The organism is Idiomarina solivarensis (genome assembly GCF_033052755.1).
GTDB lineage: Bacteria > Pseudomonadota > Gammaproteobacteria > Enterobacterales > Alteromonadaceae > Idiomarina.
The window spans coordinates 228,756-286,426 of record NZ_JAVFHZ010000001.1; the positions used below are offsets into that span (position 1 = coordinate 228,756).

A 57,671-nucleotide genomic window follows, 5' to 3' on the forward strand; every position below is an offset into this window, starting at 1 on the left:
CTCGTTTTCCTGGCCGCTCCGGCCGATATTGAGCGAGCGCAAGAAGATAAAGCACCAATGCTTGAGTTAACTTATAACTGGGACCCTGAAACTTATAATAACGGTCGTAACTTTGGGCATTTAGCGTTTCGAGTCGATGATATTTATCAGTTATGCGAAAAATTAAAAGACAACGGTGTCATTATCAATCGCCCGCCACGCGATGGTCATATGGCTTTCGTACGTTCTCCCGATAATATCTCCATTGAGTTATTGCAAAAGGGTGATGACTTGCCACCACAAGAGCCTTGGGCGTCTATGGAAAATACCGGCGAATGGTAATTCGGGGCCAGATCCTCTATAATCTGCGCCACAAAATTACAGAAGTAAGTTAATAGATTTTTACTTTGGTCCAATAAATAGGAATGACTATGTCGACTGATAAAGCAAAGATTATTTACACTGAAACGGATGAAGCGCCGCGTTTAGCGACTTATTCGTTTCTGCCTGTTATTGAAGCATTTACCAAGGCAGCTGGTGTTTCAGTTGAAACCCGTGATATTTCTTTGGCTGGTCGTATTATTTCGCAGTTTCCGGAGTACCTGACCGAAGAACAACGTCAGTCAGATGCTTTAGCTGAACTAGGTGAAATGGCGAAAACCGCAGAAGCCAATATCATTAAATTACCAAACATCAGCGCGTCGATTCCGCAGATGACAGCGTGTATCAAAGAACTTCAATCACAAGGCTATAAACTGCCTGATTTCCCGTTTGATCCGCAAACAGATGAAGAGAAAGACGTTCGTTCACGTTATGACAAAGTGAAGGGCAGTGCGGTTAACCCAGTATTGCGTGAGGGTAACTCAGACCGTCGTGCACCAAGTGCTGTAAAAAACTACGCAAAGAAACACCCACACCGCATGGGCGAGTGGTCTAAAGAGTCTAAATCGCATGTTGCGCACATGAACGAAGGTGATTTTTACGGTAGTGAAAAGTCAATGACCTCGGCTTCTGATGACACGTTTAAGATTGTCTTTGAATCCAACGGGGAACAAAAAGTACTGAAAGAGTCGGTACCGGTTCTGGCGGGTGAAGTTGTAGACGCGGCAACTATGAGTAAAAAGCAACTGCAGGCATTTTTTGAGAAAGAAACTGCGGCTGCTAAAGAGCAGGGCGTATTATTGTCACTGCATTTAAAAGCCACCATGATGAAAGTGTCTGACCCAATCATGTTTGGTCACGCGGTTCGTGTTTTCTATAAAGATGTTTTAGAAAAACACGCCGATGTCATGGAAGAGATTGAATTTGACCCAAGTAACGGTATTGGCGACTTATACAGTAAGCTGGACCAACTGACTGCCGAGCAACGTGACGCCATTGAAGCCGACATGAACGCGGTTTATGCGAAGCAGCCGGAACTGGCGATGGTTAATTCGCATAAAGGCATCACTAACCTGCATGTACCAAGTGACATTATCATTGATGCCTCTATGCCTGCGATGATCCGTGATTCTGGCAAGATGTGGGATACCAATGATAGCCAGAAAGATGCAAAAGCTATGATCCCTGACCGCAGCTATGCAGGTGTTTATCAGGAAACTATCGACTTCTGCAGAGAAAATGGCGCCTTTGATCCATCAACTATGGGTACAGTACCTAATGTTGGTTTGATGGCGAAAAAAGCAGAAGAATATGGTTCGCATGACAAGACTTTCGAAATTCCTGCGAACGGAGTGGTTAAGGTATTAAATAAAGCTGGCGATGTTGTCTTTGAACATAGTGTTGAAGAAGGTGATATCTGGCGTATGTGTCAGGTGAAAGACGAGCCAATCCGTGACTGGGTGAAACTGGCGGTGAATCGCTCGCGCTTAAGTGGTATGCCTGCGGTATTCTGGCTGGACAGTAACCGCGCACACGATGCTCAGTTAATTACGAAAGTTGAAAAATACTTAAAAGAGCATGATACCGATGGTCTGGATATTCAAATCATGGCACCGGTTGAAGCCACTCGTCATACTTTAAAACGTGTTAAAGAAGGTAAAGACACCATCTCTGTTACCGGTAACGTACTGCGTGACTATCTGACTGACCTGTTCCCAATTCTGGAACTGGGTACGTCAGCGAAGATGTTGTCTATTGTGCCACTGATGAACGGTGGCGGTCTGTTTGAAACCGGTGCTGGCGGCTCGGCCCCCAAACACGTACAGCAGTTTGTTGAAGAGAACCATTTGCGTTGGGATTCACTGGGTGAATTCCTGGCGCTGGCAGCTTCTTTGGAGCACTTAAGCCGTACCTTTGATAACCAGCGTGCGCAAGTGCTGGCTGACAGTTTGGATGTAGCAACCGCCAAGTTCCTGGAAGAAAACAAATCACCATTGCGTAAAGTGGGTGAAATCGATAACCGCGGCTCACATTTCTATCTGGCTATGTACTGGGCAGAAGCGTTGGCTAATCAGAACGATGACTCAGAGCTGAAAGAGCGTTTCAGCAAGCTGTTTGAAAAGCTAGCAGGTAATGAGCAGGCGATTATCGACGAACTGAATGAGATTCAGGGTGCAAAAGTTGATATTGGCGGCTACTATCAGCCAAATACGGATAAGGTGTCGACAGCAATGCGTCCTTGTTCAGTATTAAATGAGACGCTTGCCAGCTTATAATTAAAACCTTGTAAGCTATTAGTGTAAAAAGCAGGCTTCGGCCTGCTTTTTTTATATCAGGAAACTGCACTTAACCCTATTTGGAGCGATGATTTTGGCCAGTAGCAATTACCTTATTAATTTATACGAGCGCTGCTTAAAACTGCCTTTCGGGCGCAAGATTTTTTCGGCAATGTTTGCTCGCAAAGCGCCGTACTTCAAAACAATTAAACCGTTAATTACCGAATTAAAACCAAACTTCTGCCAACTGAGGTTCAGAAAGCGCAAGGCAGTACAGAACCATATTGGTACAGTGCACGCTATTGCGGTATGTAACGGTATGGAAATGGCGATGGGAGCGCTTGCAGAAGCCTCTATTCCCAAGCATCTGCGGTGGCTGCCAAAAGGGATGGATGTGCAGTATCTGGCGAAAACGGACAGTGATGTGACCATAGAAGCAAGTTGCTCTGGAGCGACTTGGGAACCGGGTGATCAACCAATATCAGTAGAAGCAAAGCGCAACGACGGCACCGTTGTGGCTTCTGGTCACATCACTATTTATGTTTCAGAGAAACCTAATCGATAAGATGAAACGATTGCTGTCTTCCGTTTAAATAATTAACACCGTCACCATTAAAGAACGCATCTTCTTCCAGCATGATGGTGATGGCTTTACCATCAAATGTGGTTTTGTTATTAAGCTCAATAGAGTAAGCCGTATTAGAGAACAATGGGTATTCCCCGCCACCTTTTATGGCGTCTTGTTTATCCCACATGCCAATGGTTGGCCCTGAGCCATGACCATAATAACCAATGGGGTGGGTGTAGATCATAGGCTCCAGACCTTCGTCTTTGGCCTTTTTTAGTGACGCTAACAGGATCTCATTACCTGAACGCTTCTCTTTAAACTCTCCGGTTAAGATATCCTGTAGCTTATTGGCATTCGCTAACGCCTGCTTTAGAGTTTCAGGTGCGTCTGATTCGTCTTCTTTTAAAACATAGGCATGCTGCTGAGTGTCGGTATTGAGACGTAAATAGGTAATGCCGAAGTCAACATGCAGTAAATCACCGGGTTGAATGGTGGCACCTGTCGATCGGGGATGTCCTGCTTGAGGCTCATCTATGCGCTGTACACTCACCGAAGGATGAAACCATACCGGCAGCTTTTCTTCTGCGGCACGCTCACGGAACCACCACTGTAGATCCTCCGTCGTGGTTTCACCGGCTGAAACCACCTTACTGGAAAAGCCTTCTGCAATAATTTGGTGCGCTAATTTGACCGCATTGCGATAGTAAGGAAGTTCTGCTTCAATTCGCGTTTCCAGCCAGGATACAGCAAGCGGCTCTGCACTAATCAGTTTACTTGTCAGATTATTATCGGACAAAGCGGCCATGAGGAGGTCCTTGTCGGTTGCCGTAATGCCATCAGCTTGGGCAAAGTCTTTCGATTGATTAATCGCAATGGTATCTGGATTGCGCTCTGTAATAATTTCTGTCAGACGTTGCCATTGATCGGGCTGCTGTTCGGGATCCCATGCGCTTTCAAATACTTCACCGACGTTATAGCGAGCAATTGCTAAGGTCTCAAGCTCTCTGCCGTTGCCGGGGTCATGAATAACCAGAATGGTTCTTCTCCTCGCAGACAACCAGTCACTGGGCAGAAAAGTGTTAAGAATAGGGTCCTCGTTGTATTCGCGGCTAATTAATAGCCACATATCAATGTTAGCTCGTCGCATTAAATCCGGAAGTAATTGCTGTACCCGTTGCTGGAGAAGCTCGTCAACAACTTCTGCACGTTGCTTGAGAGGCAGGGGACTGACATTTTCAGCGAATAAACTTGCAGAAAAGAGAGTACCGCAAGTTAGGCTGGCCAGTAGAATAATTTGTTTCAACATAAGCTTCCGCCGATAATAAAAAAGGGACCCGAAGGTCCCTTTCTATCAGCTTTTCACTTAGAAGTGAATTAAGGTCTGCCAACCGGTTCGTTAGCATCGATGACAGCGCCTGGGTGTTCATCATCATCTTCGGCAAGTTTCTCCCATTTACGAGTGAAAAAGGCCAATACGAAGACAATAGCGCCAACGCTTACACCAAAGATAAATATTGTCCAGTATAGGTCTGGCATAGCGCCCGGGTCGTTAGGATTCAATCCTCCGGCCAGAAGACCCGCGACAACGTTACCAATTGAGTAGGTAAGTACAAATACACCCATCATCTGGCCTGCCATACGTTTAGGTGACAGCTTACTCACCGCACTTAATGCAACAGGGCTCAGGCATAGCTCACCTACAGTGTGAATGAAGTAAACCGCAACCAACCAGTAAGGCGCCACTTTCAAACCACTTGCAGCAGCTTGAGAAGCAAAAAACATGACAATAAAGCCGGACGCCATGATGATCAAACCTAAAGCACTCTTAAAGCCGTACGATGGATTAATCATGCGTTTGCTTAAATTGATCCAAAGTGCAGCAAAGAAAGGCGACAGGGCAACAAGAAATATTGAGTTTAATGACTGGAACCAAGTGGTTGGTATCTCAAAGCCCCCAATCATACGGTCGGTTAAATCTCGTGCGAACAGGTTGAATGAAGACCCCGCCTGCTCAAACCCTGCCCAAAAACAAGTTGAAGCGATACACACAAGGAAAAGGGCTCCCAACCGCTTCATTTCATTTTTGGTGAGTTTACTAAATAAGAAGATACTTAAGTAATACACGAAAAATATAACCGTAAATACGATGGCAACATTGCTGGCAATAATGGTTGGATCAATGTAGATAACATCATTCAGGGCAAGCAAGGTGAAAACAGCTAAACCTGCAAGTAATGCCCAAATAACAGCCCAACTGCGTTTCATGCCGGCAGGACTCAAAGGTTTTGGTGGCTCCGCACCAACACCTTTTAATTTTGGCAAGGTTAGCCGGTATTGAATTAGACCAAATGCCATACCAACGGCAGCGGCACCGAAGCCCCAATGGTAACCTGCATTTTCCATAAGGTAACCCGTGACGAAATAACCGATGATGGAACCAATGTTGATACCCATGTAATACAGTGTGTAACCACCATCGCGGCGATCGTCAGTTGAGCCATACAGTTGACCAACCATAGCGGTAATATTAGGTTTTAACAGGCCAGTACCCAATACGACTAAAATCATGCCAATGAAAAAGCCAGCCTCACTCGGAATGGCCAACACAATGTGGCCTAACATGATGACTATTCCACCGTACCAGGTTGCTTTTTGGCCGCCTAATAAACGGTCAGATATCCAACCGCCGGGTAATCCCATAAAATAGACAGAACCGGTGTATAAACCGTAAATAGCGGTTGCGGAGACGACCGTTAAGGCTAAACCACCTTCTTGTAAGCTGGCTGTCATGAAAAGTACCAGCAGTGCGCGCATACCGTAGTAGCTCATGCGCTCCCACATTTCGGTAAAAAACAGGGTCTGTAAGCCCCCTGGTTGTCCGAAAAAACTTGAGTCTTTATCGACAATATTTTTTGGATCCATTCTTATTATCCATTTTGTTATTTAATATTAATAAGTTAGCGTCACTAGCGACCCTTTGCGACTAAAGTCGGAGTCGTAAAAGTGGCCTTACTTTACTAGCGACGGCTAAGAAATAAAACCGAAAACGATGAAATACTCAGTTTTCAGGGTGTTTGTCTCCCGGAATACTCTTACGCAAGTGCACCGGCTCTGTTTTTTTACGGTTAGCCCGTATTTTCAAATTGAGCATTTCGACCGTTAGAGAGAATGCCATGGCAAAATAAACGTAACCTTTTGGAACATGGAATCCGAAACCTTCTCCAATCAGCGTCATACCAATAAGAATTAAAAAGCTAAGTGCTAACATTTTTATCGTGGGATGCTTATCGACAAAGTCACTGACCGACTTAGCGGCTAACAGCATAACGCCAACAGAAATGACAACCGCAATAACCATTACGCTTAATTGGTCGGCTAAACCAACGGCTGTGATAACTGAATCTAATGAAAAAACAACGTCAAGAATCGCTATTTGCACAAGGATACCAGCAAAAGAGGCTGAAACCGCAGATGTTTCAGACTGGGATTCGCCTTCAAGAGCGTGATGTATTTCTAAGGTGCTTTTTCCTAAAAGAAAGAGTCCACCCAGTAGTAATATCAAGTCTCTTCCTGAAATCTCCTCTGCGAAAACACTGAATAATGGATCAGTGAGAGTCATAACCCAGGTTAAAGAGAAAAGCAGCAGTAGCCGTGTTCCCATTGCAAGGCCTAAACCAATAGTCCGAGCTTTATCACGCTGATGCTCGGGTAGTCGACCGACCAATATTGATATGAAAATGATGTTATCAATACCTAAAACAATTTCCAGCGCGGTCAGCGTCGCTAACGCGATCCAGGCTTCAGGCATGGCTATCCACTCAAACATAATTGTCTCCTGAAATAATAGTTAATAAAATGACGATTATATTGATGGCTAACGCTCGTAAATACAATCCAAATTAGATTGTCGACAATTTATCTTATAAAACCTTGCGATCGTTATTTTTTTCATGGAAAATGGACGAATCAATAATTACTGTCGACAATTAATGCAAATAGTCAGTCCTTTAGAGCGTTCGGCCATTACTTCTTCAGATAGAGTCCTGTTTGAAATACAGAGAGCGATTGTTGAAGGAAATATTGCTGCTGGCTGTAAAATTAGTGAGCCGGAACTGGCAAAACGTTTTAATGTAAGCAGGGCACCTTTACGTGAGGCTCTAGCCAGGCTTGAACGCTGTCATCTGATTGAACGAATACCCAATGCGGGTGCCAGAGTAGTTACCTTGTCTCCGGAAGGGTTAATTTCGTTATATCAAATAAGGGAAGAACTGGAAGGCCTGGCCTGTCGTTTAGCTGCAGAACAAATGCCGGATAGCGAAATTGAAGACTTAAGAGAGCTTTTAGATAAGCACCTGGAAACGCAACGAGTGCGCGAAGGCGAAAGCTACTACCAGGAAGCCGGCGATCTGGATTTTCATTACCGTATAATACTCGGCAGCAAAAACCAGTACTTAATCAATATGCTCTGTGACGAACTGTATTATCTTGTTCGTATGTATAGGGTTCAGATGGGAATGAATGGTCCCAGAGTATCTCGCGCCTTTGACGAGCATAAAGCCATTATTAACGCCATTGCCAACCGCGATGGTGAATTAGCCGATTTATTAATGCGCCGCCACATAGGCGCCTCTCGTAAGAACATCGAATTACGGTTACAAACAGAAAAGGAAACATCATGACTCATATGACAAGCCCAGGCGCGAAATTGCGCCAAGCTATTGCCAGCGAAAACCCGTTACAGATTGTTGGCACCATTAATGCCTATACAGCGATGATGGCCGAAAAAGTGGGGCATAAAGCGTTATATCTTTCTGGTGCCGGTGTGGCGAATGCATCTTTTGGGCTACCTGATTTGGGCATGACCTCGCTAAATGATGTTTGTGAAGACATTCGTCGTATCACTGCGGCGACCGACGTACCGTTGTTAGTTGATGCGGATACCGGTTGGGGCGGTGCATTCAATATTGCTCGTACGGTTCAGGAAATGACTCGTGCCGGTGCAGCCGGAATGCACATTGAAGATCAGGTGGCGCAGAAGCGCTGCGGGCATCGTCCTAACAAAGAAATTGTCACGCAGGAAGAAATGGTGGATCGTGTTAAAGCAGCCGTGGATGCGCGTATCGATGATCAGTTTGTGATCATGGCCCGTACCGACGCTTTGCAACAACAAGGGCTGGAAGCGGCTATTGAACGTGCTCAGGCTTGCGTTGATGCCGGTGCAGACGCTATTTTTGCAGAAGCGGTGCATACACTCGATCAATACAAAGCCTTCACCGATGCTTTGAATGTACCTGTTCTGGCAAACATTACCGAGTTTGGTGCAACGCCTTTATTCAACAAAAAAGAGTTGGCAGACGTTGGGGTGGAAATTGTTCTTTACCCTTTAAGTGCATTCCGGGCGATGAACAAAGCGGCATTGAACGTCTACAATAGTATTTTAGAGAATGGTGATCAGAAAGCCGTTGTCGATGACATGCAGACTCGCGCAGAGCTGTATGACTTTTTGAACTATCACGATTTCGAAGAAAAATTAGACCAGTTATTTAAAAAATAATACGGCGTAGCCTGACGTTCACGTCAGGTGACATATTGAAGTCAAAGAAATACGAAAAATTAAGAAGGGAACAAAAATGGCAGAGAAGAAACTGAGTGGCGCAGGTTTGCGCGGACAATCAGCCGGCGAAACGGCACTGTGTACTGTTGGTAAAAGTGGTTCAGGTCTAACCTACCGTGGTTATGATATTTCTGAGTTGGCCGAAAAAGTCAGCTTTGAAGAAGTGGCGTACCTTTTAGCAAAAGGTGAACTGCCCAAAAAGCAAGAGTTGGCTGATTATAAAAAACGTTTAAAATCACTGCGTACGTTACCTCAGGAAGTGAAAGACGTACTTGAGCGTATTCCAAAAGCAGCGCACCCAATGGACGTTATGCGTACCGGTTGTTCTATGTTGGGCAACCTGGAAACGGAAGAAAGCTTTGATGAAGCCGATGATCACATCGAACGTCTGTTGGCGACCTTCCCGGGTATCGTACTGTACTGGTATCGCTTTACTCACGATGGTGTTCGAATTGATACCGATTCGGAAGAAGAATCTATTGGAGCGCACTTCCTGCGTTTACTGCACGATAAAGCACCTTCGGAATTGCACGCAGCGGCAATGAATACCTCGCTAATTTTATATGCTGAGCACGAGTTTAACGCGTCAACCTTTACAGCTCGTGTCTGTGCATCAACACTGTCAGACCTTCACTCTTGTGTAACGGGCGCTATCGGTTCACTACGTGGTCCTCTTCACGGCGGTGCAAACGAAGCCGCAATGGAACTGATTGAAGGCATGAAAGATGCTGATGACGCGGAAGAGAAGCTGAAAGGTATGCTGGAACGCAAAGAAAAAATCATGGGCTTTGGCCATGCCATTTATCGTGATTTTGATCCGCGTAACGACGTGATTAAAGCTTGGTCTAAGAAATTGTCTGAAGAAGTGGGCGACAGCCGCTTGTACGACGTTTCTGTGCGTTGTGAAAAAGTCATGTGGGACGAAAAGAAACTATTCCCTAATGCAGACTTCTTCCATGCGTCGGCTTATCACTACATGGGCATTCCAACCAAATTGTTCACGCCAATTTTTGTTATGTCGCGTGTGACCGGCTGGACCGCTCACGTAAAAGAGCAGCGTGCAAACAACCGTATCATCCGTCCAAGTGCTGACTATACCGGTCCAGAGCCGCGTAAAGTTCCAGCTTTAGAAGAGCGTTAATTTAATCTTCGACTGATAAATAGTACAGGAGCAGTCATCTACTGCTCCTTTTTTCGTTTAACAATGACGATAAGTGGTAACTCATGACTTCATACCGTAAAAAACTCGCTGGTACCTCGCTCGAGTACTTTGATACTCAAGCCGCGGTGGATGCGATTGAGCCAGGTGCTTATGCGCGCCTGCCTTATACCTCGCGCGTATTGGCCGAAAACCTCGTTCGCCGTTGCCCGGCGGATATTCTGACGCAATCGTTAGAGCAATTAATTTACCGCAAGAAAGAACACGATTTCCCCTGGTTTCCGGCTCGTGTCGTCTGTCATGACATTCTGGGTCAGACAGCATTAGTGGATTTAGCCGGATTGCGTGACGCTATTGCAGAAAAGGGTGGTGACCCTGCCAAAGTAAACCCTGTAGTTCCAACTCAGTTGATTGTTGATCACTCACTAGCAGTTGAACATGCCGGTTTTGATAAAGACGCGTTCGAAAAAAACCGGGCTATTGAAGACCGTCGTAACGACGACCGTTTCCATTTTATTAACTGGACCAAAACGGCGTTTAAAAACGTGGATGTTATACCTCCAGGCAATGGCATTATGCACCAAATCAATCTGGAGAAAATGTCACCGGTTGTGCAGGTACGCGACAATGTGGCCTTTGTTGATACCTGTGTGGGTACAGACAGCCATACACCTATGGTTGATGCCTTAGGTGTTATCTCAGTTGGTGTCGGTGGCCTTGAAGCGGAAAGCGTCATGTTAGGTCGTGCATCTTACATGCGGCTTCCGGATATTATTGGTGTGGAACTGAGCGGTAAGCTGCAACCGGGTATTACCAGTACCGATTTAGTGTTAGAAATGACAGAGTTCTTACGTAAAGAGCGAGTGGTTGGTGCGTACCTTGAATTTTACGGTGAGGGCGCTGAAGCCTTAACGGTCGGCGACCGTGCCACTATCTCGAATATGACACCAGAATACGGCGCGACGGCGGCCATGTTCTATATCGATGATCAGACCATTGATTACCTGAAGCTGACTGGGCGCGATGATGACCAGGTTGAATTGGTTGAACACTTTGCCAAAGAGACCGGGCTGTGGGCTGACAGTTTGAAATCGGCTGAATATGGACGCGTGCTTAAGTTCGATTTATCGAAAGTTAAGCGTAACCTAGCTGGACCATCTAACCCACATTCGTTGTTACCGGCATCGGAGCTATCTGAGCGTGGCGTAGCGAAGCACATTGAGAATCCGGAAGAAGGCAAAATGCCTGACGGCGCGGTGATTATTGCAGCCATTACCAGTTGTACCAATACCAGTAACCCGCGCAACATGATTGCGGCTGGCTTAATTGCCCGTAACGCCAATAAGCTGGGCTTAACTCGTAAGCCTTGGGTGAAGTCGTCACTGGCTCCCGGCTCCAAAACGGTCAAAATGTATCTGGAAGACGCAGAGTTGTTGCCGGAACTGGAAGATTTAGGCTTTGGTGTGGTGGCTTTTGCCTGTACCACTTGTAATGGTATGAGTGGCTCACTGGATCCTAAAATTCAGCAAGAAATCATTGATCGGGACTTGTTCTCTACCGCTGTGTTATCCGGTAACCGTAATTTTGATGGTCGTATACATCCGTACGCCAAGCAGGCGTTTCTGGCGTCCCCCCCGTTGGTTGTGGCTTATGCGATAGCCGGTACCATTCGTTTTGATATCGAGAAAGACGTGCTCGGAATTGACCCTGAAGGTAACCCGGTTACATTGAAAGACATCTGGCCAAGTGACGAAGAAATTGATGCTATTGTGAAACAGAGCGTTAAGCCGGAGCAGTTCCGTAAGGTCTATGATCCTATGTTTGACTTGTCGGTTGATTACGGTGAGAAGAACAACCCGTTGTACGACTGGCGTCCACAGACTACCTATATTCGCCGTCCGCCTTATTGGGAAGGCGCATTAGCCGCAGAGCGCACCATGAAAGGCATGCGCCCGTTAGCGGTGTTGGGCGACAACATCACGACTGACCACTTGTCGCCTTCAAACGCTATTATGGCTGACAGCGCTGCAGGTGAGTATCTCGCGAAAATGGGTGTTCCGGAAGAGGATTTTAATTCTTATGCAACACACCGTGGCGACCATTTAACTGCGCAACGCGCGACTTTCGCTAACCCGAAACTGTTTAATGAAATGGTGAAGGGCGAAGACGGTAAAGTCATTCAGGGCTCGCTGGCTCGAATTGAGCCTGAAGGCAAGACCGTGCGCATGTGGGAAGCTATCGAGCACTATATGGAAAATAAACAGCCGCTGATTATTGTGGCTGGTGCTGACTACGGTCAAGGCTCTTCTCGTGATTGGGCTGCTAAAGGTGTGCGTTTAGCGGGTGTTGAAGTGATTGTGGCCGAAGGCTTTGAAAGAATTCACCGTACCAACCTGATTGGTATGGGTGTATTGCCATTGCAGTTTGAAGAAGGCACAACGCGTAAAACGCTGAATATTGATGGTACTGAAACCTTTGATATGAAAGGCACTCCAGAGGCCGGTTCAAGACTCACTCTGATCATCCATCGTGCCAATGGTGAAAGCGAAGAAGTACCTGTGCAGTGCCGTCTGGACACAAAAGAGGAAGTGTCAATTTACGAAGCCGGCGGTGTGTTGCAGCGTTTTGCTCAGGACTTTTTAGAAGCACAAGCAAGCTAAGGGGTTCTCAGTATGCTAAGTAAACCACAAATCAAAATCCCCGCCACCTATATGCGTGGCGGGACCTCCAAAGGGGTCTTTTTTCGTCTGCAGGACTTACCTGAGGCAGCGCAGGAGCCCGGCGCAGTTCGTGATGCAATACTGATGCGAGTCATTGGTAGCCCGGATCCTTATGCGAAGCATACAGACGGTATGGGCGGCGCAACTTCAAGCACCAGTAAAACAGTGATTGTGTCAAAAAGCGCTCAGCCGGAACACGATGTTGATTACCTTTTTGGTCAGGTTTCTATTGATAAGCCATTTGTCGACTGGAGCGGGAATTGCGGCAACTTGTCTTCGGCGGTTGGACCTTTCGCGATTGCGAATGGTTTGGTCGATGCTGATAAAATTCCTGAAAATGGCGTTTGCGAAGTACGGATTTGGCAAGCCAATATTGGTAAAACTATTGTCAATAAAGTGCCCATGGTCAATGGAGAAGTGCAGGAAACCGGTGATTTCATTCTGGATGGTGTTACCTTTCCGGCGGCTGAAGTGCCGGTGGAATTTATGGATCCGTCTGCTGACGGTGAATTCATGTTTCCGACCGGTAATTTAATCGATGATTTAGAGGTTCCGGGTATTGGAACATTAAAAGCTACAATGATTAATGCGGGTATCCCGACAATTTTCCTGAACGCTGAAGAAATTGGGTATGACGGTACCGAGTTGCAGGAAGCTATCAACGGCAGTTTGGAAGCACTTGAGCGTTTTGAAACCATTCGTGCCTATGGTGCGGTGAAGATGGGCTTGATTGACGATGTTGCAGAAGCGGCTAACCGTCAACATACCCCCAAAGTGGCTTTTGTGGCAGCACCAAAGGATTACACCGCATCCAGTGGTAAGGTGATTAAAGCAAATAACATTGATTTGCTTGTAAGGGCCATGTCGATGGGTAAATTGCATCATGCGATGATGGGGACGGCAGCAGTTGCTATAGGAACGGCGGCAGCCATTCCCGGGACCACAGTTAACCTTGCGGCTGGCGGCAATGACCGGACTATGGTGAATTTTGGCCACCCATCGGGTACTTTGCAGGTTGGTGCTGAGTGCAAACAGGTGAACGGGCAGTGGACCGCGATAAAGGCCATTATGAGTCGCAGCGCGCGAGTGTTAATGGAAGGTAATGTCCGCATCCCTGGTGACGTCCTTTAACCAATATTCTAAGGCAGCCAAATATCCTCAATAGGGGTATCCGCTGAAAAGTGGTGAGCGATTTGCGCTTGCAATAGCTCACCGCAGCTCAGGGCATCAGTCATGGCGTCGTGAGGGGCATAAAACGGCAAATTGTAGCGTTCGCGGCTGTCTGAGAGGCGAATCGACACTTGTTTCTTGCCGGTTAATTTGTCCCATAGACTGCGCTTCTGCCGATGAAAGCGCGCTTCAATTTCCATGGTGTCTATGACCGGGAAGTGGATACTTTCTTGCAGACGTTCCTCAAACGCACCCTGTAGAAACGGTCGTTCAATGCCTTGATAATGAACTACCCAGACTTTACCAGCAACAGCTTCTAATAACGGGTCAATAATTTCAGATAAATCCGGTGCTCGCTCTATGGCACTGTGCGTAATACCGTGAATGGTTATTGACTCTTCTGTCAGCAGCCTTCGTGGTTTCACAATCCATTGCTTAGCTTTACTCATATTAAGTCGACCAAGTGTCATGGGGATGACTGCAATACTGATAATGCCATGTTTGTCTGGGTTCATACCGGTGGTTTCGAAGTCGACGGCGACCATCGGCACGTCATTAACAGGAGTATCGCCGGCAGCGATACTCGCTTCATAGTACTTCTTAAGAGCTGGAGACTTCGCCGACTCGGCCAGTTTCTGAAAGCGTTTAGGCCAGTCTAAGGTTGCTCTTTGCTGCTGGTTTTCAGCGTCGGGCGGCAGATACAGCATTATCAGGCTCCGGAATATTTATAACGGAGGTATTTTTGGGCATTGCTTAGAATTTGAAAGGCATCCTTCAAGTTCTTGCGTTCAAAGTCAGATAAATCCTCGGGGGCTACGTTATTATCCGGTGTCTCTCCCGCTTCTAATGCCAGCGCCTGGTGACGAATACGCACCATTGAAATCAGTTCCAGCGCATCACGTAAATCTGGGCCGCGACCTTTAGGCAAAATACCAGTCTCAATAATATCCTCTAACCGGGCAAACGAATTTTGTCGTTTGCTACTAGTAGCCAGTGCATGAACGCGTATCAAATCAGCAACCGGACCTGTACCACGACGTTTGGTGTTAATACTGTCTCGATGCTTTCCATCTTTTTCCATCACAAAGTCTTTAAAAAAGCCAAGTGGTGGGGTCCGATTCAACGCGTTACGCGCCATAGAGCCAAGAAAGCGTTTGTTCCTAGGGGCTTTCTTTTGAATGAGTAGGTTTAGCTCTTTTGCAAACCCCATGTCACCGCTAACACCATCTAAATCGAAAAAGATAGAAGAGTGCAGAAGCTTTTCTGGTGAAGGGTTGTCGATCCAATCGTTAAAATACTGCTTCCACTTTGAAAGTGGCTGGCGCCATTTCGGATTGGTAGCCATAATATCGCCAGTGCAGTAGGTGTAGCCGCAAGCATTTAAACCGTCAGAAACAAACTGCGCAATATTTAAAAAGTACTCATCGTGTTGTTTCGGGTCAAAGCTGTCATCAAGCACCATGGCATTGTCTTGATCGGTTACTACGGTTTGCTCATCCCGAGCCATAGAGCCCAGAGCTAAAAAGCAATAGGGAACTGGCGGTTCTCCGTATTTCTCTTCAGCGAGTTCCAATAGTCTTTGTTTAAAACTGCGCCCAATAGTCGCCATAGCTGAACCGATAATACGCGAGTTCGCGTCTTCTTCGACCATACGGACAAAGCTTTTATGGACGTCAGGTACCAACTGGGAAAGTTCCTCGATGCTGGATTGCTTGAAAATACTGGAGACAATATAAAGACTGCTTTGAGACTCATGGCGCGCTACGTCGGAAAGTGCGATAACGCCTGCAACTTTTGAGCGGCGCAATACCGGCAGATGATGTAAATTAGTGCGAAGCATGGTCAAAAAGGCTTCGAACACGCGGTTATTATGCTGAATGAAAACTAAGTTTTCAGACATAATATCAGCGACAGAGTCTGAGGTGTCTTTATCTACGGCTAAGACGCGTTTGCGCAAGTCTTTATCGGTAATTATTCCAACCGGTTTGTCATGCTTCTTGCCGCTATAAATAATCAGAGAAGACACTTTTTCGTCTGTCATTAAACGGGCGGCTTCCCGTATCGACTTATTCTTATCGATAGCTACCGGTTCGCGGGTAATCAAAGTCTCAACTCTTGCGGACAGTGTCCGGTTGCGACTTTCTCGCTCTTTCACCGCATGACTGACACGTCGGTGCTCTTCTACCTCCACAGCATCAGCAAAGGAATCGTGTTCATCGTAAAACCGGTTAAATAGCTCACCCGGAATGTAATAGATGAGGGTGTCTTCAATGGTTTGAGCCGGAAACCGCACTCGTCCTTTACGCAATAAACCGGCTTCACCAAAAAAGCCCCCTTCATCCAAACGGTTAAATAGTGAACCGTCTCGGTGAAAGGTCTCTATTGAGCCACTTCTGACGACGTGCAAGGAATCAATAGGCTGATTGAATTCCAGTATTTGAGTGTGCGCTTTAAAGTAAGCCACGGACGCATTTTGTGCGGCTAGCTGAAGTTCTTCTTCCGGCAGCTCGTTAAATGGAGAGTAGCGGCGTAAGAAGTTCAGTATTTCGACGTGCTCAGCTTCCATATAAGCACCTTAAGAAATGAGCGACACCAAGAGGTGTCGCTCGTGGTCGGTTATTTTGTGGTTTTACCAACTCTTGGCTCAGAGCGCAAGCCCTTAACAAGAGAGATACAGGCTACCAATAATACAATGGTAAATGGCAAGCCCGCCGATACAGCCATCGCTTGAAGTGCAACGAGTCCTCCGCCAAGAATTAAGGCGATTGCGACTAATCCTTCGAACGTACACCAAAAGATGCGCTGAGGTACTGGCGCTTCGACTTTACCACCCGCGCTGATGGTATCAATCACCAGAGATCCTGAATCTGAGGAGGTGATAAAGAACACCATAACCAGAATAATCCCCACAAATGACGTGATCCCAGTCCACGGCAGACCTTCCAGCATAACGAACAGCTGCAGTGATAAATCAACGTTGGCAACTTCTTCAGCCCCGGCTAAGAACTGATCAATTGCCGCGGTGCCAAACACTGTCATCCAAAATACACAGGCAAGTGATGGTATTAAGAGTACGGAAATTAAGAACTCTCTAACCGAACGGCCTCTGGAAACACGGGCAATAAACATGCCGACAAAAGGTGACCATGCAATCCACCAAGCCCAGTAAAAGGATGTCCAACCCTGTGAAAAGTTTAAATCTTCACGGCCAACAGGGTTCGACAGGGCTGGAAGATTAATGATGTAGTTGTAAAGGTTATCAAAGAACCCGGTGAGAATGGCGACCGTTGGACCGACAATGATGACAAATAGCATGAGAATTGCTGCCAGCGTCATATTGATTTGCGATAGCCTTTGAACACCGGATTCAAGCCCTGCCAACACCGATATTGTTGCAATTGCTGTAATGCCACCAACAAGCAAAATTTCCATGGTGCTGCCTTCGGTCCAGCCAAACAGGAAGTTAAGACCTGCTGCTGCTTGAGATGCACCTAAGCCGAGCGAGGTCGCCAGGCCAAATAACGTTGCCAATATCGCGACGATATCAATGATGTGTCCTGGCCAACCCCATACGCGCTCACCCAAAAGAGGGTAGAAAATTGAGCGTATTGTTAAGGGGAGCCCTTTATTAAATGAGAATAGAGCTAGGCCTAAGGCTAATACCGCGTAAATTGCCCACGGGTGCAAAGCCCAATGGAAGATGGTTGCAGCCATACCTAATTTAATTGCAGCGGCTTCATCACCGCCTGCTCCGGCAAGAGGCGCCCAATCGGTGCGAATGCCATCTCCGTTGACTTCGGTACCAGCTAGTGCCGTACTGAAGTGCGTTATTGGCTCAGAGACACCGTAAAACATCAGACCGATGCCCATACCCGCAGCAAATAGCATTGAAAACCAGCCGAGGTAAGAAAAGTCGGGGCTCGCTTCTGTACCACCTATACGAACGTTGCCTAATGGAGAAAAAATCAAAAACAAACAGAGCAATACAAAAATATTGGCGGCACCGATAAAGAACCAGTCAAGGTTAGCTGTTAGCCAATTTTTGGTGTTGGTGAAGACTGGCTCGGCTTGATCCTGAAAAGCCAGTGTAACAAATACGAACGCGATGATTGCTATAGCGGAAATAGCAAATACGCGGTTATGAAAATCGAGACCCAACGGGCCAACTTTCATAACAACGTTATCTTGCCCTACTTGATAGTCGGTGTTTATCGGGTTGACTTCACCGTCCGGAATCATTGGATCTCTGGCTTTACGCTCCCGCTCGAGGTCTTTTTCCCCGCGGAGCACTTCTTCTTCTTTTTTAGTCATTAGCTCTCCCCTTTATAAAAGTAGGTACTTTTACGTCGTTGAATTTAAATGTTTATTCTAAATTCTTTTATTAGAGTATAGGGAGCTACGCAGATTTCTCAAAGTTAGATCGGTTTTCCGTTGAAAAAGTATTGAATTAGCAGAGTAGTGAAAGGTGGAGGCTAACGTGTCATTAAAAGACGCGTCAGCCCCTGAATAGAAATGAAGCTTTAAAAACTGAATTTGATGGTTGCTGCGATGGTATCTATATCTTGTTTTATTTCGTCTAAGTCGTAAAATTTATAGCCAACGCCAAAAGATAAACTGTTGGTTAAATGAAAGAGAGCTGACGCGTCGTATCGAATTGCGTTTTCATCATCAATATCGAGATAATCTGCTTTAACTGACAGCTCGAAAAAGTCTGTGATGATCGAGCGAATTCCCAACCCGGCTCCGTAGCCTGATTCTTTAAACGACTCTGAACCAAGTGCATCGACGGAGCCAACCAACTCTAGCTTTTCGTAGGTTGCTGTTGCGAAAATATCAGTGGAGTCGGTGATACTGTGATTAAACCCGATACCGGCGTTGAGTGAGTCTAGATCGACATCGCCAAAATCCGACTCATCACCGACAGAGTCGAAGTTAGCTAAGAGAAACATCGAATCGTTGAGGGAGAACGATCCTGCTACTCCGTAGCCCTTCATTGAGATATCTTCATCAATTGGTGTTTCGATATCCGTCTCTATGTATGAAAGCTCAATTTTGTCCCAATTAGGAGAATCTGCAAAAGCGCTAGTTGAAGTTCCTATCAATGCGAGTGCAATTAATGTCTTTTTCATAGTGCTTCCTTAGTCGTAATTAGCTTAGCAAAAAAGGTAACCAGAAGGTTATCCTCTGCTAAAGCTAGCTTTCTCTTAACGCGTCAGCAATCGCTTTTACGAAACCTTTAATCTAGCCGGTTAATTAACGAGATTAAGGCGGCTTCGGCAACTCTTTTTATATTATCGCGCTCTTCGCTATCACTTACTTCATAAGTGACTGCATGAGCGCCGAATTCATCGGCAATAAACTGTTTAAAAACGCCACTTTCAGGATGGTTGCCCGACTGATAATCAAGCTCAACTGACTCGACCATATCGTTGATTTCTTCAATCCAGTTATAAACACGTTGAGGTTTTTTTAGTGGGACGCCGCTGGGCGATTCATAGTTTTTGGGCATAGTGTAAAAGACATTGCGGCGAGTTGAGTGGAAATCAATTGCGAACTCTATCTTCCCGCCATTTTTAACCAATTCAGTGAGATATTTAACCAGAGCCTGCGTTTCAGGTAATGACTGCTTTTCCCAGTCACGGTTCATGTCTACACCTGTGGCCGTTAAGCGCCAGTTTCCGTGATAAACACCGTCGGGATTCATATTAGGAACTAATAATATATTGTAGTTTTGCCGGAATTCAGAAACGTACGCCTGGTCACTAAACAAGAGTTCACCAAAGTGCAGAAGCGCCAAAGCACCAGTCACTTCAGGCGGATGTTGGCGGCCGATAAGCACTATCCATTTGTCGCTGGACTTAACTGTGTGCTCTAAGGCGGCCAGATTTCGGCCCTCGCTCGAAACGCCTAACGAGATAACTTCGGTCTGCTGGGGTTCTTTAATTAAACTACTGAGCCACTCAATATAGTGAACATTATCAATGATTTCCTGTCCGGCTATGTACTCCCTGACATTTGCAGCTAAAGTCAATTCAAATTGAAGCGTTCCATCGCCTTCGGAAAAAGGAATTGGGTGCCACATTTCTTTATCTTTACTACGTTTGGGTTTGTATCTCGATACTCCGGTGCTTGCAACCAGAGTGATATTGATAGTTTGGCTGGATTCGGTAAGGTTTTCCACCGCAAAAGCGTACCAAGGGCTGGGGTTTATTTCTTCACGCTCAGGTTGCAGAAAAAGTTCGTATTGAAAATTGTCTACTTTTTCACAATGGTGCAAGCGACCAACCGCAAAGTTGGTCGTAAAATTAATATTTTCGAACGCGCAGCCCTCTGGCCTTTTCTCAATTTTCTCAGGTTGTTGAAGCGTTAACTGACTTAGTAACGCTGCACTGGCTAACGACAGCATCTAGAATGCCCAGGATAATGTTGCGTATGTATAACGCCCACGGTTTGAATGGACATCGGAGAAATAACCGAAACTTTCATCAGCTATCGGCGGTTTCTTATTTGCCAGATTACGTGCGCCTAATCGTAGGCTTAAACCGTCGAACGCACTTTGATTAAAGTGATAGTCAAGATAGATATCGGTTGTCGTCCAACTATCAATCGGCATCATGTCACCCTCGGAAGTGGTAATACTGGTTTCATAGAAGCCATCAATATAGTTAACTCTAAGGCCAGCCCCCCAGTTTCCTAGATCCCAGTCAATACGGGCGAAGGCACGCCACTTAGGGTTACCGTTCATTTGCCTTAAATCGCCTGCGCCAACCACTGGTATGTCAATAGGTACCGCAGGATTCCCTTTTTGTTGAGCTTCCAGCACGATGGCACTGATTGGATCAGGTGTTTGCATAAACTCGCTAAGGTGAGCTGCGTTAATCGAAAAATTGAACAGCCCAAAGGTGTCGCTGTTCACTTCGTAGTTAATACTAATATCCGTACCTGAAATCTCGCGAACCTCTAGATTATCGTATTGGTTATTTACATAAACGACTTCAAGTTCATCGTTACGGATGACCGCAGGGTTTGAAGAACCTTGTGAACGTAATAAAGAATCATAGAGTAAGTGCGTTTGACTGTTTAAAATTCCGACAACGCCTTCTTGTTCGATAGTCCAACGATCAACGGTAATGAGAAAGTTATCAAACGGAGTTATAGCAAAACCGACGTTATAAATTTTATCTTCCTCTGGCTGCAGTTGTCGGTTACCGCCCCTGACTTCAGTTATGCTGTAGCGATCGTTAAGCACCGGATCGGTTCGTGTATTCGTTCTAGACACGCTTTTTTCGACAACCTGAGGTAAATTGGGGGCACGAAAGCCGCCTGAGTATGAGGCTCTGAGCTGCAGCCATTCAACGGGTAACCAGCTGAAGGCAATTTTAGGTTTAGTGACGTCGCCGACATCAGAAAACCGTTCGTAACGAAGGGCTAATTGCATATCGAAGGTTTCATGAAAGGGAATCAAAAGCTCGCTGTAAGCTGAGAAAACATTGCGACTGCCTTCTGCATCTGGTGTGGCACTACTTCCCAGAACATCCGATTCGGTCATGAGTTCGCCGGTTATTTGGTCATAGAAGGGGGTCGAACCATCGAGCAGCGGATCCCGGTCATCGGCATAAGCTTCATATCGATATTCAAGACCCGCTGCAATGCCTATGTCGCCCGCATACCAAGTTGAGAGTTTAGAGTTTGATATTTTGAAATCCCAGAGCGCAAGTTCGCTGGAGCTGTCGCGGCTAATGTCTTCCGTAAGTCCGGCGATGACGTCAGGCGAATTATAGACTGAAGTTCCGGTATTCAGGTTGTCCGGATCACCACCAATAAATGGGTTATACGCTTCATCAAGGTCGGTTGAGTTTATCGCTTTTTGCAGTGCGCTAACGCGAATCCGATTAAAGCCCGTATCGAGTGTATCTGCTCTCGAGTAGAGTAGTGCTGACTCCCACTCCCATAGCTTTACATAGCCCTTTATGCCGCCGAGTAAACGATAACTCGAATCTTCCACTTCGATTCGCCGTGGCCCGACATCCATAGGGCGTATATTGCGTAGCGTAACGGTTTCGCCAAATGGGTTGTAAGCGGCGTTTTGACTTATCGTAAAACGTTGTGCAGTGAGGTTGGCGTTTTGTTCCCGGCGACGTTCCGATAAAGCCTGGTAATAGAGTGCTTCCCCAAAAAGTTCGAGGTTAGGCGCAAGAGAATGTGTGTAGTAAGCAAATAAATTTAGCCGGTCAACGGCAGATGTCATGCTTTGATCCTGAAGTGCTGAGTCATATCGCATCTCTCTGGGAATTGAGCCTTCAGCAGCACAGACATCATCAGATAGGCTCTGGAAACAATCGCCCATAGAAGCAGGACGGATATGAAAACGGCCAATATCTTCGCCATCAAATATTGCCCAGGGGCTTGACAAAGATCGGTTGTCTAGCTGCGTATCACCGATGAATTGTTGCGGAACTCTCTCATTAAAACGTCGATCTTCACTTGCGGAATAGGTGCGTTCATTAGCGCCTATTTCGTCTCGAGTATAGTAGGCAAAAGACAGGCTTAAGTGGCTTTTCTTATCGTTGAAGAACAGACCGGTTGAACCACTGGCTAAGTATTGCTGCATGGATGTGCCAGCGGCACCCCCCGCATTCAGCTTGAGTTGAGTTTCAGTTATTTCTTTTTTAAGAACGTAGTTAACGACACCAGCGACAGCGTCTGTTCCATAAAGTGCTGATGCGCCATCACGAAGTACTTCAATTCGCCTTAAACTTGTTACCGGCAAAGTATTTGAGTTAACAGTAGTCACTGGAACAAAGTTTTCAGTTTGAGTTCCGGGATGGAGGACTAAACGTCGGCCGTTCAGCAGAGTTAAAGTATTACCTGTACCTATGCCTCGTAAGTTAATTGATGCGACATCGCCGCGGGCATCATTAACACCACCAATAGCGCGTTCGTTATTGAAGCTAATATCTCCCACCTGAGGGATTGAACGTAACAGTTCATCTCCTGTTACTGCGCCGGTATTGGCTATATCGTCTGCGTCCAGAATCGTTACCGGAAGTCTTCCGGCCGCCTGAGCTCCGCGGATATTACTGCCTACAACTCGAATTCTTTCAATAGACTCTTCTTCAATCTCAACTGGCTCAGTCAGAGAACCTTGGGGCTCAGATTCAGCCTCAGCAACAGGACGAATGATAAAGGTGTTTTCCGATTGACGTACCGCCCTGAGCCCCGTGTCTTGCAATAGTTTGTCCAGGGCGTCGGTAGTACTAAATTGGCCCTGTAACGGCCTGGCAAGTTGTTTTTTGACGATGTCCGGGGAGAAGATAATTTGTGTTTGTGTGTCTTCCGCAAGTTCAAGCAAGGCAGCGCTTAACGTCGGTTCCTCAATAGATAATTGTGTTTGAGTTGGCGCTTGTTGTGGGATTACATAATGCGCATACGTGGGAAATGTGAAAGAGCTTATGGCCGCGTATGTACAGATTGCTAAGTAACTTTGTCTGTGATTTTTCATGATCAGTACCTGTTATTAATTGAAAGGTTACCGCTTTCCTAATAACTTATACGCAACAAAAATATATACCCTCCATTATTTCCGAGTTATTTGTACAATATTTTCCTTTTGGTTAATCTCAATTGGTAGTGTCATTGCGAGTGCCTCAAGTATCTTATCGCCGTTTTCTAGGTGAAATACGCCACTGACCCGTAAGTCACCACTATGGTTTAAATCGATTTGTATTTTTTTTAGGCGGTATCTGTTAAGTTCTTTAACGATCTGGGTAAGAGGGGCATCGTCGAAACGCACCATGCCTTTCATCCAACTGGGCTGTTCCACTTTTTTGTTAAGCCGTTTTAGTGAAATCTCGTTATTATTAAGTGTGTAGGTTGCAATATCTCCCGATCTCAATAAGTTGGTCGTCTCATAGGCTTCGGATTGCTCTGGTGCTAAAGACACTTTTCCTTTAACAACTGACACTTTTACTGTTTTCTCTTTTGCCTCTTTATGAACGGTGAACTGAGTTCCTAAAACCCGAATTTTCTGATTGCCGGTATCTATAATAAAGGGGCGATTAGGATCTGCATGGATATCAAAGAATGCTTCCCCGCGTTTTAACTCAACGAAGCGCTCCGTGGCGGTTAAATTAATAGTTATTTCGCTGTTTGTGTTTAATGTGATAACCGATCCATCAGTTAAGTTAACACGACGAACTTCACCAACTCTTGAAATGACGCTTCCCTGTTTGAGCTTGAATGTCTGCCGGTCATTTGAGGTCATCACAAAGGCATCATTAGCAGAGACTGAAACGGCAGGTTTCGACTGAGAGAGTGCTGGTCTGAAAGGTTCATGTTGAGAATTTTTTGGCAGAAAACAAAGAGGCGAAATTATGAGCAAAACCGCCGCTGCAATTGCTAGCCAATTGCTAATGTTATAACTGCGTTTAACTGGTGTATAGAGTTCACTGCTTTGCTGCCAAAGTTGCAGCATAGTTGAAAATTCCTTTTCGTGGCTGGAATCATCATTACACCAATTGCGGATTTCTCGCTCCTCAACATCGGTCAACTCGCCCGAATATAAGCGAGTGACATAATAGGCTGCCTGACGTTGCAATTTATCTTCTGTTTTCATGGCAGACTCTCTGATTCTTACTGACCCGCTCGGGCTCTGGTTGATTCGTTGCCCGCCTTATCTGGTGAAGGGTCGCTGCAATATACTTTTCGACCGTGCTGATTGAAACGTCCAGTTGATCGCTAACTTCTCGATAACTTAAACCGTTAATTCGATTTAGTAGAAATGCTTGTCGATGAACTGGGTTTAGTTCGGCTAAGGCCTTTTCAGTGAGGTTTAGCATGGCTTTATTGGTATAGATCCTTTCAGGTGATGTGAGGTTAGTGCAATGCGACTCTTCAATTTGAGATATGTGATCATTAGTGCAACGACTTTGAGCATGCCGTGCTCTATCAATAATGACGTGATTAGCAATTTGCAGTAGATAGTTTTTGACCGTCGACATTCTGCCAGCCAATTTTATAGGAAGATCTGAGACTTGACTCAATTTTACATAAATCTCCTGCATGATGTCGTCATAGTCTTCGTACTGGTTTGTTCTTACACGGACAAACCGACGCAAAATCAGATCATACTCACTGACGAGGTCTTCAATAAGCTTAGTACTAGCAGCGCTCCGCTTTGATTTTGGGTTAGACAAATTAAACCGATACCTTGTTAACAATTAACCTAGGTATAGATATATACGTAGCCTTAGCGTTTTACCTCCATCTTTAATACTTCTTAACAGTGAAAGGGAGTTAACAAAAAGGCGCTAATCGATTATCCCAATCTGTTTTTCGAATCTATCTGAGCCCCCTAAGGCTGGGCGTTTAGTCTATATTAATAAGGCATTTATCGTGCTTAACAAAAAGGCTAATTAATCATGTTTAAGAAAACAGTACCTTTACTTTCTGCTGTAGCAATTGCTATGTCTTTTGCGGCGGGATCGGGTGTTGCTCACGCTCAGGAAAACTCATCCTACGAGATGAACTCTCCGGAACCTAAGTCAAACGAATTCTGGTGGCCTAATAAGCTTAACCTCGAGCCGTTGCGTCAGCACAGCCCTGAATCCGACCCTTACGGTGACGATTTCAACTACGCTGAAGCGTTTAGTCAGCTTGATTTAGAGCAAGTTAAAAAAGATATTGAAGCGTTAATGACTTCAGATCAGGACTGGTGGCCGGCGGATTACGGTCACTATGGTCCGTTCTTTATTCGTATGGCATGGCACGGTGCCGGCACCTATCGGGTTCAGGATGGCCGTGGCGGAGCCGCAGGTGCTCAGCAGCGTTTTGAACCACTAAACAGTTGGCCTGACAACGTGAGTCTGGATAAAGCGCGTCGCTTATTGTGGCCGGTTAAACAGAAGTACGGCAGAAGCATCTCCTGGGCTGATTTAATGGTATTAACCGGTAATGTCGCACTTGAGTCTATGGGCTTTAACACCTTTGGTTACGCCGGTGGGCGTGAAGATGCCTGGGAGCCAGACATCGTTTACTGGGGTCCTGAAAAGGAATGGTTAGCCGGAGACAAGCGTTACACAGGCGACCGGAAACTTGAGAATCCGCTGGCTGCAGTTCAAATGGGCTTGATCTATGTTAACCCTGAAGGCCCCAATGGCAAGCCTGATCCACTGCTGGCGGCTAAAGATATACGCGATACATTTGGCCGTATGGCAATGAATGACGAAGAAACAGTTGCGCTCATTGCGGGTGGACATACTTTCGGGAAAGCACACGGTGCGCATAAGCCCGAGGAATGCTTAGAGGCAGAACCCGCAGCGGCACCGGTTGAGCAACAGGGTTTAGGCTGGAAAAATAAATGTGGTAAAGGTAACGCTGAAGATACCATCACCAGTGGTTTAGAAGGTGCATGGTCGGCTGCTCCAACACGTTGGACTATGCAGTACTTAGATAACCTATTTAACTATGAGTGGGAGCAGACCCGGAGCCCGGCTGGTGCCATTCAGTGGATCCCTAAAGACGGGCAGGCGGCTAATTTAGTGCCTGATGCACACGTGGAAGGAAAGCGTCACGCACCTATCATGTTTACAACCGACCTTGCGCTTAAGTTCGATCCTGAGTATCGAAAAATTGCTAAGCGTTTCCATGAAGACCCTAAAGAGTTTGAACTGGCGTTCGCAAAAGCCTGGTTCAAGCTAACGCACCGAGACATGGGGCCTAAACAACGCTACTTAGGTGATATGGCTCCGCAAGAAGACTTGGTCTGGCAGGATCCAATTCCAGCAGTCGACTTTGAGTTGATTAGCGACAAAGACGTTGAACAGCTTAAAGTGGCAATTTTGGATTCAGGTCTTTCTGTTCCGCAACTGGTACGCACTGCCTGGGCGTCTGCATCGAGCTTTCGAGGCACCGATATGCGTGGCGGAGCGAATGGCGCTCGTATTGCTTTAGAACCACAAATCAGTTGGGAGGCGAATAACCCTGCGGAGCTCAAAAAAGCTCTGAGCACACTGAAGAATGTTCAGAAAGACTTTAACGACGACTTATCTGGCGATAAGTACGTGTCTTTAGCTGACGTGATCGTTTTAGGTGGCGCTGCCGCTATCGAGAAAGCAGCCAAAGACGCGGGTTACGATGTTACCGTGCCGTTTGAACCGGGTCGTACTGACGCGTCTCAAAAAATGACCGACGTTAACTCGTTCTCTTTCCTTGAACCTAAAGCGGATGTGTTCCGGAACTATTATGAGGAAGGTAACCGTGTTTCTCCTGCGCAGCATATGGTGGATAAAGCGGATCAACTGACGTTAACCGTACCGGAAATGACGGTGTTAGTGGGTGGTTTACGTTCATTAGATGCTAACTATGATGGCAGCGACCATGGTGTATTTACCAATGAGCCGGGTACGCTCAGTAATGACTTTTTCGTTAACTTGCTGAGCATGGATAACGAATGGAAAAAATCGCCGGACAACGAAGGCATTTATATTGGTTATGACCGGAAAACGGGTGAGCAAAAATACACCGCAACACCGGTTGACCTTATTTTTGGCTCGAACTCTGAATTGCGAGCGGTCGCTGAAGTCTATGCAATGAGTGATGCAGATCAGAAGTTTGTAGGTGACTTTGTCCAGGCATGGACCAAAGTGATGAAACTGGATCGCTTTGATTTGAAATAAAACCAATGATCTAAGGTTATTGTAAAATGAAAACGGTGGCGTTAAAGCGTCACCGTTTTTTTGTGTCTGCTTAGTATTCTCTACAACAGTTTGGCACGAAATCGTTTGCCTTTTATTTTGTTGTTACTGATGAGCTCTAAAGCGTGCTTAGCCAAGCGGGAATTAACAGCAACAAAGCCAAAGGTACTTTCCAGTTTTATTTTCCCAATATCCTCAGCGCTCAGTACATTGTCTTTCGTCAGTACACCAACAACATCACCGGGTCTTAGTTTGTCTTTTTTTCCGCCACTTAATTGCAATGTTGTCATTGTCGCTTTTAGCGGCTTACTATGAGATAAGGGCGGTGCTGGTTTTACCTCGATAGGCTCAGCAAAAGTGTCTTCAAGCAGGCGCATTTTGTAATCATCCTGTGCGCCAATTAAGGTTATAGCGACACCTTCTTTACCGGCACGGCCGGTACGGCCTATGCGATGAGTATGGGTATCTAAATCGTGAGCCATGTTGACACTAATTACCAAATCCAGCTCTGCAATATCCAATCCCCGGGAAGCAACATCGGTTGCTACCAGCACGCGGACACTGCCGTTACTGAATTGTATGATTGCCTGATCCCGGTCTTTCTGCTCAAGTTCTCCGTGTAAGGCCAGAACACTGAAGTTATTTGTACTAAGTGTATTGAAAATGTCTTTTACTTCATTTTTTGTATTACAAAAAATCAGACAGTTTTCAGGCTGTTGTTGTGCTAAGACATTCATCACCATCTGCGCACTGTCGCTGTTGTCCATTGCGTAAAAAAGCTGCTTAATTTTTGGTTGATTATCTTCCTGAACTGCACTTATTTTGGCTGCTTTAGTGGTTACCTGCGTGGCCAGAGTTGCAATGTTTTGAGGGTAGGTTGCGCTGAATAGTAAGGTCTGCCGAGTTTTCGGAGTATGCTCAATAATCGCGTTAAGGCTTTCCTGGAAGCCCATTTCAAGCATGCGGTCGGCTTCGTCGAGAATCAATGTGGTCAGCGTCGATAAATCAACGTTGCGCTGTTGCAAATGGTCGAGCACTCGACCGGGTGTACCCACCAGAACGTGAGCACCATGCTCTAAAGAATGGGTCTGGATACGAGTAGGTTCACCACCGCACAGACTTAATACTTTAATGTTTGCTATAGACTTAGCCAGCTTGCGCACTTCGTCAGCCACCTGTTGAGCTAATTCGCGAGTAGGGCAGAGCACTAAAGCCTGTGGCGCAAAGCTTTTGGTATCGAGCTTTGACAGCAGCGCCAGAGCAAATGCGGTTGTTTTCCCCGAACCGGTCTCGGCGTGGACGACCGCGTCGGCATTATTCAAAATAATCGGAAGACTAAGCGACTGAACCCGGGTCATTTGTTGGTAACCCATTTCATCCAGCCTGGTCAGTAAGGCGTTTGGTAAGCTCAACTGGTTAAATTGAATGGGTTCAGGTGCCTTTTCAGGCAAATTATTAGGGATAGTGTCAGACATTAAAAGTGCCATGTTTGGTGTCAGGTTTCTACGGTTATTGTAACAGGCTTTGGGTTAAAGGTAGTGCGGTAATCGTTTAAAAACGCTAGTGTTTGCGGGAGTAAACACCTAATAGAGTCACGGTGACCAGAATTAAAGCCATTCCCAGGATTTGGGAATAAGCCAGAGCCTCACCTAAAATAATGACGCCAAACAGTGCAGCGGTCACCGGTTCAATGGCCGACACTATGGAGGCGAGTGCCGGTAATGTTTTTCTTAAGCCGATGATATAAAGAATAAAAGAAGCACCACCGCCAAGGACACCCAGAAGCAAAAATAAAGGCCCATCTCCTGAGCCTACAACGCCTTTTATTTCTTCGATATCAATTAGAGCTCCCAGCGCAATTAATAGGGTAGAAAAGGCGATAGTAAGAATAGCCTGCGGACTTCCTTTTGCCGTTGCGTATTTAAAGCTAAAGATAAATAGTGCCAGGGACAGACCTGAAAGTAGCCCTGCGGTAACACCCAAAAAGGTAATGCCTGCGCTGTTAATCTCATAAACTCGAGTGAGCAACATGACTCCTATCATGACTAACACGATGGCAGCCCACTTTGTTGGTGTGGATCTTTCGAATCTGAGTGCGAAGGAAATAAGATAGACAAATATCGGAGCGCAATACATCAGTGTTGCAGCAATCGCAACGCCGCTTTCAGAGATACTGAAGAAATAAAAGGCAAAATTACCCGCTACACCAAGTCCTGCAATAGTAGACCACAGCCATAATCGTTTATTTGCCAAACCACTATTGTGCGGCTGCAGTGCTAACCACATCAGGAAGAAGAAAAGCCCAATGGCGCCCCGATAGAATGAAACTAGCAAAGGGGACCAGCCATTATTGATAAGGATACCGGCAATTCCACCGGACAGCCCCCAAAAAAGCGCTGCCGTTACTACCAGTATGACGCCTGAATAAGCCATGCTTCGGTCAACTTTTAGTTAAAAATTTAATGAGCTGAGCGTATTGAATTTAGAAGATTTGACTGGGATTTTCAAATGGTGCGTCCGAGTAGACTCGAACTACCGACCTCTGCCATGTCAAGGCAGCGCTCTAACCAACTGAGCTACGGACGCACATATTAGGAGTGTCGTTAAGACGGGCGGTATATTAGTGATTTGCGCTCTCAGGTGCAAGTGATTTTTTGTGAAACCTATTTGTTTGTCGAAATTCTATCCAACCCCGGGCGTAAACTCACACTCGTCAAAGAATTTCTGCCATGGCCGAACAAATTCAACGGAGCTGTCGGTCAGCTTTTTACTCAGCGAAGTTAACTCCTGGATGTATTTTTTTAACGAGGGCTGGGGTGCAATAGACTGGAGTGTATCTAGAGTGGTCAGCAAGCGCTGATGTTGTTCTATTAACTCCGCCAAATCTTTTTGCATAACTTTAATATAAACTTCATTAAACAAGTTGCGCATTTTCATAGCGCGTTCTGGCTTCGGATCACTTAGGCACCCTCCAGCCTTTGTTAAATTGGGTAATTGAGCGGTAATGTGATCAAGCTTATGAGAATAATCGAGCATGGTACGAAATAATCCGGGCAGATAGTTGCTGCGGGTTAGCCGACCAAGCATTTTTGACATTTCATCCAGGGCGTCTGGTTCTTTAGAGTAATTCCAGCGCTCCAGAATGCGGGTAAAACGCTCGAGGGCATTAACCGCGTAGTTGTACTCAGTTACGTGAATCCGTTGCAGAGGACTGCTGCCGACAGACAACGCTTTACGAAAGGCTTCATCATAAGCAAATGCATTCGCCAAGCTGGCGTCTAACAGGCTTTCTTTTTGTGCTAGCGCGGTTTCCAGTTTGTTTTGAATATCCGAGGATTCAGGGTGGTCAATACAAGCTTTCAGTGCTGAAACCATTTTTAGGTCAGCGTAGTATTTATTAAAACCATCTTTTAAACGCCCCAACGAGCTGTTGTTTTCCGCAATGAGTTGACCCACTTCGCAGTAGCTAAGGCTTAACCCTTGCAGCAGACTTAAACTCGTGCGTTCAACCGGCACAGCCAGGTCTCTTTTGCGAGGGTATTGTGCTTCTGGCTTTGGTGTTTCAATACGTTTTTCTGGCAGTTTTAAGAGTGTACTAAGGCGTTGATGAAAGGCATCAGCGTGCTCTGTAAGTCCCGGATTATCGGTACAGGCGAAGAGACTAACAGCCGCAAGAGCGTAGCCAAACTGTTTCAAAATAAGTACACTTCGCTTCATTGTTTTCATTCCTTGTAACAAGGTCTATCGATGTTTACCGGTATTGTTCAAACCCAAGCTACGATACTTTCAGTCTCTGACCAAGGATCTTTTCGACATTTGGTTGTGAAAACTGAACCTCAATTTCTACAGAATTTAGCTATTGGAGCAAGTATTGCAATAAATGGCTGTTGCTTAACTGTGGTTCAATTCAGTGACACGCAAGTACATTTTGATGTAATAGATGAAACTTTAAGTTTAACCAACTTAGGTCTTTTAGGTGAAGGCGATAAAGTCAACCTGGAGCGGTCGTTGAAAGTGGGTGATGAAATTGGTGGGCACGCGGTTTCTGGTCATATTCATTGCCAGGGCAGGGTGACTAAAATTGACGCATCTGAGAATAACGTAGCTATGTGGATAGAAGTGCCGGAACAATACTGTACTTACCTGTTTGCCAAAGGTTTCATTGCGGTGAATGGCGCGAGCTTAACGGTAGGCCAGGTGGACGCTAATTGTTTTAGCTTACACCTCATTCCGGAAACGTTGCGCTTAACGAACCTGGAATCGACAGACGTGGGTGACAGCCTGAATATTGAACTGGATCAGCAAACGATTACCATCGTTGAAACGGTTGAGCGTGTGTTGGCGGAACGTCAGTAAAACTGCTCGTCATTTCCGTCTACTTTTACTCGTGCCTGCTGGTTAACCTCATCAACTTGTAATTGAACATGGATGAGATCACCGCAGGCAGAACACTCTTCCTGATAGTCCTGATTTCCCTCAGACGTATCAATATCGATAAAGGTATTGTGCCCACAATGAGGACATTTTACTGGCACGCTTTTTAAGTCTTCTTCGTTCATACTGAACTCTTGTTTTCGGTGTTATATTCCTAACTATAGAAATAAAATACCAATTCCGCCCAACGAAACCAATGCACCAATGATTGAACGTAGGGTAATCTTTTGTTTTTTCACTAAAGATATTGGAATTAAAAACAGCGGTGCGGTAGAGAGTAACGTTTGGGTTAGGCCCGGATTGATGTTAGCGATGGACACTTGTTGTAGCCAAATGGCCAGGAAGGTGCCAAATACAATAGCGCCGAGTAAAGGGAAGGGATTAATTGAGCGGCACTGTTTTATTATTGCGCTGTATGCACTGCGTTTTGAAAAACCAACAATAATAGCGAGCAAAATAGAGCCTGAAGCAAGGCGTACAAAAGCGGCATCAATGGCGTTGATATTGGATTGCATGAGCACTGAAAATGCCATGACTAATCCGGTAGCTTGGCATAACGCAGCCGCGCCGCCAAACAAAATGCCGGACACTGATAGCGCAGGCTGTTTGTTCGGGGCTTTCTCGCTTACCACCCACAACACTCCGCTTAAGGTGATTACGGCACCGGTGACTTCAATAATGGATAATGTGTCATTTAAAAACACCCAAGCCATAAAGGCAGCAAGTGGCGGAGCCAGGTACTCGAGCAACATGGCATGCCATGGGCCTAAACGCCGTAGCGCAGCAAAATGACAACTGTCTCCAACAGTGATACCAATAACACCGCTAAGAGCCAACAGCCACAGTCCTGAACTGAGTATTAGCGAGCTCCCCAAAAAAACGCTTACTATGAGTAACAGGGGGGTGGCGACAACCCCTTTCACCAAGTTCATTTGCAGTGGTGTGAAATGGCTGCCTGCACGGTGGTACAACAAAGTCGCAATAGCCCAAAAGCTGGCAGCTAATAATGCGGCAAGTTGTCCGACTAACTCCCCGGTAATGTCTAACGTCAAAACAGGCTCTGTGGTTGCTCAAATGTAAGCAGTCGATTATAGTAGCCTCTCGCGTTCGATGGTACCGGACGCAACAAATTTCGACGCTTTTTCTGAAAAACAGATAAGGCCAAATAGAGCACGTGGCACTTGGTAGGTGTCACCACTGGTTAGAAAGGAAGTTTCATGCCTGTAATTACTCTCCCTGACGGAAGTCAACGCGAATTCGATAAATCCGTAAGCATTATGGATGTTGCCGCTGATATCGGTGCCGGCCTTGCGAAAGCAACCGTTGCCGGTCGTATAGATGGCGAGCTGGCTGATGCTTGTGACCTAATTGAGCACGATGCACGGGTCGAAATTGTCACTCCGAAAGATGACGATGGTCTAGATATTATTCGGCACTCCTGCGCTCACTTAATGGGGCATGCAGTAAAGCAATTGTGGCCAGACGCAAAAATGGCTATTGGGCCGGTCATTGACAACGGGTTTTATTACGACATAGACGTTGACCACACCTTCACTCAGGAAGACTTAGAAAAGCTTGAGAAGCGGATGAAAGAGCTGGCGAAGACGGAATATGTCGTTGTTAAGAACAAAGTCAGCTGGAAAGAAGCCCGTGAAACTTTCGTAGAGCGCCATGAGCCCTACAAAATCGAAATTCTGGACGAGAATATTCCGACAGACTCTTATCCTGCGCTATACCATCATGAAGAATATACGGATATGTGTCGTGGACCACACGTACCCAATATGAAGTTTTGTCAGCATTTTAAAATTATGAAGATGGCCGGCGCTTATTGGCGTGGCGACTCTGAGAATAAAATGTTGCAGCGTATTTACGGCACTGCCTGGGCGGATAAGAAACAGTTAAAAGCCTACTTGCAGCGTTTAGAAGAAGCTGAAAAGCGTGATCACCGTAAAATAGCGAAAGCGCAGGATCTGTTTCATTGGCAGGAAGAAGCACCGGGCATGGTGTTTTGGCACCATAATGGCTGGACAATTTTCCGTGAGCTTGAAACTTATATACGCGAGAAAATGCGCGAGTACGAGTATCAGGAAGTGAAAGGTCCAATGATGATGGACCGTGTGCTTTGGGAAAAGTCCGGCCACTGGGAAAAATTCTCTGAGTTGATGTTCACAACGTCTTCGGAGAACCGTGAGTACGCGGTGAAACCAATGAATTGTCCGGGACACGTGCAAATTTTTAACCAGGGGCTAAAATCTTACCGTGATCTGCCCCTGCGTATGGCCGAATTTGGCAGTTGTCACCGTAACGAACCTTCAGGTGCTTTGCACGGATTGATGCGGGTACGTGGTTTTACCCAGGATGATGCGCATATATTTTGTACAGAAGACCAGGTTCAGGAAGAAGTCGCTGGCTGTATCAAAATGGTGTATGAAACGTATAAAACGTTCGGCTTTGAAAAGGTTGATGTAAAGCTGTCAACTCGCCCTGAAAAGCGCTTAGGCGATGATGCCACCTGGGATCGTTCAGAGACGGCATTAGCACAAGCGTTGAAGAATCACGACATCGATTTTGCCTATTTACCGGGTGAAGGGGCCTTCTACGGCCCGAAAATAGAATTTACTTTGTTCGATTGTCTGGGCAGGGCGTGGCAATGTGGTACAATACAGCTCGATTTTGCGTTACCAGAGCGTTTAGGTGCCACTTATGTAGGCGAAGATAACGAGCGACACACGCCAGTTATGATTCACCGCGCTATTTTAGGCTCACTTGAACGTTTCATGGGTATTCTTATAGAAGAGTATGCTGGACGCTTCCCATTGTGGTTGTCGCCAACGCAAGTTGTTTTAATGAATATCACGGATAATCAAAGCGATTATGTGCGAAAAATTGTCAAAACCCTGAACGAAAAGGGAATTCGTGCATCAGCCGACTTGAGAAATGAGAAGATAGGCTTTAAAATCCGTGAACACACATTAAAACGTGTTCCATATTTACTGGTTGTCGGCGATAAAGAAGTCGAAGCTGGTGAGGTTGCGGTACGTACACGTGGTGGTGAAGACTTGGGTAAATTCCCGTTAGAAGACTTCATTGCTCGTGTAGAGGACGAAGTCCGTACTCGCAAAATTGATTAATTGTTTGGAGGAATAAACCATTAAAGGCGGAAAAAGAACTCAGAAAGCTGCAGATAAAAATCGTATCAACGAAGAAATTCGTGTAGATGAAGTTCGTTTGATTGGTGTAGAAGCTGAACAGATTGGTATCGTCAGTATTACAGAAGCTCTTGACGCGGCAGCAGAAGCTGGCGTTGACTTGGTGGAAATGAGCCCTAACGCAGAGCCACCAGTTTGTCGCTTAATGGATTACGGTAAATTCCTCTTTGATAAGAGCAAAGAGCAAAAAGAGCAAAAGAAAAAGCAGAAACAGATTCAGGTCAAGGAAGTTAAGTTCCGGCCTGGTACTGATGAGGGCGACTACCAGGTAAAACTGCGCAACCTGCGTCGTTTCCTCGAGGGAGGTGACAAAACCAAAGTCACTATCCGTTTCCGTGGCCGGGAAATGGCACACCAAGAATTGGGTATTGAATTGCTAAACCGTGTTAAAAACGATTTAGAAGAAATCTCAATTGTTGAGTCGTTCCCAAGACGTGCCGAAGGGCGCCAGATGATTATGGTCTTGGCACCCAACAAGAAGTGATTGTGGTTTACAAGTAGTCTGATTGTCAGGCTCACCCTGTCACACTTTTATCAACAATGCGGAGTTTAATTTCATGCCAAAAATGAAATCGAACAAAGGCGCTTCCAAGCGCTTTAAGAAGACTGCTTCTGGTGGTTTTAAGTGCAAGCAATCTCACTTGCGTCACATTCTGACTAAGAAGAGCCCTAAGCGTAAGCGTCAGCTTCGCGCGAAGAACATGGTCCATGAGGCCGACGTTCAATTAGTCGCTCGCATGTTACCGTACGCATAAGGGGAGATAGCAAATGGCACGAGTAAAACGTGGTGTAATCGCGAGAGCGCGTCACAAAAAAGTCCTGAAGCAGGCGAAAGGTTATTATGGTGCCCGTAGTCGCGTTTATCGCGTAGCGGTCCAGGCAGTAACTAAAGCAGGTCAATACGCATACCGTGACCGTCGCAACAAGAAACGTCAATTCCGTCAATTATGGATTGTTCGTATCAATGCTGCGGCTCGTCAAAACGGTCTGTCTTACAGCCGCTTTATCAATGGTCTGAAAAAAGCATCTATTGAAATCGATCGTAAAATCTTAGCCGATATCGCTGTTCATGATCAAAACGGTTTTGCCGCTTTGGTTGAGAAAGCAAAAGGCGCACTGTAATTATTCAAAACCTTTAGGGGTGAGAATAAACAGATTCAGAAGGGAGCCAATTGGCTCCCTTTTTCATTGAAAATTCGCTATTATAGCGGCCTTATTATTTATCTTGTGTTGTTGAGGGATACGATGCAGCTAGAGCAAATTGTTGAGCAGGCTGAATCGGCCATTGCGGCCGCAGATTCACCGACTGCGTTAGACGAAGTCCGCGTCGAGTATATGGGCAAGAAAGGGCAACTGACTGAGCTGTTAAAGGGCCTGGGTAAGTTGGATCCATCTGAGCGTCGGGAAGCCGGACAAAAGATTAACGAAGCGAAGCAGCAAGTGCAGACGAGCATCAATGCTCGGAAAGAGTTATTAAAAGCTGCTGAGTTGGCTCAGAAGCTTGAAGCTGAGCGTATTGATGTGACTCTACCTGGCCGGCATTCAGCGGTAGGCGGTGTGCATCCTGTTACCCAAACCATTCGTCGTATAGAGCAGTTCTTCGGCGATTTAGGTTTTAGCGTAAAAGAAGGGCCTGAAGTGGAGGACGGCTTCCACAATTTTGACGCGTTGAATATTCCGGCAAATCATCCGGCGCGGGCCGATCACGATACTTTTTATTTTACTCCCTCAACAATGTTGCGTACACAAACATCGGGTGTTCAAATCCGCACCATGGAAAATGAGCAACCGCCGCTGCGGATCATTTCTCCGGGCCGTGTATATCGTAATGATTATGATCAAACCCACACACCGATGTTTCATCAGGTAGAAGGGTTAATGGTTGATACCGATGTCAGCTTTACGCAGTTGAAAGGTATTTTAGAAGACTTTCTGAATCACTTTTTTGAAGAATCACTGACGGTACGTTTCAGACCATCTTATTTTCCGTTTACCGAACCTTCGGCAGAAGTCGATGTGATGGGTAAAGACGGCAAATGGCTGGAAGTGTTAGGCTGCGGTATGGTGCATCCTAACGTGCTAAAGGCGGTCGGTATCGACTCAGAAAAATACACCGGTTTTGCTTTTGGCATGGGCGTAGAGCGTCTGACTATGTTGCGCTACGGTGTGAATGATTTACGCGCGTTCTTCGAGAACGACCTGCGTTTCCTCAAACAATTTAACTAACGGGCAGTAAGTAATGAAATTCAGTGAACAATGGTTAAGGGAATGGGTTAACCCCGACATCAGCAGTCATGGATTGAGTGAACAGCTCAGTATGGCTGGCCTTGAAGTAGATGCTGTTGAGCCGGTTGCCGATGAATTCCATACTGTCGTCGTTGGTGAAGTGATTGAGTGTGGTCCTCACCCAGATGCAGATAAATTACAGGTAACCAAAGTCGACGTTGGTGATGACGAGCCAGTTGATATTGTTTGTGGTGCCTCGAATTGCCGTTTGGGTATTAAAGTTGCCGTAGCTAAAGTCGGTGCTGTATTACCTGGTGACTTTAAAATTAAAAAAGCAAAACTTCGTGGGCAGCCATCTAATGGCATGCTGTGCTCGTTTAAAGAGCTAGGCCTTATTGATGAGCATGACGGTATTATCGAGTTGCCGGCAGATGCTCCGGTAGGGAAAGATTATCGCGAGTATTTGCAACTTGATGACAACAGCATTGATATTGATTTAACACCGAACCGCGGTGATTGCTTAAGTATTCGGGGCATTGCCCGCGAGGTGGGTGTCCTGAACCGTCTGGATGTCACAGCACCCAACAGTAGTGAAATTGCAGCCAGTATTGAGGATGCATTAACTATTACGTTAGCTGCGGCAGAGCAATGCCCGCGTTATCTAGGACGTGTTATCAAAGGCGTCGATTTAACTCGCCCAACGCCTGTATGGATGACAGAAAAGCTGAGACGTAGTGGTATTCGTAGCATTGACCCTGTTGTCGATGTCACTAACTACGTTCTGCTTGAGTTGGGTCATCCGATGCACGCTTTCGATTTAGATGCATTAGAAGGCAATATTACGGTTCGTCTGGCAAAGCCTAAAGAAGAGCTGACTCTGCTTGATGAACAAGAAGTTGAGTTGGATGAGAATACGTTAGTTATCGCTGACGACAAGAAAGCGTTAGCTATGGCAGGTGTTTACGGCGGAAAAAATAGCGGTGTGACCGAAAACAGCAAAAATATTTTCCTCGAAAGCGCGTTCTTTGCACCGGATGCCATTTTGGGTAAGGCGCGTCGGTATGGCTTGCACACCGATGCATCACACCGCTATGAACGGGGTGTTGATCCCCAGCTTCAGCGGGCTGCAATGGAAAGAGCGACTGAACTACTGCTTACTATTTGTGGCGGCGAAGCCGGTCCGGTAACAGAAGCAGTTGCAGAAGAGTTTTTACCACAACGTGGTGATATCACACTAAGAATTAGCCGATTGGCAAAAGTTCTGGGTGTCAGTATTGCTGACGACAGCGTAACTGAAATTTTGGAACGTTTAGGTTTCGATGTCTCATTCAACGGACAGCAATGGCAAGTCGGTATTCCATCCTACCGTTTTGACTTGAGTATTGAAGAGGATTTAATTGAGGAAGTTGCGCGCATTTACGGCTACAACTCAATTCAGGCTGCTCCTCCGGCAGCTCAGTTACGCATGACTGAGCGCAAAGAGAGTGAACTAAGCGTCCATAAGCTTGTTGACTCCATGGTCAGCCGTGGATATCAGGAAGCAATAACGTACAGCTTTGTTGATCCTAAGCATCAAGCACTGATGTTTGATGAAACAGCTGCTTTAACCTTGCCACATCCAATTTCTGTAGATATGTCTTCCATGCGCGTGAGTTTATGGCCGGGGCTAGTCGGTGCTGTAGCTCATAACCAAAAGCGTCAGCAGGCCGTTTTAGCGTTTGTAGAAACGGGATTACGGTTTATTCCTGATGAGTCCGCAGAAAATGGTGTTCGGCAGGAAGCGGTGATTAGTGGGATACGGTCTGGCAAGGCACATTCTGAACACTGGTCTGAAGGTGATCGTGGCGTTGATTTTTACGATGTAAAAGGGGATGTTGAAGCTTTATTGGCGCAAACCGGTAATGCTGCAGCGTTTCGCTTTGTCGCGTCACAAAACCCGGCTTTGCACCCGGGGCAGTCTGCAGCAATTTACTGTGGCTCAGAAAAAGTTGGCGATATTGGCGCTTTGCATCCAAAATTTGATAAGGCATTGGGTCTTAATCAACGCACTTTCGTTTTTGAGTTGGCTCTATCGGCAGTAGCCCAACGACCATTACCGCAAGCTAAGCCGGTATCGCGCTATCCATCGATTCGACGAGACCTTGCATTGGTGGTTGATAAGCAAGTTGCGGCGGGCGAGCTAATTGCTGCGATGGAAAATGTTGGCGTAAAACAGTTAGTTGACCTAAACTTGTTTGATGTTTACGTTGGTGACGGTGTGCCGGAAGGTAAGCAAAGTCTGGCCTTATCCGTGACTCTACAAGACAGTGACAAAACGTTAGAAGAAGCTGAAGTTACTGAGCTTATGACGAAATTTATTGAGACATTAAAGAGTGAGTTTAATGCAACATTGAGGGATTAAACTATGGCGCTGACCAAGGCAGAACTGGCAGAAGTGTTGTTCGACAAATACGGTATTAATAAGCAAGATGCCAAAGTGTTAGTTGAAGATTTTTTTGAAGAAATCAGAGTTGCTTTGGAAAAAGGCGAGCAGGTGAAGTTGTCAGGTTTTGGCAACTTTGAACTGCGGACTAAAAGTCAGCGCCCTGGACGAAATCCTAAAACGGGCGAGGAAATACCAATTTCTGCGCGCCGGGTAGTTACTTTTAAGCCGGGTCAGAAATTCAAAAGCCGAGTGGAAAATGCAGAGCCTGAAGGTTAACTTCAGGCTCTTTTCGTTTAAGCTTTAGCTGTGGGTTCGTAATTAGCGGAAAAAGAGTTGGCTAAACGGGTTTAACAACCGACTTATGCCAGAAGTAAAATGCAGTGGTGCATCCAGTGTTGCTAAGGTTAGGCAATCTTCATCATGTGTTTCCGGCGTATGGGTCCGGCTTGGATCCAACAAGATAAAATCACCATCCCGATACTCATTTTGCTCATCGTTAAAAACGCCATCGATAACCAGGGTCGCTTCCTGCCCTTTATGAGTATGCTCCGGAACTTTTGCTCCCGGCGCCATGTAAATTAAATTGGTTTGGTTGCCATTGTCCAGCGTCAGTGGCGCGCGCCATAGTTTTCCGACTAACTTTGACCACTCACCTATACGATGACTGTTATGCGCTAAAGTCCGCGGCAAAGTAAACCGGCGACCTTCCAGAGACAACATCTCATTTGGCTGATACGACGGTTTATTGCACGCAGACGAGGCAAATATAGCTTCCAGCATTTGGTCACATTGAGATTTGCTCATGGTTGTACTGGCAACACTGACTAGAGTGTCTATGTTTTCTTCGCACAACTTTTGCTCAATTTCGCACACTGTCTGACGGCAGGTTTTACACATATCAATATGTGTTCCAACGACGAGCGTCATTGCTGCGCTTAAATCGCCAGCAGCGTACTGATATAAATGGCCTTCGCCTGGGTGTGATTTAATCATCATCGACTATCAACTCTTTCAATTTTTTTAATGCTAGACGAGTTCGGGACTTAATTGTCCCTAAAGGAACTCCCAATGCATCAGATACTTCCTGCTGGGATTTTCCTTCAATATAAATCTTTTCAATAACCACCCGTTGCGCGTCCGGCAACTGGGCGTAATAAAATGATATTTCCTGCATCAGGACGTCGTGATCTAACGCGTATCCGTCATCCAGACTATCGGTCTGTTCTGAGAGGATAGGCCAAAGTTCATCCGCACTGATATCATCTTTGCGCTTCTTGTTCTTTCGCAGTAAATCAAAGCGAATGTTACGCGCTATCGTAAATATCCAGGTGGATGGTGACCCACGGTCAGGCTTGAACAAATGAGCTTTATGCCAGACATTGGTCATCGTTTCCTGTACCAAGTCCATAGCTGTCTGTTCATTACCAAATTGTCTTGTAGCGTAAGATTGCAGCTTTGGCGCAAACTGCCTAAAAAGTTCACTAAAGGCAGCACGACTTCTATTTTCTGCTATCTTTGCCAGCAGTTCAGCTGCTTTTTCTGCAGCGTCTGTCTGGGTGGTAGTCATAGACCCCCGGTTCGATGTTCTTCCTGACACCATTTGCATAATTAGACCTGCTACTTTCGCACAATGTTCTAACTATTACGGGGCGTCGGAAAAACTGGATCACCCAGATGGCAGAATGTTTACTCAATTAACGGATTAAGTCTAACAGATATTCTTTTGCTTTAAGACAGTTTTCGCTTCGAATCAATTCTTGCTTGGTGTAAACATCCAGTGGCAGTATTTCCAGCCAACGAGAACAAATCCAATCGAGTTTCTCGTAACCCAAATCGGGCAGTAGCTCGGACAGTTCAGGGTAGGTTTCAAACGCTTCTTGTAGCCGGGTTTTTAATTTATTGGCGTTAGCATCTAGAGAGAGCTCGGGCCAGTTTTCAAGATATTCAATTTTTCCAAATCGTAATTTATCTTTTTCAGACCAATGCTCATCAATGCGAACACGGTTTTTACCCTCAACGGTTATGCCCAGTAAGCCATCGTCACGGGGTTCAAAATCGATGATTTTAACTGTGGTTGCATAGGGAAGTAAGTAGTCGTCCGATGTTGCTGCATGTTCGTTATTGAACATAGCGACGACAAACTCGCTGTCACTTTGCAGGCAGTCCTTTACTAACCGGGTATAACGTGGCTCGAACACTTTCAATTTCATGCGACCGCCCGGCATTATATGCGCGGTGAGCGGGAATAGCGGTAACTGCTGGTACTGCTGCATATAACCTCAGTTGGTTAGCGACTTGGAACCTATAACAAGCATTACGTCGACGTGGGTAAGGTTGGATCTTTTTTATCGCATAAATGACAAACTATTTTTCCTGGTATGGCGTACATTAATTTGAAGAAACTTTAATAAGGATTTTATGGTGAAACTGAAAGTTGGTATTAGCTCTTGTTTAATGGGCGATGAAGTCCGGTTTGACGGAGGCCACAAGAAATCCTCATTTTGTGTTGATGAACTCAGCCGGCACATTGAACTCGTGCGTTTTTGTCCTGAAGTGGGTATCGGTATGCCGGTTCCCAGACCGACTATAAGGCTGGAGCAACACCATGGAGTGCAGGCTGTTGTGCCTAAAACCGGGCAAAATGTAACGTCAGAGTTATCGGCTTTTGCAGATAAAGCCCAAGTGAAAATTGATGAGCTTAGCGGTTACATTCTCTGCGCGAAGTCTCCCAGTTGCGGAATGGAGCGGGTTAAGTTATACGACCCCGAAACCGGACACGCTCAAAAGGCTGCCATGGGAATATTTGCTGCACGCCTTCACGAAAATAACCCCGCGCTCCCCCTGGAAGAAGACGGTCGGCTTAACGACCCTCATTTGCGTGAAAACTTTGTGATGCGGGTTTACGTGTTTAATCAATGGAAAAAGACGATGCAGAAATTGACTAAGCATCAGCTTCTTCAGTTTCACCAGCGTTGCAAATTACTTCTATTAGCGCATAACCAGCAGCGTTACCGGGAATTAGGTAAGCGAGTTGGTGAACAGGAAATAATAGATAAAGCCTTTGCCCAGCAATATATTGTTGATGTTATGGAGGCACTGTCAAAACCTGCGTCGCGAAAGAATCATACCAATGTACTTCAGCACATACAGGGGTATTTTAAATCTGATCTTGCTCATGAACGGCGTGAAGAGCTGAGCGATATCATTCTGCAATACCATGATGGTGTCTTGCCTTTAATGTCACCTCTGACACTCATACGCCATTATTTACGTGAATTCCCCAAAGAGTATTTAGAAGGGCAGTGGTATTTGAGCCCATACCCCGATGATTTAAAACTACGTTATGGACTTTAGTAATGCGACAAGCTATTTGGTTTCGTAGTGATTTAAGAACGCTAGATAATCCGGCACTTTTCGATGCGTGCAATGGCGAACAGCCGCCATTGGCTGTCTTCTTTGCCTGTTGTGAAACGTGGGAGAGACATAACTGGGCACCAATAAAGATCGACTTTCTCTGGCGTAACTTGGAATCTCTGCAGCAGGGTTTAGCTGAAAAAGGCATTCAGCTTGAAGTGCAGCTCGTACCCAAGTTTAGTCAGGTCCCCGGCGCTATAAGACAGTTTTGTCATGAGAACCATGTTGAACGTATGCAGATAAATGCTGAGTATGCGTTAGATGAAAAACGCCGGGATGCAGCAGTTGAGGCCGTATTAAGTCGCGATGACATTGAGCTGGTTCGCCATCATGGAAATGTCTTAGTTGCGCCGGGTCAGGTTAGAACACAGCAGGGCGAGTATTATAAAAAATTTACTCCTTTTAATCGCCGTTGGCGGCAAGTTCTTAATGAAATGAATTACGGTGAGCCATTGCAAGCTCACTCTTTTGAGCCTGTAATAGCTAAAGGACTTCCGAACTGTCCTGGGAAAAGCAGAGATTCTTCGCACTGGGTTGCTGGCGAACAGGAAGCTTTGGGTAAATTGGGGCAATTTGTGGGTCATAGTATTGAAAACTATCAACAAGCCCGGGATCTCCCTGCGCAGACTGGAACCTCTCAGCTTTCAGCTTATCTTGCGCTTGGTGTTGTTGGTCCCCAGACCGCTGCGCGGGCTTTACACTCAATGTCTCCAGAGTTTCCTTTTGGCCTGCCGACGGGGGCGGATACCTGGCTCACGGAACTGGCCTGGCGGGAGTTCTATCAACATCTTATGTATTTTGTCCCTCGTTTATCAAAAGGCGAGAGCTTTCAGACGGAAACTGACAGGATACAGTGGTTAGATGATGACAACGCGTTTCAGTGCTGGTGCAAGGGGCGAACTGGCTACCCAATTGTTGACGCCGGAATGCGTCAATTGACATCGACGGGTTGGATGCATAACCGCTTACGGATGATAACCGCTAACTTTCTGGTAAAAGATCTGATGGTGGACTGGCGAAAAGGTGAGGCCTTCTTTATGAAGCATCTTATTGACGGCAGTTTTCCGGCAAATAATGGGGGCTGGCAGTGGAGCGCATCCGTAGGAACAGATGCCGTCCCTTATTTTCGGGTTTTTAATCCGGTTAGGCAGAGTGAGAAATTTGATCCTGACGGAGACTACATTCGTAAATGGGTTAACGAGCTTAAAGAAGTACCAACAAAGCATATTCACTGGCCGCATAGTTGGCTTCAGCAAAAAAGCAGTAATAACTATTGCGAACCCGTGGTTGAGCATAGATTCGCACGCGAACGATTCTTAACAAGGTTTAAGCAGGTGAAACATGGATAACAGTGAATTAGTTGAAAAGCTACAGTCATTCTACGATGAGCTAAAAACAGAAAATCTTGACGATTTAGATGAGCTTTACCATGAGGAAATTTCGTTTACTGACCCATTACAGCATGTCGTTGGGCTAGAAGACTTTCGTCAGTATTTGAAACACACCATGGAAAATGTTGAATATTGTCACTTTGCCTTTGATGATCAGTGTGTCGGAAATGAGCAAGCATTTCTTACCTGGCAGATGCGGTATGCCCACCCCAAGCTGGCGAACGGCATGGAAATTATTCTGCCGGGTGTCTCTTACATGACATTTGAAGACGGAAAAGTGAGAGAGCAGAGAGATTATTACGATCTGGGTGCGATGCTTTATGAGCATGTTCCTCTTGTGGGTTATGTTATCGACAAAATTAAAAAGAGGCTGACAGAAGAATGAATATCTTAATTACTGGTGCATCATCAGGTATTGGCCGTCAGCTTGCTTTGGATTATGCATCCGATGGACACAACGTGGTTGTCTGTGGGCGGAACAGTGAGGCTTTATCAGAGGTTCAAAAGAATCATCCAGATAAAATTACCTGCAGCTCGTTTGATATTACTGACAAAGCCTCAACGAAAGAGGCGTTAGCTAAAGTGAATGATATCGACGTTGCTATTCTATGCGCAGGTGTTTGCGAGTATCTGGATACAAATAATTTTGATGCGGATATGTTTGAGCGGGTATTCCGGGTGAATGTGTTTGGCACCATGAATTGCGTTGAAGCAATGCTCCCTCAATTTAATCCCTCAGCGCGCCTGGTCATTGTTGACAGTTTGGCGAGGCTTTTGCCATTTACTAAAGCGCAGGCCTACGGCGGTTCGAAAGCGGCAATGCATTATATAGCCAGAAGTTTAGAGGTGGATTTAAAACCAAGAGGAATTAAGGTTCAAACGGTTTCACCGGGGTTTGTTAAAACACCAATGACTGATGCCAATGATTTTGAGATGCCAATGCGGGTCGATGTAGAGTTCGCCTCACAAGCGATAATCAAAGGGATTAGAAAAGGTAAACGTGATATCGCATTCCCATGGGTGTTCAGCAGCTTACTAAAGTTAATGTCAATTTTTCCGGAAAGTTTACAAGTTAAATTATCAGAGCAAATGGCAAGGAAGCAGTCGTCATGAAAATAGCGGTTATTGGGAGTGGTATTGCCGGCTTAACAAGTGCTTATTACTTAAGCCGGGAACACCAGGTTAGTGTCTTTGAGAAAAACGATTATATTGGCGGACATACTAGCACCAGCGATGTGAAAATTAACGGCAGTATGTTTGCAATCGATACTGGATTTATTGTCTTCAATGATAAGACCTACCCCCGATTTAAGCGCCTACTGAGCGAGTTGAAAGTGGCCTGGCGCGATACCGAAATGAGTTTTAGCGTCCGTGATCCAAAATCTGGCCTGGAGTTTAATGGTCACAATTTGAATACGTTGTTTGCCCAGCGCAAAAATTTATTGAGCCTTTCTTTTTACCGTCTGTTGCAGGGGATTCTTAAATTTAATACGGCGGCAAAGAACGCATTGGAAGGGGATGTAAACGAGTTAGATAATATGACGTTATCTGAATTTTTAACCCAGAATGATATCCCTGAGACTGTTTCACATTATTATCTTTTACCGATGGTCTCCGCTATTTGGTCTGCTAGTTTGGCCGATGCAAAAGATTTTCCTTTAGGCTTCTTCCTTCGTTTTTTCGATAATCACGGCTTATTGAATGTGAGCGACCGACCTCAATGGCATACTTTAATTGGTGGGTCTCGAGCTTATATTCCAATGCTGACGGAGCCATTCAAAAACAGTATTAGATTAAACAGTAGAATTCTTTCAGTTAAACGCCAGAAAGAGCAAGTTGTTTTATTCTTTAGTAATGGCGACGAAGAATATTTCGACGAAGTGATATTTGCCTGTCACAGCGATCAAGCATTGCCCTTAATTGACGATGCTACCGAGGATGAGCGTCGTGTCCTTGGTGCGATAAAATATTGTTCAAATGAAGTTGTCCTGCATACTGATGAGAGTTTACTTCCAAATAACCGACGTGCGTGGGCGAGTTGGAATTATTTACTGCGTGAGGGTGACGAGACCGGAGAAAAGCCGAGTTCAGTTACTTACAATATGAATATTCTGCAGGGGTTACAGTGTGATAGAACCGTTTGCGTTACGTTGAATAATACGGCGGCGGTTGACCCTGATGAAATTATTCAAACCTTTAACTACGACCATCCTCAATACTCAGTTAATTCACTGAAAGCCAGAGCTCAACGCGATCTTATTTGTGGAAAAAATAACACACATTTTGTGGGCGCATACTGGTATAACGGTTTTCACGAAGATGGGGTCAGAAGCGCTATTGATGTGGTTAATCGATTTAATACGGTGGCGATTGAAAACTCATGAAAAGCGCCGTTTATTGGGGAGATGTCTTTCATGTAAGGCATCGCCCTAAGCACCATGCATTTAATTATCGTTTCCAACAGTGGTGTATCGATTTGTCCGAGCTTGAGCAAGTCGGTTCAATAAGTCGTTGGTTATCCAGTAAAGGTTTTGCTCCTTTGTGGTTCCGCCGGAAAGATTACCTCAAAGATGAAGAAGGGAGCTTACAGCGGGCAGCACTAAGTAAGATGTCTTCTTTGGCCGGTAAGACGCTAACCGGTGATATTGTTTTTGTTGGGAATATTCGTACGTTCGGTATTTTCTTTAGCCCGGTTAATTTCTATTTTCTTCGCGATCACAGCGGTGAATATACTCACATGCTTGCGGAAGTGAGCAATACTCCCTGGCTCAAACGCCATTACTATTTAGTTGATCTTTCCGAAGAGTCTCCTACAACCCTAAAACAATTCCATGTCTCACCTTTTAACCCAATGGATATGACTTATCATTGGGAAATAGAAGCCCCCACAGACACCCTCAAAATTATTTTGAGTGCGCACCAACAGCATAAGGATTTTGTTGCCGGCATGAAATTAAATCGGCAAGCGCTAAACCTTAGTGCAATTTACCGCGTATTAAGAACAACCCCTGTCATGGCTGTGAAAATTATTTCCGGCATTTATTGGCAGGCATTAAAGCTTTTTATCAAGCGGGTTCCATTTTACGGAAATCCAGGTAGCTAAATAATTAGAAGGCAGTATGTATGTCTAGTGGTGAAACGACAATGGTGGCGCCAATTCAATATGGCGTATGGGACAAACTTTTCCGAACTATCGCATTTAAGTTACTGGCTCATTTGGAATATGGGCAATTGACGATAAAAGAAAAGGGAACCTTAATTGAAACATTCGGCAGCCCGGATAAAGATTTGTTCGCTGAGATTGATGTTAAAGATTCGTCCTTTTACCGTCGCTTGGTCACGGGCGGCAGTATAGGTGCCGCTGAACTTTATATCGATAAGCACTGGGACACGACGGATTTGACCGCAGTCATCCGTATTTTTGCGCGGAATTTACCCGCTTTAGATAAGTTGGAAACAAGGCTGGCGTGGTTAACCTTTCCTTTTAATAAATACCAGCACTGGAATAATCGAAACCACAAAGGGCAGGCAAAGAAGAACATATCTGCTCACTACGACTTAGGAAATGAGCTCTATACCCGTTTTCTCGATGAAGCCATGCAGTATTCAAGTGCGCTTTTTAAAAGTCCGACAGACTCACTGGAGCAGGCGCAGTGCCATAAGATGAAGCGGTTATGCGACTCTTTGGATTTGACTGCCGACGATCATTTACTTGAAATTGGTACCGGTTGGGGGGGCCTGGCTATTTACGCCGCTAAAAACTACGGGTGTAAAGTAACTACTACCACCATTTCAGAAGAACAGTATCAGTACGCTAAGTCGCAAGTTGAGGCAGCAGGTTTAACGGATAAAGTTGAGCTGCTAAAACGAGACTACCGTGACTTAGAAGGTCAATATGACAAATTAATTTCTGTAGAAATGATTGAAGCGGTGGGCAAAGAGTATTTACCCACGTTTTTTAGAACCTGCAATGCGTTATTGAAAGAAGACGGGAAAATGGCTCTGCAGGCAATAACAATAGCCGACCAACGAGCTGTATCTTACGCACGTTCAGTCGATTTTATTCAAAAGCATATTTTCCCCGGTGGCTTTCTACCGTCGCTAAGCCAAATGACCCAGCTGTTTACCCGCTACACCGACTTAGTCGTGCGAGATGTTCATGATTTTGGTCTAAGTTACGCGAAAACATTACAGCAATGGGAGCAACGTTTTAACGCAAAGCAACTGGAACTGGAAAAGCTGGGGTATGACGAACGCTTTTCACGGCTCTGGAACTACTACTTTAGTTATTGCGAAGGTGGTTTTCTGGAGCAAAGAGTGTCCGTTGTACAAGTTACCGCAAGCAAAGCGCAGGCCTACTGATGAGTTCTCTTCAGCATAAAATTGTCAGTTTTGTTTTGTTCAACGTACTTTGGTTCAGTGCGGTAGCCGGGCGCGAAAGCTATATCTTTCTTAGTGGTCTTTTGCTGGCTTTACAGTTCTTCTACAGCGTAGCGGTTGCAAAAGTCAGCTGGACCTTAATTTTGCGGCTATTTGCCGTAGGGCTACTGCTGGAAGCTATTAGCATCAGTCTCGGGGTTATTGATTTCGCCGGTGGCTACTTTCCACTATGGCTAGTGATACTTTGGCTAGGGTTCTCGTCAATGGCACCTGTTGCACTGGACTGGCTTGTTCCGAAGCCGCTCTTTGCGGTTTTAATTGGCGCAGTGTCAGGCCCCATCAGTTATATAGCGGGAATAAAGCTTAATGCAGGAACGGTAGAGTCAATACCTCTGGTTATTGCAACTTATGCTGTTGTTTGGGGATTAATGATGGCCTATTTAGTGTTTTCCATGTCGCCCAAGAAAAAGCAGGGAGTGTAGGGTTATGAGGTTCATTTTAGCTGTTTTAGTTGCGCTTTTTAGTGTGAGCTCTTTAGCCGCGCAATGCACGCGTTCAGTGCCGGAAAACTTCTCTAAGGTGGGTGAAACGCGATTGAGTGTGTATTTCTGGGATGTATATGATGCCGTATTATACAGCCCGTCAGGAAGTTATAAGAAAGAAGAGCGTCAAGCTCTGTTGCTAGAGTACCTAAGAGATATTAAAGCAAAAGACTTAATTGAAACAACGGAAGAAGAATGGCAGAAGCTCGAGCTTGAGAGTGGCAGCCACGATGAATGGCTAAACCAGCTGGGCTCTATTTGGCCTGATATTAAAGAGGGTGATTGTCTGCTACTGGTTGAAGAGGAGTCAGGCTCTGCAGCGTTCTACCAAGGAGAAAAGTTACTTGGCACAATTGATGACAAAGAGTTTACCAACCAGTTTTTGGCCATTTGGCTATCAAAGAACAGTCGCTTTGAATCTGAACGAAAAGAGCTAATTGGAGAAAAATAAAATGAATACGCTAAGAGTATTTGCAGTGACGGTGCTGATGTTTCTCACGTCAGCCTGCTCAACAGGAATTGACACCTACAAGGCAACAAAGCCGGAGTTAAAACTGGAAGAGTTCTTTAAGGGTGAGTTAGTAGCCTATGGTATGGTTCAGGACTATAGCGGTGAAGTTATTCAACGTTTTGAAGTGACTATGACAGGAACCTGGAATGGCAACAAAGGTGTTCTGGATGAGCACTTTACGTACGCCGACGGTAGAGAGCAGCAGCGGGTGTGGCACATAACGAAAACTGGACCTAATAGCTATGAAGGTCGAGCTGACGATATTGAAGGTGTAGCTAAAGGAACCACCGCAGGAAACGTTCTTAACTGGGAATACCAGTTGGAGGTTCAGGTTGACGGCAAGCCGATGGTACTCACTCTGGACGACTGGCTTTACCTTATAGACGAAAATAACATGATTAACCGGACCGCTATGTATAAGTGGGGAATTCCTGTTGGAGAGATCACGCTTTATATCGGCAAGAAATAAATATCAAGAATCTCTGTCGGCAACCGATAATATGAGTATAATCGACGCATTGATGAAGCCTTAAAGGTTTAGGGAAATTGCAGTGGCCATTAATTATCCGACATTTTCTTATAACAATCCCCGCATCCAAGGGCAGACGGTTTTTATTAAGCGCGGTCCGCATCAGGGAAAGTTAGGGATAATCGCAAAGTCATTGGATAACGAGCGTTTTCTAATTTCCCAGGCGGACTTTGGTTCAGAAAAGGTTATTTTTAAACGTTGCGATTTTCTTGTGCACCGTTATCGCAAAATTAAAATCCCTATTGACCGCGTCGCTGGCAAAAATCCCGATGTACTATAAGTAAAAAAGCGACCTTAATGGTCGCTTTTTGCGTTGTGTGCGTTAAGTTATATTGTGCCTCTGGGTAAACGGCAACTACTGTCTTTACCTTCTAGCTTTTGCTTCCAGAGTTCTTTTGCGGTTAGGCCACCTGAGCTGGACTTTTTAGCCGGAGACTTCTTCGCAGTCGATTTTGTCGCTGGTTTTTTCTTAGGTTCAGCTTTTTTGGCCGCTGGCTTTTTAGTCTCGGTTTTTTTCGGCTCAGCCTTTTTAGACTCTGACTTTTTAGACTCTGACTTTTTCGGCGCCGCTTTCTTTTCTTGACCAAGTGCTTTTGCTTCATCGGCTAGCTGCGCAAGGCGAACGTTTTTACCACCGTCTACACTGTACCAACCGTTACTGCTCTCTATTTTAGGCTTTTTACCGTGAGCCTTTTGATAAGCTTCGGTATACTCAGCGATTACCTTTTCTTTATCCAGATTGCTCATTCAAGTGTTCCTTTATTCAAGGTTTGTTTTAAAGGGTTTGTATAAAAATACTCCACTCTTCGTTTATACCGTTTTTTCGGATTATTGTCTAATTTCGGTTAAACTGACGCTATTCACACACTCAATTTAGTTTTTACTATGCCTATCAATAGAAACGAGTTACAGAATTATCTCAATAAGCTATTAAACAGTAGCCAGATTCAAGATTATTGTCCTAACGGACTTCAAGTTGAGGGTCAGACCGAGATACAAAAAATAGTCAGTGGCGTGACCGCTTGTCAGGCTTTAGTTGATAGGGCGGTTGACGAGAATGCGGACGCGATACTCGTCCATCATGGCTACTTTTGGAAAGGTGAACCGGCAGAAGTGATCGGCATGAAAAAGCGTCGCTTACAGCAGTTGTTAAAACATGACATTAATTTATTTGCTTACCATTTGCCGCTAGATGTTCACCCTGAATTTGGAAATAACGCTCAACTAGCGAAGCTCATGGAGTGGCAATTTGATGGTGCTGTTGACCCCGCTGATCCCGCATGCCCACTCGTTACCGGAAGCTTAGCCGAACCCGTTTCCTGCGATGAGTTTGCTACTTTGTTAGAGCAACGTTTGCAGCGCCAGCTGGTTTGTCGCGTGGACAGCCTAAACACCATTAAGAGAGTTGCGTGGTGCACTGGCGGTGGACAAGGTTTCATCGACAGGGCGGCACAGTTGGGCGTTGACGCGTTTATTACTGGTGAAGTCTCAGAACCAACAATTCACAGCGCCCGTGAACAGGGAGTGGCGTTTTTTGCGGCGGGTCATCATGCCACTGAACGCTATGGGGCGAAAGCATTGGGCGAGCACATAGCGAGCCAGTTTAAACTGGATGTTCAGTTTATTGATATTGATAGTCCGGCCTAATGAAAGAAGCAGCAAATGAATAAGAAGACGCAAGAACGTGGTGACTTCAGTGGCATTAGCCAGAAGTTTTCTAAATCAATTTACGATACGACCAAGGGCCGACTGCGCATGGAGGTACTGGAGCGCGATTTAGCACCGTTATTATCCGCTCAGCCGTGCTTACTTCTGGACGTTGGTGCTGGGTTAGGCCAGGTCAATCAATGGTTTCAGAAAAAAGGTTTTAGTGTGGTGCATTCTGACTTATCAACTGAAATGGTTGAAGAAGCAGAGCGTCGGCATAAAGCCTCAGGCTTGGGCGAGCAATGTGAGTATCTTTCGGCAAGTTTAGCCGATTTGGTCAACCAACAGCCGCCCACTCAGTACGATATTATTCTATGCCATGCCGTATTGGAGTGGTTGCCGGATACTGAGCTTGCGCTCCAACAGCTGGCCTCGTTATTAAAGCCCGGCGGCACACTTTCTTTGATGTTTTATAATCACCATGCCCAGTTATTTGCGAACGCTATTTATGGCAATTTTGACTATATTGAACGTGGTTTAAAGGTTAAAAAGACGGTTCGGTTAAGTCCGCAAAACCCAGCAGTACCAGAAGATGTTGACCGTTGGTTGCAAATTGAGGGGCTGGAAGTACAACAAAAAACGGGTGTTCGGTGTTTTCATGACTACTTACGTAACATAGAGCATCAGCAGCGCTTTGATGAATTGCTGGCACTTGAAATGAAATACAACCAGCTGTCGCCTTATCGTGAGCTGGGGCGTTACCAACACTGGCTTATCAAAAAAACGGATGGTAAGAAGGAGTGACTATGGGAAAGCAATGTGCATTTATTGGTTTAGGCGTCATGGGTTACCCCATGGCGGGGCATTTAAGAAATGCGGGTCATAAGGTCAAAGTGTTTAATCGCACTCAGGAAAAAGCAGAAAAGTGGTCAAAAGAATATTCAGGCAGCTATGCAGAAACTCCGGCAGAAGCGGCAGAAGATGCTGACTTTGTGATGGTTTGTGTGGGTAACGACGATGATGTTCGTAGCGTTTTTTACGGCGATAATGGTTTGTTAGCAAAGCTAAAACCCGGGGCGCTGGTAATTGATCATACGACGGCTTCTGCGGAGCTGGCACGTGAGCTCGATAAGGCCGTAAAAGAAAAGCAGGCTGAATTTCTGGATGCACCTGTATCCGGTGGTCAAGCCGGTGCTGAGAATGGTGTTCTTACTGCTATGGTCGGCGGTACTCAGCAAAGCTTCGATGCAGCAGATGAACTTTTCAAATGCTACGCAAAGACACGCCAACTAATGGGCCCGGCAGGCAGTGGACAATTAGCTAAAATGGTCAATCAAATTTGTATTGCCGGTGTGCTACAAGGGCTGTCCGAAGGGCTTCAGTTTGCGCGTAAGGTCGGTTTGGATCCTCATAAGCTGGTCGCTGCTATCAGTCAGGGTGCTGCAGGCTCCTGGCAAATGGAGAACCGGTATAAGACGATGTGGGAGAGCCACTACGAACACGGTTTTGCGGTAGACTGGATGCGCAAAGATTTAAAAATTGCGCTGGCAGAGGCCGAGCGTCAGGGCGTGTCACTGCCGGCGACAGCCTTAATTGATCAATTTTACGCGGATGTCCAAAAGATGGGCGGTAGCCGCTGGGACACTTCAAGTTTGCTTGCGCGTCTGGAAAAATAAGAAGAGTAGGGTAATAAAAAAGGAGGCCTATGCCTCCTTTTTTTATGTGGTTAAGAAAGAAACTTAACGGAAACCTTTACGACGTAAAGCGTTTGTCGTGAAATCTTCGCGAGTCGGCGAAATATCCCACTCCATATAAGTGCTTTCTTCGTTCGCTAAACCCAACGAGAGGTAACGACCAGAGTTTAGGTCATACAACGCCTCAGCTGCCATCCATGGAACATCTTGATTGTAGAATTGAACGTTCAGTGCTTCACCGACACGCCACAGTTCTCCACGTCCGTCATAATGATCGATGATAGAAGCTGTCCAGCTATCTTCATCAACATACATAACGCGTTTTGAATAAATATGACGCTCGCCTTCTTTAAGCGTACCTTCAACAACCCAAACACGGTGTTTCTCATAACGAATCAAGTCCTGATTCATGTGACCGGCTTTAATGATGTCTTCATAGGCCAGTTCAGGGTCCATGATTTTGTAGTTGTTGTAAGGAATATAAACTTCTTTTTTCCCTTTCAACTCCCAGTTGTATTTATCTGGTGCACCGTTATACATATCTAAGTTATCAGACGTACGTAAGCCATCTGAAGCAGTACCTGGTCCGTCATAGGCAACATTCGGTGCGCGGCGCACCCGACGCTGTCCGGCGTTGTAAATCCATGCCCGACGACCTTCTTTAACTTGGTTAATAGTTTCATGTACCAACAAGACGGTACCCGTCAGGCGAGACGGAGCTTCAACTTCCTGCATGAAATAGAACAGCACGTTGTCATCAGCTTCCTGACGTCCGGTTTCAAGATACTCAGGGAATACCAAAGTCTCTTTTAGCTCAACGGTGACGTAGTCTCCATTGGCAAGAACCGGGAATTGCGCGATATTTCGGGTGACAGAGCCACCGCGGTAACGAGTAATGTGATTCCATACTACTTCCAGACCACTTTTAGGGATTGGGAATGGGATTGTCGTATCAAAATCTTCGATACCATTACCGCCCGCGGCCAATTCAGCATTTAATGCATTAGACTTTATTTTTGGCCAGAGCTTGTCCGGGTAGGTTGCTGAACGACGTGTTGGATAGACGTTCATTTTATAGTCCGGATACTTCTCAAACATGGCTACTTGGCCATCTGTCAGATTTTCTTTGTACTTATTTAGATTCTCTTGAGTAATCGTAAATAGGATTTCATCTTCTGCAAATGGGTTGGTTCCACGCACAGTTTCGACTGAGTGATCAGAGTATCCGCCATCCCACGCGGGGATAGAACCGTCAGCATTTCCGGCTCTCGTCGCTCCGATAAACGTTAACTCTTGACCAAGCTTAGCCGCTTGTTCAGGCGATACCTCAGCCGCTACGCTTGCGGAGATCACCGATATGGCAAGTACGCCAGCTTTTAGCATCAGTTTATTCATTATAATTTTCCTTGTTGTTCTACTTTCCAATGTCACTTTGCCAGAGGACTGACCTCTCAAGCAATACTTTAACGAAAAAAAGCACGAATTTAACGAAAAAAGGTTTTCAAATTATCTTGAGCTTATACAATCCTATGACATTTTGAGTACCCAGGAGGTTCCATGCGTTCGTCTTTTGCCCCGGTTGGGGTGTTGCTAGGCGCACTGCTGAGCACAAGTTTGTTGGCTCAGGAAAGTGATACAACGATAAAGGATTACGACGTAATCACTGCACCGGCATTGCCGTCTGATGAGATACGAAGCGAAGTACTGATTGAGATAACGCAAGTAGGTGATCGCTTAGTTGCCGCAGGTGCTCATGGCAATATTATTTGGCGAGATACAGCCGATAGCGAGTGGCAGCAGGCGGACGTCAACAGCAGTATTCTTATCACGAGTCTTGGGTTCTCTAACGAGACGATAGGCTGGGCTACCGGGCATCACGGTGTGCTGTTAAAAACCGAAGATGGCGGCAAAACCTGGCGAAGAAAACTGGACGGATTCGATCTGATAAAGCTCGAAGAAATTTATTATGAGCAACGAATCAGCGACTTAAAGCAGCGTCTTGAATCGGTTGATGACAGCGACGAAGCAAGTGAAATAGAGTGGCTGCTTGAAGATTTGCAGTTTCGGTTAAGTAATATTGAAATGGCAATGAAAGAAGGACCAAGTAAACCTTTGCTTGATGTCTATGCCGTAGATAACAACACCATATATGTTATTGGCGCTTACGGTACGTTTTTAGAGACTAACGATGGCGGAAAATCCTGGAAAGTAGTGGCCGATAAACTTGATAACCCTAATGGGTATCATCTTAACGCTATTTTTGGGTCCAATGATACGTTGTACATTGCCGGTGAGTCCGGCATGGTCTTTCGGAGTCTGGATAAAGGCGAGAATTGGAAGCGGTTAGAGTCTCCTTATCGCGGCTCGCTGTTCGGCGGACATGTCGATACTCAGCAGCGCTTATGGATATACGGCCTCCGGGGAAATGCGTTTGTTTCCGACGATAAAGGAGACAGTTTTACCAAAATAGAGACAGGCGTAGGTGTTAATCTGTCAGCGGGTACAACCTCTGAGAATGAGAATCAGCTAATTGTTGGTCATTCAGGGGTTATCCTTAAAGTGAAAAATGATTTCAGTGTAGAAAAAATAACTCATCCAAGTGGCTCCGTGATGACCGATATCATTACCCTGGAAAACGGCGAATGGCTAATGACAGGCCGCAGTGGTTTGCTACACTGGCCTGCCCAGAGTGAGAAAACAGCCACGGCTGAGAAACAGGGAGTGCAGTAAATGGATAATCCAAATGTGAACAAGCCCGCTGGTTGGTTAGAAAAGCTGTTATTTACAGCCCGGGCTCCCTGGCTTATTGCCTTTTTACTACTGACTGTTTTTTTGGGGTTTCAAGCGTCACAGGTCCGGCCCGATGCCAGTTTGAAAAAAATGATTCCGACAAATCACCCTTTTATTCAAAACTACTTTGAGTATCAGGATGATTTAGCCAGCTTAGGCAACGTTGTGCGGGTGGCCGTTGAGAATAAAGACGGCGATATTTTTGAAGCGGACTTTCAACAGCAACTGAAAAAAATTACCGATGAAATCTTCTTCATTCCGGGCGTTAATCGTTCGGGACTACGAAGTCTGTGGACGCCCAATGTGCGCTGGATGGAAGTAACCGAAGAAGGCTTTGTTGGCGGCCCAGTGATACCGGACGACTATGACGGCAGCGAAGAATCACTTGAAAACTTGCGTACTAACGTTCTGCGTTCGGGCGAAGTCGGCAACCTGGTAGCCAATAACTTTGAATCAACTATTATTTATGTGCCTCTGGATGAGGTTAACCCTGAAACTGGCAAAAAGCTGGATTATCAGGAGTTCTCTCAAAAGCTTGAGACATTGGTTCGTGACAAGTACCAAAGTGAAGACATTGCCATTCATATTACCGGCTTCGCTAAGTTAATTGGTGATTTGATTGAAGGCGCAGAACAGGTTGGTTTGTTCTTCTTATTAGCAATCGCCATTACTCTGGTGATGCTCTATTTATACAGCCGTTGCTGGCGCAGCACCTTCGTGGTTTTAGGTTGTTCTATTATTGCCGTTATTTGGCAGCTGGGCATTATTGAACTGATTGGGAGCGGTATTAACCCTTATTCAATGCTCGTACCATTTCTGGTCTTTGCTATAGGCGTGTCCCATGGCGTGCAAATTATCAATGCAATTAGCGCTAACCGAGTTGCTGGCTTTGATAAGCTAAAAGCTGCGAGACTC

The 57,671-nt window shown here is 45.7% G+C and carries 54 protein-coding genes and 1 tRNA gene (2 of these 55 cut by a window edge); 33 read left to right on the forward strand and 22 right to left on the reverse strand.

Going from position 1 to position 57,671, the window contains the following annotated elements; genetic code table 11:
- From RBK99_RS01110 to RBK99_RS01120, 3 genes are all read left to right on the forward strand, one after another.
- Positions 1-321: the 3' portion of a VOC family protein gene (locus RBK99_RS01110; RefSeq protein ID WP_317502809.1), read on the forward strand. Its footprint begins 102 nt before the window's first position; the window shows 321 of its 423 coding nt (coding positions 103-423); its start codon lies off the left edge, out of view; its stop codon occupies positions 319-321.
- An 89-nt stretch (positions 322-410) separates the two neighbouring features.
- Positions 411-2,636 carry an NADP-dependent isocitrate dehydrogenase gene (locus tag RBK99_RS01115; protein ID WP_317502810.1) on the forward strand — a complete coding sequence of 742 codons (2,226 nt, stop codon included), beginning with the start codon at positions 411-413 and terminating at the stop codon, positions 2,634-2,636.
- Between the two features lie 88 nt (positions 2,637-2,724).
- Positions 2,725-3,201: a hotdog fold domain-containing protein gene (locus RBK99_RS01120; RefSeq protein ID WP_317502811.1), complete on the forward strand. Its 477-nt coding sequence runs from the start codon at positions 2,725-2,727 to the stop codon at positions 3,199-3,201.
- Here RBK99_RS01120 and RBK99_RS01125 read toward each other — a convergent pair.
- From RBK99_RS01125 to RBK99_RS01135, 3 genes are all read right to left on the reverse strand, one after another.
- Complete coding sequence (locus RBK99_RS01125; protein WP_317502812.1) at positions 3,191-4,510, reverse strand: M24 family metallopeptidase; 1,320 nt, start codon at positions 4,508-4,510, stop codon at positions 3,191-3,193. The genes RBK99_RS01120 and RBK99_RS01125 overlap by 11 nt on opposite strands.
- A 68-nt stretch (positions 4,511-4,578) precedes the next feature.
- Positions 4,579-6,126, reverse strand: coding sequence for a peptide MFS transporter (locus RBK99_RS01130; protein ID WP_317502813.1), 1,548 nt, complete (start codon positions 6,124-6,126; stop codon positions 4,579-4,581).
- 136 nt (positions 6,127-6,262) lie between these two features.
- A complete protein-coding gene (locus tag RBK99_RS01135; RefSeq protein ID WP_317502814.1) occupies positions 6,263-7,030 on the reverse strand; it encodes a TerC family protein in 768 nt (255 codons plus the stop codon).
- Between the two features lie 163 nt (positions 7,031-7,193).
- Here RBK99_RS01135 and RBK99_RS01140 point away from each other — a divergent pair, with 163 nt between their 5' ends.
- The 5 genes from RBK99_RS01140 to prpF all read left to right on the forward strand — a co-directional run bounded on the left by RBK99_RS01140 (position 7,194) and on the right by prpF (position 13,828).
- Positions 7,194-7,883, forward strand: a complete 690-nt coding sequence (locus tag RBK99_RS01140; protein ID WP_317502815.1) for a GntR family transcriptional regulator — start codon at positions 7,194-7,196, stop codon at positions 7,881-7,883.
- A complete protein-coding gene (gene prpB / locus RBK99_RS01145; protein ID WP_317502816.1) occupies positions 7,880-8,758 on the forward strand; it encodes a methylisocitrate lyase in 879 nt (292 codons plus the stop codon). The genes RBK99_RS01140 and prpB overlap by 4 nt, the downstream gene beginning before the upstream one ends.
- Positions 8,759-8,834: 76 nt before the next feature.
- Positions 8,835-9,959 carry a bifunctional 2-methylcitrate synthase/citrate synthase gene (prpC, locus tag RBK99_RS01150; protein ID WP_317502817.1) on the forward strand — a complete coding sequence of 375 codons (1,125 nt, stop codon included), beginning with the start codon at positions 8,835-8,837 and terminating at the stop codon, positions 9,957-9,959.
- An 83-nt stretch (positions 9,960-10,042) separates the two neighbouring features.
- On the forward strand, positions 10,043-12,637 hold the full coding sequence (gene acnD / locus RBK99_RS01155) for a Fe/S-dependent 2-methylisocitrate dehydratase AcnD (RefSeq protein WP_317502818.1): 2,595 nt from the start codon (positions 10,043-10,045) through the stop codon (positions 12,635-12,637).
- A 12-nt stretch (positions 12,638-12,649) separates the two neighbouring features.
- The gene (gene prpF / locus RBK99_RS01160) at positions 12,650-13,828 is read left to right on the forward strand and encodes a 2-methylaconitate cis-trans isomerase PrpF (protein WP_317502819.1); all 1,179 of its coding nucleotides are present in this window, start codon (positions 12,650-12,652) and stop codon (positions 13,826-13,828) included.
- 8 nt (positions 13,829-13,836) lie between these two features.
- Here prpF and RBK99_RS01165 read toward each other — a convergent pair whose 3' ends face one another.
- The 8 genes from RBK99_RS01165 to RBK99_RS01200 form a co-directional block, all read right to left on the reverse strand.
- The gene (locus RBK99_RS01165) at positions 13,837-14,574 is read right to left on the reverse strand and encodes a 3'-5' exonuclease (protein WP_317502820.1); all 738 of its coding nucleotides are present in this window, start codon (positions 14,572-14,574) and stop codon (positions 13,837-13,839) included.
- 2 nt (positions 14,575-14,576) lie between these two features.
- Positions 14,577-16,433 carry a DUF294 nucleotidyltransferase-like domain-containing protein gene (locus RBK99_RS01170; protein WP_317502821.1) on the reverse strand — a complete coding sequence of 619 codons (1,857 nt, stop codon included), beginning with the start codon at positions 16,431-16,433 and terminating at the stop codon, positions 14,577-14,579.
- Between the two features lie 50 nt (positions 16,434-16,483).
- A complete protein-coding gene (locus RBK99_RS01175; protein WP_317502822.1) occupies positions 16,484-18,178 on the reverse strand; it encodes a BCCT family transporter in 1,695 nt (564 codons plus the stop codon).
- Positions 18,179-18,387: 209 nt separating this feature from the next.
- The gene (locus RBK99_RS01180) at positions 18,388-18,996 is read right to left on the reverse strand and encodes an outer membrane beta-barrel protein (RefSeq protein ID WP_317502823.1); all 609 of its coding nucleotides are present in this window, start codon (positions 18,994-18,996) and stop codon (positions 18,388-18,390) included.
- Between the two features lie 107 nt (positions 18,997-19,103).
- Positions 19,104-20,273 (reverse strand): M14 family metallopeptidase, encoded by a 1,170-nt coding sequence (locus tag RBK99_RS01185; RefSeq protein WP_317502824.1) that lies wholly within the window; start codon positions 20,271-20,273, stop codon positions 19,104-19,106.
- Positions 20,274-23,369: a TonB-dependent receptor gene (locus tag RBK99_RS01190; RefSeq protein WP_317502825.1), complete on the reverse strand. Its 3,096-nt coding sequence runs from the start codon at positions 23,367-23,369 to the stop codon at positions 20,274-20,276.
- A gap of 75 nt (positions 23,370-23,444) precedes the next feature.
- Entirely contained in the window at positions 23,445-24,482 is a 1,038-nt protein-coding gene (locus RBK99_RS01195) for a FecR family protein (RefSeq protein ID WP_317502826.1), read from the reverse strand.
- Positions 24,466-25,062 carry an RNA polymerase sigma factor gene (locus tag RBK99_RS01200; RefSeq protein ID WP_317502827.1) on the reverse strand — a complete coding sequence of 199 codons (597 nt, stop codon included), beginning with the start codon at positions 25,060-25,062 and terminating at the stop codon, positions 24,466-24,468. The genes RBK99_RS01195 and RBK99_RS01200 overlap by 17 nt, the downstream gene beginning before the upstream one ends.
- Before the next feature lie 225 nt (positions 25,063-25,287).
- Between RBK99_RS01200 and katG the strand changes: the two genes are divergently transcribed.
- On the forward strand, positions 25,288-27,543 hold the full coding sequence (katG, locus tag RBK99_RS01205; RefSeq protein WP_317502828.1) for a catalase/peroxidase HPI: 2,256 nt from the start codon (positions 25,288-25,290) through the stop codon (positions 27,541-27,543).
- An 80-nt stretch (positions 27,544-27,623) separates the two neighbouring features.
- On the opposite strand, the gene dbpA is transcribed toward katG, so the two are convergent.
- The 4 genes from dbpA to RBK99_RS01225 form a co-directional block, all read right to left on the reverse strand.
- Positions 27,624-29,036: an ATP-dependent RNA helicase DbpA gene (dbpA, locus tag RBK99_RS01210; RefSeq protein WP_317502829.1), complete on the reverse strand. Its 1,413-nt coding sequence runs from the start codon at positions 29,034-29,036 to the stop codon at positions 27,624-27,626.
- Positions 29,037-29,121: 85 nt separating this feature from the next.
- Positions 29,122-29,994 (reverse strand): DMT family transporter, encoded by an 873-nt coding sequence (locus tag RBK99_RS01215; protein WP_317502830.1) that lies wholly within the window; start codon positions 29,992-29,994, stop codon positions 29,122-29,124.
- Between the two features lie 76 nt (positions 29,995-30,070).
- A tRNA-Val gene (locus RBK99_RS01220) sits at positions 30,071-30,147 on the reverse strand.
- A 96-nt stretch (positions 30,148-30,243) separates the two neighbouring features.
- A complete protein-coding gene (locus RBK99_RS01225; protein ID WP_317502831.1) occupies positions 30,244-31,278 on the reverse strand; it encodes a DUF3080 family protein in 1,035 nt (344 codons plus the stop codon).
- A gap of 30 nt (positions 31,279-31,308) precedes the next feature.
- On the opposite strand from RBK99_RS01225, the gene RBK99_RS01230 reads away from it, so the two are divergent.
- On the forward strand, positions 31,309-31,917 hold the full coding sequence (locus RBK99_RS01230; RefSeq protein WP_317502832.1) for a riboflavin synthase subunit alpha: 609 nt from the start codon (positions 31,309-31,311) through the stop codon (positions 31,915-31,917).
- Here RBK99_RS01230 and RBK99_RS01235 read toward each other — a convergent pair.
- Both RBK99_RS01235 and RBK99_RS01240 read right to left on the reverse strand, forming a co-directional pair.
- Positions 31,911-32,120 (reverse strand): CPXCG motif-containing cysteine-rich protein, encoded by a 210-nt coding sequence (locus tag RBK99_RS01235; RefSeq protein WP_317502833.1) that lies wholly within the window; start codon positions 32,118-32,120, stop codon positions 31,911-31,913. The genes RBK99_RS01230 and RBK99_RS01235 overlap by 7 nt on opposite strands.
- Before the next feature lie 33 nt (positions 32,121-32,153).
- Positions 32,154-33,047, reverse strand: a complete 894-nt coding sequence (locus RBK99_RS01240; protein ID WP_317502834.1) for a DMT family transporter — start codon at positions 33,045-33,047, stop codon at positions 32,154-32,156.
- 165 nt (positions 33,048-33,212) lie between these two features.
- Between RBK99_RS01240 and thrS the strand changes: the two genes are divergently transcribed.
- The 7 genes from thrS to RBK99_RS01275 all read left to right on the forward strand — a co-directional run bounded on the left by thrS (position 33,213) and on the right by RBK99_RS01275 (position 40,134).
- Complete coding sequence (gene thrS, locus RBK99_RS01245) at positions 33,213-35,129, forward strand: threonine--tRNA ligase (RefSeq protein ID WP_317502835.1); 1,917 nt, start codon at positions 33,213-33,215, stop codon at positions 35,127-35,129.
- Positions 35,130-35,148: 19 nt separating this feature from the next.
- Positions 35,149-35,691 (forward strand): translation initiation factor IF-3, encoded by a 543-nt coding sequence (gene infC / locus RBK99_RS01250; protein ID WP_317503348.1) that lies wholly within the window; start codon positions 35,149-35,151, stop codon positions 35,689-35,691.
- 73 nt (positions 35,692-35,764) lie between these two features.
- Positions 35,765-35,962, forward strand: a complete 198-nt coding sequence (rpmI, locus tag RBK99_RS01255) for a 50S ribosomal protein L35 (RefSeq protein ID WP_054487561.1) — start codon at positions 35,765-35,767, stop codon at positions 35,960-35,962.
- Positions 35,963-35,975: 13 nt separating this feature from the next.
- A complete protein-coding gene (rplT, locus tag RBK99_RS01260; RefSeq protein WP_011234642.1) occupies positions 35,976-36,329 on the forward strand; it encodes a 50S ribosomal protein L20 in 354 nt (117 codons plus the stop codon).
- A gap of 123 nt (positions 36,330-36,452) precedes the next feature.
- Positions 36,453-37,433, forward strand: a complete 981-nt coding sequence (gene pheS / locus RBK99_RS01265) for a phenylalanine--tRNA ligase subunit alpha (RefSeq protein WP_317497026.1) — start codon at positions 36,453-36,455, stop codon at positions 37,431-37,433.
- Between the two features lie 13 nt (positions 37,434-37,446).
- A complete protein-coding gene (gene pheT / locus RBK99_RS01270) occupies positions 37,447-39,834 on the forward strand; it encodes a phenylalanine--tRNA ligase subunit beta (protein ID WP_317502836.1) in 2,388 nt (795 codons plus the stop codon).
- Positions 39,835-39,837: 3 nt separating this feature from the next.
- Positions 39,838-40,134 carry an integration host factor subunit alpha gene (locus RBK99_RS01275; RefSeq protein ID WP_317502837.1) on the forward strand — a complete coding sequence of 99 codons (297 nt, stop codon included), beginning with the start codon at positions 39,838-39,840 and terminating at the stop codon, positions 40,132-40,134.
- 42 nt (positions 40,135-40,176) lie between these two features.
- On the opposite strand, the gene RBK99_RS01280 is transcribed toward RBK99_RS01275, so the two are convergent.
- The 3 genes from RBK99_RS01280 to RBK99_RS01290 form a co-directional block, all read right to left on the reverse strand.
- The gene (locus tag RBK99_RS01280) at positions 40,177-40,854 is read right to left on the reverse strand and encodes a ChrR family anti-sigma-E factor (RefSeq protein ID WP_317502838.1); all 678 of its coding nucleotides are present in this window, start codon (positions 40,852-40,854) and stop codon (positions 40,177-40,179) included.
- Positions 40,844-41,464, reverse strand: a complete 621-nt coding sequence (locus tag RBK99_RS01285; protein ID WP_317502839.1) for a sigma-70 family RNA polymerase sigma factor — start codon at positions 41,462-41,464, stop codon at positions 40,844-40,846. The genes RBK99_RS01280 and RBK99_RS01285 overlap by 11 nt, the downstream gene beginning before the upstream one ends.
- An 88-nt stretch (positions 41,465-41,552) precedes the next feature.
- Positions 41,553-42,131: an LON peptidase substrate-binding domain-containing protein gene (locus RBK99_RS01290; RefSeq protein ID WP_317502840.1), complete on the reverse strand. Its 579-nt coding sequence runs from the start codon at positions 42,129-42,131 to the stop codon at positions 41,553-41,555.
- A 145-nt stretch (positions 42,132-42,276) separates the two neighbouring features.
- Here RBK99_RS01290 and RBK99_RS01295 point away from each other — a divergent pair, with 145 nt between their 5' ends.
- The 11 genes from RBK99_RS01295 (at position 42,277) to RBK99_RS01345 (ending at position 50,905) form a co-directional block, all read left to right on the forward strand.
- Positions 42,277-43,212: a YbgA family protein gene (locus RBK99_RS01295; protein WP_317502841.1), complete on the forward strand. Its 936-nt coding sequence runs from the start codon at positions 42,277-42,279 to the stop codon at positions 43,210-43,212.
- A gap of 2 nt (positions 43,213-43,214) precedes the next feature.
- Entirely contained in the window at positions 43,215-44,621 is a 1,407-nt protein-coding gene (gene phrB / locus RBK99_RS01300; protein ID WP_317502842.1) for a deoxyribodipyrimidine photo-lyase, read from the forward strand.
- Complete coding sequence (locus RBK99_RS01305) at positions 44,614-45,048, forward strand: nuclear transport factor 2 family protein (RefSeq protein WP_317502843.1); 435 nt, start codon at positions 44,614-44,616, stop codon at positions 45,046-45,048. Before phrB ends, RBK99_RS01305 begins: the two co-directional genes overlap by 8 nt.
- Positions 45,045-45,776, forward strand: a complete 732-nt coding sequence (locus RBK99_RS01310) for an SDR family NAD(P)-dependent oxidoreductase (protein WP_317502844.1) — start codon at positions 45,045-45,047, stop codon at positions 45,774-45,776. Before RBK99_RS01305 ends, RBK99_RS01310 begins: the two co-directional genes overlap by 4 nt.
- Positions 45,773-47,047, forward strand: coding sequence for an NAD(P)/FAD-dependent oxidoreductase (locus RBK99_RS01315; RefSeq protein ID WP_317502845.1), 1,275 nt, complete (start codon positions 45,773-45,775; stop codon positions 47,045-47,047). The genes RBK99_RS01310 and RBK99_RS01315 overlap by 4 nt, the downstream gene beginning before the upstream one ends.
- Entirely contained in the window at positions 47,044-47,766 is a 723-nt protein-coding gene (locus tag RBK99_RS01320) for a DUF1365 domain-containing protein (protein WP_317502846.1), read from the forward strand. Before RBK99_RS01315 ends, RBK99_RS01320 begins: the two co-directional genes overlap by 4 nt.
- Positions 47,767-47,786: 20 nt before the next feature.
- Positions 47,787-49,025, forward strand: a complete 1,239-nt coding sequence (locus RBK99_RS01325) for a class I SAM-dependent methyltransferase (RefSeq protein ID WP_317502847.1) — start codon at positions 47,787-47,789, stop codon at positions 49,023-49,025.
- A complete protein-coding gene (locus tag RBK99_RS01330; RefSeq protein ID WP_317502848.1) occupies positions 49,025-49,525 on the forward strand; it encodes a DUF2878 domain-containing protein in 501 nt (166 codons plus the stop codon). The genes RBK99_RS01325 and RBK99_RS01330 overlap by 1 nt, the downstream gene beginning before the upstream one ends.
- A 4-nt stretch (positions 49,526-49,529) precedes the next feature.
- Positions 49,530-50,036 carry a chalcone isomerase family protein gene (locus tag RBK99_RS01335; RefSeq protein ID WP_317502849.1) on the forward strand — a complete coding sequence of 169 codons (507 nt, stop codon included), beginning with the start codon at positions 49,530-49,532 and terminating at the stop codon, positions 50,034-50,036.
- 1 nt (position 50,037) lies between these two features.
- Positions 50,038-50,565, forward strand: coding sequence for a DUF3833 domain-containing protein (locus RBK99_RS01340; RefSeq protein WP_317502850.1), 528 nt, complete (start codon positions 50,038-50,040; stop codon positions 50,563-50,565).
- 82 nt (positions 50,566-50,647) lie between these two features.
- Entirely contained in the window at positions 50,648-50,905 is a 258-nt protein-coding gene (locus RBK99_RS01345) for a DUF3912 family protein (protein ID WP_317502851.1), read from the forward strand.
- 47 nt (positions 50,906-50,952) lie between these two features.
- Here RBK99_RS01345 and RBK99_RS01350 read toward each other — a convergent pair whose 3' ends face one another.
- Entirely contained in the window at positions 50,953-51,372 is a 420-nt protein-coding gene (locus RBK99_RS01350; RefSeq protein WP_317502852.1) for a hypothetical protein, read from the reverse strand.
- Positions 51,373-51,510: 138 nt separating this feature from the next.
- Between RBK99_RS01350 and RBK99_RS01355 the strand changes: the two genes are divergently transcribed.
- Genes RBK99_RS01355 through RBK99_RS01365 form a run of 3 tightly spaced genes read left to right on the forward strand, consistent with a single transcriptional unit; the run spans position 51,511 to position 53,948 of the window.
- Positions 51,511-52,272: a Nif3-like dinuclear metal center hexameric protein gene (locus RBK99_RS01355; RefSeq protein WP_317502853.1), complete on the forward strand. Its 762-nt coding sequence runs from the start codon at positions 51,511-51,513 to the stop codon at positions 52,270-52,272.
- A 15-nt stretch (positions 52,273-52,287) separates the two neighbouring features.
- Positions 52,288-53,076 (forward strand): methyltransferase domain-containing protein, encoded by a 789-nt coding sequence (locus RBK99_RS01360; RefSeq protein ID WP_317502854.1) that lies wholly within the window; start codon positions 52,288-52,290, stop codon positions 53,074-53,076.
- 2 nt (positions 53,077-53,078) lie between these two features.
- Positions 53,079-53,948, forward strand: coding sequence for an NAD(P)-dependent oxidoreductase (locus tag RBK99_RS01365; protein WP_317502855.1), 870 nt, complete (start codon positions 53,079-53,081; stop codon positions 53,946-53,948).
- 63 nt (positions 53,949-54,011) lie between these two features.
- On the opposite strand, the gene RBK99_RS01370 is transcribed toward RBK99_RS01365, so the two are convergent.
- Positions 54,012-55,361: a DUF1329 domain-containing protein gene (locus tag RBK99_RS01370; RefSeq protein WP_317502856.1), complete on the reverse strand. Its 1,350-nt coding sequence runs from the start codon at positions 55,359-55,361 to the stop codon at positions 54,012-54,014.
- A 162-nt stretch (positions 55,362-55,523) separates the two neighbouring features.
- On the opposite strand from RBK99_RS01370, the gene RBK99_RS01375 reads away from it, so the two are divergent.
- Both RBK99_RS01375 and RBK99_RS01380 read left to right on the forward strand, forming a co-directional pair.
- Positions 55,524-56,696 (forward strand): WD40/YVTN/BNR-like repeat-containing protein, encoded by a 1,173-nt coding sequence (locus RBK99_RS01375; protein ID WP_317502857.1) that lies wholly within the window; start codon positions 55,524-55,526, stop codon positions 56,694-56,696.
- Positions 56,697-57,671 carry the 5' end (the start) of an efflux RND transporter permease subunit gene (locus RBK99_RS01380; protein ID WP_317502858.1) on the forward strand. It continues 1,356 nt past the right edge of the window, so the window shows 975 of its 2,331 coding nt (coding positions 1-975); it begins with the start codon at positions 56,697-56,699; its stop codon lies beyond the right edge, outside the window.

Excerpts from the sequence above, each read along its gene's own strand:
- prpC (WP_317502817.1), top strand. The coding sequence starts at position 8,835 with ATGGCAGAGAAGAAACTGAGTGGCGCAGGTTTGCGCGGACAATCAGCC.
- prpF (WP_317502819.1), top strand. The coding sequence starts at position 12,650 with ATGCTAAGTAAACCACAAATCAAAATCCCCGCCACCTATATGCGTGGC.
- RBK99_RS01285 (WP_317502839.1), bottom strand. The coding sequence starts at position 41,464 with ATGCAAATGGTGTCAGGAAGAACATCGAACCGGGGGTCTATGACTACC.
- RBK99_RS01320 (WP_317502846.1), top strand. The coding sequence starts at position 47,044 with ATGAAAAGCGCCGTTTATTGGGGAGATGTCTTTCATGTAAGGCATCGC.
- RBK99_RS01135 (WP_317502814.1), bottom strand. The coding sequence starts at position 7,030 with ATGTTTGAGTGGATAGCCATGCCTGAAGCCTGGATCGCGTTAGCGACG.
- RBK99_RS01350 (WP_317502852.1), bottom strand. The coding sequence starts at position 51,372 with ATGAGCAATCTGGATAAAGAAAAGGTAATCGCTGAGTATACCGAAGCT.
- rpmI (WP_054487561.1), top strand. The coding sequence starts at position 35,765 with ATGCCAAAAATGAAATCGAACAAAGGCGCTTCCAAGCGCTTTAAGAAG.
- RBK99_RS01330 (WP_317502848.1), top strand. The coding sequence starts at position 49,025 with ATGAGTTCTCTTCAGCATAAAATTGTCAGTTTTGTTTTGTTCAACGTA.
- rplT (WP_011234642.1), top strand. The coding sequence starts at position 35,976 with ATGGCACGAGTAAAACGTGGTGTAATCGCGAGAGCGCGTCACAAAAAA.
- RBK99_RS01195 (WP_317502826.1), bottom strand. The coding sequence starts at position 24,482 with ATGAAAACAGAAGATAAATTGCAACGTCAGGCAGCCTATTATGTCACT.
- RBK99_RS01295 (WP_317502841.1), top strand. The coding sequence starts at position 42,277 with ATGGTGAAACTGAAAGTTGGTATTAGCTCTTGTTTAATGGGCGATGAA.
- RBK99_RS01355 (WP_317502853.1), top strand. The coding sequence starts at position 51,511 with ATGCCTATCAATAGAAACGAGTTACAGAATTATCTCAATAAGCTATTA.
- katG (WP_317502828.1), top strand. The coding sequence starts at position 25,288 with ATGTTTAAGAAAACAGTACCTTTACTTTCTGCTGTAGCAATTGCTATG.
- RBK99_RS01225 (WP_317502831.1), bottom strand. The coding sequence starts at position 31,278 with ATGAAGCGAAGTGTACTTATTTTGAAACAGTTTGGCTACGCTCTTGCG.
- phrB (WP_317502842.1), top strand. The coding sequence starts at position 43,215 with ATGCGACAAGCTATTTGGTTTCGTAGTGATTTAAGAACGCTAGATAAT.
- RBK99_RS01185 (WP_317502824.1), bottom strand. The coding sequence starts at position 20,273 with ATGCTGTCGTTAGCCAGTGCAGCGTTACTAAGTCAGTTAACGCTTCAA.
- RBK99_RS01180 (WP_317502823.1), bottom strand. The coding sequence starts at position 18,996 with ATGAAAAAGACATTAATTGCACTCGCATTGATAGGAACTTCAACTAGC.
- RBK99_RS01340 (WP_317502850.1), top strand. The coding sequence starts at position 50,038 with ATGAATACGCTAAGAGTATTTGCAGTGACGGTGCTGATGTTTCTCACG.
- acnD (WP_317502818.1), top strand. The coding sequence starts at position 10,043 with ATGACTTCATACCGTAAAAAACTCGCTGGTACCTCGCTCGAGTACTTT.
- thrS (WP_317502835.1), top strand. The coding sequence starts at position 33,213 with ATGCCTGTAATTACTCTCCCTGACGGAAGTCAACGCGAATTCGATAAA.
- RBK99_RS01140 (WP_317502815.1), top strand. The coding sequence starts at position 7,194 with ATGCAAATAGTCAGTCCTTTAGAGCGTTCGGCCATTACTTCTTCAGAT.
- RBK99_RS01335 (WP_317502849.1), top strand. The coding sequence starts at position 49,530 with ATGAGGTTCATTTTAGCTGTTTTAGTTGCGCTTTTTAGTGTGAGCTCT.
- RBK99_RS01215 (WP_317502830.1), bottom strand. The coding sequence starts at position 29,994 with ATGGCTTATTCAGGCGTCATACTGGTAGTAACGGCAGCGCTTTTTTGG.
- RBK99_RS01275 (WP_317502837.1), top strand. The coding sequence starts at position 39,838 with ATGGCGCTGACCAAGGCAGAACTGGCAGAAGTGTTGTTCGACAAATAC.
- RBK99_RS01365 (WP_317502855.1), top strand. The coding sequence starts at position 53,079 with ATGGGAAAGCAATGTGCATTTATTGGTTTAGGCGTCATGGGTTACCCC.
- RBK99_RS01305 (WP_317502843.1), top strand. The coding sequence starts at position 44,614 with ATGGATAACAGTGAATTAGTTGAAAAGCTACAGTCATTCTACGATGAG.
- RBK99_RS01280 (WP_317502838.1), bottom strand. The coding sequence starts at position 40,854 with ATGATGATTAAATCACACCCAGGCGAAGGCCATTTATATCAGTACGCT.
- RBK99_RS01120 (WP_317502811.1), top strand. The coding sequence starts at position 2,725 with ATGATTTTGGCCAGTAGCAATTACCTTATTAATTTATACGAGCGCTGC.
- RBK99_RS01190 (WP_317502825.1), bottom strand. The coding sequence starts at position 23,369 with ATGAAAAATCACAGACAAAGTTACTTAGCAATCTGTACATACGCGGCC.
- RBK99_RS01310 (WP_317502844.1), top strand. The coding sequence starts at position 45,045 with ATGAATATCTTAATTACTGGTGCATCATCAGGTATTGGCCGTCAGCTT.
- RBK99_RS01115 (WP_317502810.1), top strand. The coding sequence starts at position 411 with ATGTCGACTGATAAAGCAAAGATTATTTACACTGAAACGGATGAAGCG.
- RBK99_RS01125 (WP_317502812.1), bottom strand. The coding sequence starts at position 4,510 with ATGTTGAAACAAATTATTCTACTGGCCAGCCTAACTTGCGGTACTCTC.
- pheT (WP_317502836.1), top strand. The coding sequence starts at position 37,447 with ATGAAATTCAGTGAACAATGGTTAAGGGAATGGGTTAACCCCGACATC.
- RBK99_RS01230 (WP_317502832.1), top strand. The coding sequence starts at position 31,309 with ATGTTTACCGGTATTGTTCAAACCCAAGCTACGATACTTTCAGTCTCT.
- RBK99_RS01175 (WP_317502822.1), bottom strand. The coding sequence starts at position 18,178 with ATGACTAAAAAAGAAGAAGAAGTGCTCCGCGGGGAAAAAGACCTCGAG.
- dbpA (WP_317502829.1), bottom strand. The coding sequence starts at position 29,036 with ATGTCTGACACTATCCCTAATAATTTGCCTGAAAAGGCACCTGAACCC.
- RBK99_RS01370 (WP_317502856.1), bottom strand. The coding sequence starts at position 55,361 with ATGAATAAACTGATGCTAAAAGCTGGCGTACTTGCCATATCGGTGATC.
- RBK99_RS01315 (WP_317502845.1), top strand. The coding sequence starts at position 45,773 with ATGAAAATAGCGGTTATTGGGAGTGGTATTGCCGGCTTAACAAGTGCT.
- prpB (WP_317502816.1), top strand. The coding sequence starts at position 7,880 with ATGACTCATATGACAAGCCCAGGCGCGAAATTGCGCCAAGCTATTGCC.
- RBK99_RS01290 (WP_317502840.1), bottom strand. The coding sequence starts at position 42,131 with ATGCAGCAGTACCAGCAGTTACCGCTATTCCCGCTCACCGCGCATATA.
- RBK99_RS01170 (WP_317502821.1), bottom strand. The coding sequence starts at position 16,433 with ATGGAAGCTGAGCACGTCGAAATACTGAACTTCTTACGCCGCTACTCT.
- RBK99_RS01360 (WP_317502854.1), top strand. The coding sequence starts at position 52,288 with ATGAATAAGAAGACGCAAGAACGTGGTGACTTCAGTGGCATTAGCCAG.
- RBK99_RS01375 (WP_317502857.1), top strand. The coding sequence starts at position 55,524 with ATGCGTTCGTCTTTTGCCCCGGTTGGGGTGTTGCTAGGCGCACTGCTG.
- pheS (WP_317497026.1), top strand. The coding sequence starts at position 36,453 with ATGCAGCTAGAGCAAATTGTTGAGCAGGCTGAATCGGCCATTGCGGCC.
- RBK99_RS01165 (WP_317502820.1), bottom strand. The coding sequence starts at position 14,574 with ATGCTGTATCTGCCGCCCGACGCTGAAAACCAGCAGCAAAGAGCAACC.
- RBK99_RS01235 (WP_317502833.1), bottom strand. The coding sequence starts at position 32,120 with ATGAACGAAGAAGACTTAAAAAGCGTGCCAGTAAAATGTCCTCATTGT.
- RBK99_RS01325 (WP_317502847.1), top strand. The coding sequence starts at position 47,787 with ATGTCTAGTGGTGAAACGACAATGGTGGCGCCAATTCAATATGGCGTA.
- RBK99_RS01130 (WP_317502813.1), bottom strand. The coding sequence starts at position 6,126 with ATGGATCCAAAAAATATTGTCGATAAAGACTCAAGTTTTTTCGGACAA.